The organism is Acinetobacter sp. TUM15064 (genome assembly GCF_008980265.1).
Taxonomy (GTDB): domain Bacteria; phylum Pseudomonadota; class Gammaproteobacteria; order Pseudomonadales; family Moraxellaceae; genus Acinetobacter.
In genome coordinates this window covers 57,672-108,774 of record NZ_BKFU01000004.1, presented here as the reverse complement: position 1 = coordinate 108,774, position 51,103 = coordinate 57,672, and the positions used below count along the sequence as shown (strand labels likewise).

Sequence of the window (51,103 nt, the reverse complement as noted above, 5' to 3'; positions counted from 1 at the left end):
AGACCTACTAGAACATTATATTTTTGAACTATCTGATGGTTATCCTAAATTTCAGAGTAGCAGTTGTTTTAATCCAAATTTTGATTTAGACGGCAATATACTTCAAAATTTAGATGACCCACATACCCGATCAAAAAATCTATTTGTAAATTGCCTAACTTTTAACAACCGTGGTTATCTGATTTTAAGTTGGTTTTATGAAAATCATGACTTTGGGGAGAAAATAATTAACTCAATAATTAATGATCCAGAGAAAATTGAAGATAAACTTTTTACACTCATATTCTTATATGTACATAACACTTTTGCTTCCCCTAAATGGTATGAAGAATTAACTGATGACCAAGTAGAAAAAATAAAATTATTGCAAGATTTCTGGATTGAAACTGATAATTTTAATTCAAATATGATTTGCTCCAACTTTGATTCGATAAAAGTAGAACAACATTATTTATTCAGAAAAAATCCAACTGACTAGTGATATAAGTCACTCTAGCCAACCCCTCCCCAATTCCCTATACTCAACTTAACAACTCGCAACAAGAACGAACCTTATGAAATTAAAAACTGTACTTTTCGCTACTTTTGCTACCCTTTCTATTACAGCATGTACATCTCAACCAACGATTCCACAGTTGACAGCGGGTGTATTACAAGAAGTCCAAGACATTGAAGTCTATCCAGACACAACCAATAACAAAGCAAAACTGACCAAATTTGAAGACAAATGTGTCATCGAATTTACGGGCAACCTCAAAGCAGGCAAAGTCGTAGAACAGTGGGCGTTCCGTGACTACACCCTCATCACAGGTGGTTCAGCAACCTTTGCACTCGATGGTACAAGCACAGCAACCAAATTTGAATTACACGATGCAGAAGTACAGAAAAACTTCCTCGCACTACGTAATCACTTTGCAAAAGAAGCCCTAGCGCAATGTAACTAAGCAAATCGTCATCACTGGTACAACATCAGTGATGACTACTCTCAAAAATCTATTGCATCGTGTCTTTTTACTTCAATATCAGTCTCTATATTCTTTACATTTAAAACAACGACTACGCATAAATTTACATAATTTTAATCAATTAACCGAACAACACAATTTTCAGCCCAGTGTTCATGCGCTGTTGCCGCATTGTGCGACTTTCATATCAAACGCTATTTTTGAGCTCATTTCTGTCTATGATGACTGCTGTTCTGAACTCCTCATCGGGTTCTGTCATAAGAGGTAGAAAATCAAAGATGAAAGTTTTAACAAAAACACTCACCGCTTCGGCTTTAACCACTGCACTTTTAGCCTCCACTTCCCTATTTGCAAATACCACAGCCAATACATCGGCCAATGTTCAAGTTCAAACCTCGCAGCCAAGCGTATTGCAAAACTTAAAACATGATGTCAAACATGCCGCGCATGCAACAGGTGAAACGGTTGAACAAGGTGTCGACAAAACCAAAGCATTCAGCAAAGAAAAATGGCAAGACACCAAAGAATTTTCAGCCGAAAAATCTGCTGTCGTAAAAGATAAGGCTGGTGACGTTAAACAGTCTGTTGAGCACAACACCAAAAAAAGTGGTCACTATATAGCGGATAAAGCGAAACAAGGCCAACAAGCGACCAAACAAAAATGGCAGGAAACTAAGCAGGCTGTCAGTGGTCAACCCAAACGTGCTGACTTAAATGGGCAAGCTCAGCTCCAAGTAGACACGCCTGTCGCTAAAGCCAAAGTCGGTTCATCTGCGGATGCTGCCGTTGGCGCGCAGTAAAAGTTAAACTCCTCCAGAGTTGAGAGAGCCCACATGCTGGGCTCTTTTTTCGCTATAGACATTTGCACACTACGCTTATTTACAACCAAGCACATGAAATTCACACAAAGAGGCTTTATGCTAAAACGCTGATTTATGCACGATAGCCCAAGAGGTACACTGCTCTATGAACATGATGAAAACAACACTCTTCTGCACTCTTTTAATGACAACAGCAGGTGTATGGGCACAAACAGAAACCACTACTCAGCAAGCACAAAAGCCTATTACACCTTATGGTAAAAACCCCAACATCTTTCACGTTTGGGCTTATAAAACTCAAGAAGGTGTGATTAACACGGCGGAAAAAGTCGGTACTGCAACAGAAAAAGGCATCCAAAAAATTCGCCCTTCTGCACACAAAGCCTTGGACAGCGCAAAAACCATCACCAACAACACCGCAGAACAAGCCAAAGAAACAGGACAACAAGTTACCCAAAATGTGAATAAAAAGTTGCATGAAACCAAGCAAGTGATCACTGGTCAAACGGATCAACCCGCTCCCATTTACCAAGGTAGCTTGAGTCAACCCTCATCTGCACCCGTAGATGCTCCTGCGGTTCAAGCGCCGTCAGTCTCATCTCCACAGCCTGTCGCACCTCAAACAATGAATGAACCTACGATTACCCAAGCACCATCTTCCTTTACACCTGCTCAAGCAGAAGAAGAAATTAAAGTGACTAAGCTTTAATGAAAAAAAAGCCCATCAGTTGATGGGCTTTTGACTAAAAAAACAAAAAAACTTTTGAAGTTATTGAGCTTAGGCTCTAGCATCGACCTATAAAAGCCACATAATCATAAAAATTTTTATGAAAATAATCATTGGCATCATTATTGGAATATTTTTAGTACTTATAGCGTTATTTACTTATTCTAAAATTCCTACGCCACAACACGCTGCAACGTTGAATCTTTTACAACAGCATCTAATATTGCCACAGTACAGTCATGAGGCTGAGGGACGTAAGCTTCAATCTATTGAAATGATTGAGGATGAAGAATATAAATCAACTGAAGGGAATGAAGCCTCACTGTATCAACTTAAAGATCAGTGTAAGCTGACACTCGAAATTTATGGTGAATCATTCCAAAGCCAACGCAGTTTTTACTTTCATCAAAATAAAATTCTACGAGCATTTGAAACACATTGGACCTATCCCAATGGGGGATTTTATGCTGAAGAGGGAAAGGCTCAAGCGTTTGCACGCCAACAAAGTTATTTTATGCTTATGAATCCTGAAAATAGCGATACACAGCGTACTTTGACTCACCTGCAACAATATTTCGATCCTAAATTTATTAAAAATTGTTAAATTTCTAATATTTAAAAAATAGGATTAAAGCTAAACTTAAAAAGAACTACAACGAAGAAGCCCATCATTCGGCAGGCTTCTTCATTGTCATCATTTACTTTAATTCACCCGACGGATTGGCTGTCCAGCTTGAAAAGCTTGAGCATTTTCCACCAACTGCTGCACCATGCGCTGGCGCGCATCAACACTGCCCCACGCACTGTGTGGCGTAATGATTAAATTCGGCAAACGAGCATCCAATAAAACATTGCCCTCTTTCGGTGGCTCAACGGTCAATACATCAGTTGCAGCACCTGCAATTTCACCCTGTTTTAACGCGTCTGCCAAGGCTGCTTCATTGACAATTCCACCCCGTGCACAATTAATTAAAAAGGCACTTTTTTTCATTTTTTTGAAAGCTTGAGCATCAATCAGGTTAAGCGTGTCATCGGTTAATGGACAATGCAGACTGATAAAATCTGATTGCGCTAGCAAATCATCAAAGCTCACTCGTGTTGAGTCAGCATGTGGACGGTTTGGCAAATTGCCCACTAAAACTCGCATGCCAAAGGCTTCAGCGAGTTTAGCCACTGCCTGCCCCAATTCCCCATACCCTAAAATGCCCAAGGTCTTACCGGAAAGTTCAATAATTGGATAATCCAGTAGGCAAAACTGCGAAGCTTTATTCCATTCGCCCTGTTGCACCGCGCGGTCGTATTGCAAGCATGAGGTTGCAAGATTGAGCATCAACATTAAAGTGTGCTGTGCCACTGCTGCCGTACCATAACCCTGACAATTACACACCACAACACCTTGTGCTTTGGCTTGTTGCAAATCAATGTTATTGCTGCCTGTGGCAGAGATTAAAATCAACTTTAACCGAGAGCATTGTTTTAAGGTGTCGGCATTCACCATCACTTTGTTGCTAATAATCACATCTGCGTCTTGCACACGCGCAACAAGCGTCTCAGCATCGGTACTTGGGTAGAGGATCAGTTCATCAAAAACAGCATGCAGTGCTTGAAAGTCCAAATCATTTTTATCTAAGGATGCATAATCTAAAAATACGGCTTTCATTGCTCACGTCCTGTTGTTCTGCATAATGATAGAACGCTTATTTAAACCAACTCAGCCCTACTTTTCAATGTAAACACGGTCTTGACCACTTGAAAACAGCCACCATACACAGAAAAAAGCCCGCTATTTAACGGGCTTATTACGATGAATACGAATAGAAATACTGATCTGTTTAATCACATAAAACGTCAGGATCAGCAGAAGAACCAAGCCACCACCGAATGTCAGATAGGCGGGGTCTAAACTTTGTGCCAGTACGCTTTGGGATGTTGAAATAAACAATAATGTTATAAATACAGCCGACCAATGTCTTTGCATTGCTTCCACCCTATTTGATCTTTATCCGTATTGTTTAAAATATAAACAATACTTTCATATTAAACCAAATAGGACGGAAAACAAGCGCTTGGCTTTAGACCAAAGCCCTATATGAATAAATCACATGAGCACATCATAGAAACACATCTGATTCAGTATCGCTTGAGACTAAAAACTGCGCTGTTTCTGGAATATCCTCGACCAAATCAAAGCCACCATATTCATCACAGCTAAAGTTAAACTGCTTATAGCTAATCAGATAATAATCACTGTATTTTTTCATTAACAATGGATGCATTCCAGCGCTTAATTCAGCTTGTTCATGTACCAATTTCATGATCTGTCTGTCATTCATGACGATGGTATAACGCATGTCGTTATAGTAAATATGTACTAACCCATTGCCCTTGGCAAAAATCGGCAGCAGAAACTTATGATTCAGTGCAATGGCATCTGGTGCATAGCTTTCAATTTTCTGACTGATCATATTGAATACTAAACCATGTCCAAAATTATCCATCAACTGACAGCTACTTTCTTGTGGCAAATTGACCTGAATGCCCAGTTTCAGTAGATCGGTCTGGCTCACTTGTCGATTGCTGAGTAACTCACGGATAATACTTTGTTTGAGTTTGCTATCAAAAAACTGACCATCTAACTCAAGGTCATTATTTTTCAGAATGCGTCCCAAAGAAAAGCGGTGACGTGGCAACAAGTTTTCGATCACTTTCCGGTAATAAAACTTGCTGTTCTTTTTCACTTCACGAATTTTTTTATAAAAATACGGCGCATCAAACTCATGACGTAGAAAATCATGTAGCAAATCTGAACTGGCTAAAACGGCAATCGCATCATGCCCTGTAAAAGGTAAGTTCAGGGTTTTCAGATTCGGCACGACCGTTTGTAATTTTTCATAGTGTGCACGGTCTTCAGGGCAGTAAGGGTCATAAATAACGATGTATTCACACTCTGCCGAGACATCTTTCGGCTGTACCTGCATGTCATGGTTCAGCTCAGGCTGATAGAACATGTTATAGCGGTTATCCGTCACCTGTTCAGGGTCGATCGAATACTGCGGCACCAAGGCCACCACACGCTTAAATCCAAGCAGCTTTGAGTATTTAATCGCGGCATAGCCCCCCATTGACCCTGCATAAGCAATACGGGTTTGAAAGGGTGCAATCCAAGCGCGAATCGCGTCCAACATGGCCACCATCGAAGACTCTGGAAACCATGACTTTTGTTTTGGCATAATGCCGACCACATTGAAGCCAAACTTCGCCAGCGACTTTTCTGCATTGATCGACGTTCCCTTGGCACGGGTAATCAGGTCGCCAAAAGAGAAAATAAGTTCGTCCGATGAACCCTGTAAAAAAATGACACGAATCTGTTCATCTTCAAAAATAATTTGTTTCGCCATGTCCATGCTGAGAGATTTCATTCCTATAAAGTGAGGTCATGTTCGTTCCATACAGCATAAGCGATTTCATCGAACCAAATGTGTTATTTTATAGATGCAGAGCAGATAAAAAAGCGCAAAATATGACACAATTACTCCATCCTGCGGCACAACACGGGTTTAGCGCAGCTGCTGAACTTTATCAACAAGTGCGTCCAAGTTATCCACAAGAGATCCATGCGTGGCTCACCGAGCAACTGCATTTAAACACAGATTCACATGTGATTGATCTTGCCTCGGGTACAGGTAAGTTTCTGCCTTATCTTATTCCACATAGTGGACAACTCACTGCCATCGAACCTGTCACCGAAATGTTGGCTCAGCTCAAACTGGCTTATCCACAGGTGGAAACTTTACAAGCCTTTAGTGACCATATTCCCCTGCCTTCGCAAAGCATTGATGCAGTTTTATCTGCGCAGGCCTTCCACTGGTTTGCCAACATGGACAGTTTAAACGAAATCCATCGTGTCCTAAAACCGCAAGGGCATTTGGGCTTGGTCTGGAATCAACGCGATACTCAAGTCAACTGGGTCAATGCTCTGGCAGAACGACTTGCTCCTTTAGAAGGAGATACCCCACGTTATCATAGCGGGCTATGGCAAAAAGTTTTTGAACATCAAACCTTATTTCAGCTTAAAAGCTTGCATCAGTTTGCACAGCAGCAAACAGGTACAGTGGAGCAAGTTGTGTCAAAACGTCTCCTTTCGACCAGTTTTATTGCCGCAATGCCACTCAAACAACAACAGGATTTAAAACATCAGTTTGAACAAATTGTGCTGCAGTACACGGGCAAACAGCCACAGGACGAAATCAGTTTTCCTTACATCACTTATGCCTATCACTTTCAAAAAATAGCAGAATAATAGGACACCGACATGAACCCACATACCCTTTCATTGAAACAGGTTCTACTGCCGCTTGTTTTAGGTGGCAGTTTAATCCTGACAGGTTGTAACAAGGCCGATGAACGTGCTGAGCAAGACACGCTTTCGAGCGATGATAAAGTTCTGCAAGAACTCAGCTCCGAACCCGTTAAAAACTTTGCTCAAACAGCTGATGATCCACACGATATTACGCTCTTGGTCGACTATGACCAACGCTTTAGCAGCATGAGTGACGAAATGGAAGATGAGCTCATCAAAATGCGCGAAGCAGGTACACTGACAGATGAGTTTGCAAAAACGCGTAAACAAGACAACATTCAGTCTGCGCTGAATATGCTGAAAGAGCTGGATTTGAAAACAGAGCAAGGACGCTACATTCAAACTTTGATGTACCAATATTGGGACAACCAAGCCAAAATTATCCAGAATAAAAATGCTACGCCAGAGCAGAACGTGAAAGGTCTTGGTGAACTTATTCATGCTCAAGAACAGCTTGAGCACTGGCAGTCGCAATACTCTAAGCAAAAAGATACAACAGCTACAGGCTACTAAGTGACAAAAAAAAGGGATCACTCGATCCCCTGAATTCAAGTAATGAACTACGGGCGCTCTGCATATTGTGGTAATGCATCACAAATGTTGTCCCACTCGGCTTGAGATGCCACAAAAATATGCAGCGTCGGCTTTTGTTGTAACGGGGTATCTAAAGTGCCAATACGCAAACGGTAAAAGTCAGGTGTGTCGGCCTTAATACTAATCAGTGGCGAACCACAGTTGCCACAGAAACAGCGCTCTGTGCCTGCACTCGATGCATATTTTTTCACAACATCCTGACCAGACGTCAGTTTGAAATCCGCCTTAGCAATCGGTGCATTGGTTGCATAGGCGGTTCCATTGGCCTTGCGACATTTTTGACAATGGCATTGGACAATATCGCCAATCGGCCCATCAATTTGATAAGTTACTGCACCGCATAGGCAACTGCCCACATACTGCTGAAGATCTGACATCATGATGCTCCTTGAATTTTTTATTCAAATTAGCACAGCTGATTTTCAGTTGCATTGCTTATGGCGATTTTTTTGCCACATTCAAATACTGCAAAACCCCATTACCCGCGGCACGTCCAGTTGCAAAACATGCAGTGAGTAAGTAGCCCCCTGTCGGTGCATCCCAGTCCAACATTTCCCCACATAAAAAAACGGCGGGATTAGATTTTAATTGCAACTGCAAACTCAGCACTTCACGGCGCACACCACCTGCACAACTAATCGCTTCTTCAATCGGACGAAAACCAGTTAAAGGAATCTGGAGTTGCTTAATCTGCTGAGCCAGTTGTTCAGGGTGATTCCAGTGTTCTTTTGCAACCAACTCACGTACTAAATTTGCCTTGGCTGCATCTAAACCAGCTTTACGCCAAACATTACTTAACGACTGTTTTTTCGTGGGTTTCAACCGTACAGCCAATTCGTGAACCGTGACATCAGGCAGTAAATCAAGCGTTAACACTAAAGACTGTTGTTGCTTCTGCTGTGCGCGAAGCGCTCGTCCTTGCTTATAGACCAAACCACTTTCTAGACCGTAATGGGTGATCACGATATCGCCCATACTTTTTTCTGTATCACCCACCCATGCTGCGATACGTTTCAGGGGTTGACCGAAAACGGGTTGCATGTAGCTTGACCATTCATGTTCTACCCCAGCATTACTGGCTTGAAAAGGTTCAATTTCATCGCCATCCAACCAATCTTGCCATGCACCATCACTACCGAGCTGAGACCATGACACTGCTCCACAGGCCAAGACAATGGCATCATAGCTCTGGCTGTGTACTTGATCACTGATCAAAGACTTGATTTCAAGCGTATGCTCTTTGAGGCTGAGGCATTGATGACGATAATGAAACTTGACGCCTGACTCAACCAAGCGTTTCAACCATGCACGCAGTAAAGGCGCAGCTTTCATTTCAATCGGGAAAATACGCCCAGACGTTCCAACATAGGACTCAATGCCTAAACCTTTCATCCATGCTTGAATCCATGCGGCATCCCACTCACGAATCCAAGGCGCCAACCATTCGGCTTGATCATAACGACCGATAAACTGCTCCACAGGTTCTGCATGAGAGATATTCAGTCCTGTTTTACCCGCCATCAGGAACTTACGTGCAGCTGATGGTTTTTGTTCAAATACATCGACCTGAACCTCATATTGGCTCAACACTTCTGCCGCCATCAAACCTGCTGGGCCCGCCCCAATAATTGCAATACGCTTTGGCATGGTTTATTCAGCTTGATCCGAAGATTGCGCCTGTGGGTTCTGACCTTGCAAAGCCTGAAACGTATCAAAACGTGTGCGATAACCTTCAGGTTTGGTGATGATCAACTGTTGGCAGAGCTCGCCTCGTTCTAAATATTTAATTTCAAAATGCGTACGTGCAGAATGACCCGCAATGCGCTCTTTCACAAACGGTAATTTCCATACCTCAATCAACTGTTGCTGTGCTTCTTCGATATATTCTGGAATATTGCTGGCTAGAGTGATTTGTCCACCCACTTGTAAACGTGAAATCAGGAACTCAAAAAACGGCATATTCAACCAGCGCTGCGCAGGATTATGCGGTTCAGGATTCGGATAAAGAATAAAGAACTGCTCAACTTGCTGTGGCTGCAAAGCATGCACCACCCACGGCAGAGCATCGGCATGAACCAGTTGTAAATTCTGCTGGCCTTCTAAGCCATGTTGCTTTTGCATCGCCACAAACTTTTCACGGGTTCGCTCAACCGCAATCAGCTTTTTCTCAGGGTGATTGGCCGTAAACAATAAGGCATGTTTACCCTTGCCCGCCCCAATTTCCACACAAATAGGATCACGGCTGATCATTTTGAAATCACGAGGGGCTTGCATACGCTGGGCTTGAAATTGACGAATTGGCATAATCAGATCAAACTAAGAAAAAACCGCATCAGTCTAACAACTGCCAACGTTTTTGCCTATTTCAATCCGAAAATTTTATCTGGAGCACATCATGCCACATACGTTTCCATGCCCGCGCTGTGGTGAAATGAGCCAATGGGAAGATAACGCCTTTCGTCCTTTTTGTTCAGAGCGTTGTAAGCTAATTGACTTAGGCGCATGGGCAAACGATGAATATCGCCTCCCAACACAAGATGCTCCACAGGCCGATAATTCTGAAGAATAGTCTGCCTTATTTCATGATATTTTTCATATTTTGATGAGAATTGTTCACCATTTAATTGATTAATATTTATTCAAAAATAATATTCTTCATCTATAATCCTCCTTAGGTTTTTACTCACTCACATTTGAATAAATCATAAAAATAAACCTTATAGGAGGAGGAAAAGATGAATCTACTCAGTAAAATTATTGTCATTATTGCGTCTTTACTTTCGGTCAGTAGCTTGATGTTTGGCATCTATATACAAGATCTGTTGATCCTTTCGGTTGGGCTCTTATTCGCCTTATTCTCCATCGTGTTTGCTCTCGAAACTCAACACATTTTGAATCATCCATTTCGAAAATAAAAAAGTCAGCACCAGCTGACTTTTTTATTTTCAACTAGACAGCGAAACACTTAGCCTGCTTTTCCTGCCACAAAAGGGTTATGTTGTTTTTCAAAGCCGATGGTACTGATTGGGCCATGTCCTGAAATAAACTGTGTCTCATCAGGTAAGCTAAAGCATTCGCGCTGAATAGAGTCAATCAACTGCTGATGATTACCACGCGGAAAGTCGGTACGACCTATTGAGCCTTTAAACAACACATCGCCTGTCCACAGTAATCCATAGTTTTTGTTATAAAACATCACATGACCTGGGGTATGCCCAGGGGCAAAACGCACTTCAAACTCTTCATTGCCCAGTTTAAGAACTTCCCCGCCTTCAAGCCAAGTCGTGACATCCACTTTTTCAGGAATAGGAAAACCATAACGCTGCGAGACTTCTTGGATCATATCCAACCAAAAGGCATCTTCTTTATGCGGGCCAATCACAGGGACATCCCACAGTTTTTTTAATGCCCCGACTGCTCCAGCATGATCTAAATGTCCATGCGTCAACCACAGCGCTTTTACTGTCAGACCCAACGCTTCGATTTCAGCTTTAAGTTTCTCAGGCTCTCCACCTGCATCAATTAAAATTGCTTCTTTACTGTCACTGTCCCAAACAATCGAACAGTTCTGCTGAAATGCCGTTACAGGCACAATTTTAACTTGCAACATAGCGTGTCAACCTCAATTCGTTTTGCTGGCTAATGTCTGTTTTAAGGCATCAAGATTAGCCTGAACCAAAGTATTGAGCAATTGCAAATGATCTCCGCGGCTGTTCAAGGCTGGAATATATTGATACCGCTCTCCACCGTGAGACAAAAACAATTCAGCATTCTGAATCGCCAATTCCTCTAAAGTTTCTAAGCAATCCGCTGAAAACGCAGGGCTCATAATTTGTACTGACTTCACTCCTTGCTCTGCCCATTCGGTCAGCAAGGCATCGGTATATGGTTTTACCCATTCTTGCTTGCCAAAGCGGGATTGGAAACTGATGGCCCATTCATTCTCTGCCAGTCCCAACTCTTCTGCCACCAACTGCCCTGTGATGCGGCAACGGTCGGCGTAGGGATCGCCTTTATCGGCATAAGGCTGTGGAATACCATGAAAAGACATTAATAGCTTTTCAGTCACGCCATGTTCAGCACGGAAATCGCGCACACTTTGCGCCAAAGCCTGAATGTATAAGGGGTGCTGATAATAATCGCGAATAATACTCAACCCCGGCAAATTGCGTTGCTTGGGAATCCACTTCGCGAAAGCATCATATAAAGGCGCACTAGATGTTGCAGAATACTGCGGAAACAAAGGAAAAAGCACAATATGATCTTGAGGGTTTTGACTCAACTCAGCAAGCAAAGGCTGAATACCAGGATTGCCATAGGTCATCGCAGGGACGATATTCAATTCAAATTCGGGATTATCCACAAGAAGTTGCTGTTCTAATGCAGTAACTTGGGTTAGCAAAATCTCTCGCATTGGCGAGTCATTACCCCACACCATTTCATAAGCATGGGCAACACGCTTCGGACGAAACGGCAAAATAAATAAACGAAGAATAATCTGCCAAAGCGGTTTGGGAATTTCAATCACACGCGAATCAGATAAGAACTGATCTAAAAAGCGACGCACTGCGGAAACCGTCGGTGCATCTGGCGTCCCCAAATTTGCCAAAATAACAGTCACTTTTGCTTTTGCTGCAGTAGACATTCAGCCCTCGTTGCTCGTTTTTGAATGTCCCTACTGTAACAGTTTTCCTTTCATTTTCTAAATGGATAACTACGAAGACTGAAATTGGAAAGCCCGATCATTTTCCAATAAATTACTCTCCAAAAGCTTACTGGCTTTTGGGGTCAACTGCCAAAGCATACGTTGGCGATCATCCCGACCCGACTGAATGATCCAATCATTTTGACGCATTTGCATTTTAATACTATGTAAGGCACGAATATTAATTTGTGAACGAGCAACCGCATGCGCACGTGGCATTTCTTGCCGCGCATCATTTAAACCCGTTTCATTTAAATATTCATTCATGCGTTTTGAAAAATACTCTTCAGGCGTTGGATGAATAAATGTCGAACCCAGAACCGAGAGTAACTGTGCCCAGGTCATCTGCTTTTGAATTTTCAGTTCTTTAAAGTTTCCATCCTGATAAGCATGCATCCGATAATCAAATACAAAAAACTCATGCATAGCTACTTTCGGCAATGTCAGGAATGGATCGACTTCGCGTTTACCTGCTTCGGTTTCTAACTGCATCACCTTCGCTTTGAGCTTATCTATCTCGTCATGCAATACTTGGGTATTCTGTGGACGAACCCAGCCCGATACAGGATAACGCTCCAACATCTGGGTCATATTCAAACGAACAGCCATCTCCAAATCACGCATCGTTCTATACGTAAAAACCTGATCAACTTCCTGTTGCAGTAGTTTTCTAAAATCTTTGAATTTTTCACGTAACTCAGGCTTGTCATCATGCAAATTAGGATCACGCGCATCTGGATCATCATGCATAAAGACAATAATCGGCTTTTGTTTGGTCACTGCATAAATGTATTCGAGATGCATATAACCCACACCCGATACAGACTGCTCACCGTACTTGCTTCCAAGCAACAAAATGACATAGTCACAGTCATCAATCTGACGGCGTGCAAAAGCCGTTGAAAGTGGTGTCCGTTGTTCTAATCCCCAAGAAAAAAAACCCATACCTACTAAAGTCTGGGCCAAAATCATCCGTTCTGGTTGCATTTCACTTCCAGAGGTCGTAATAAAAACTTGATAACGCTTATCGAGCATCGGTTATCCTCATTATTTTTCGCAGTATCCCATCCCCCAATTTTAACTAGATGGATACAGCGACTAACTCAAGCATGTTAGGTTTCAATTTTTTGACTATATATCAAAATACTAGACTCATTTTTATAAAAATCAATCCGATATATTCGAAATTGTCCAATTTAATTCTGGTTCAAGCAGAAGTTCTAAGATGGGTCTTAAACTTTCTGCGTTATTTCCACTGACAAAACATTCGATTCGAACATCATCAGCATGATTTTGTTCAAATAATAACTCATTTTTGATTAAAATACGGGCTGTTTGTCGTGCAACTGCCTGCCCAGAGTCAATTAATGTCAGTTTCTGACCAAAAATAGATTGTATCGCTATTTTCAAAAAAGGGTAATGGGTACAGCCTAAAACTAAGTAATCTGCGCCTTGATCGACAACGGGTTGTAAAATATCTTTTAAAATGGCTAAACATGCCGCACTCATCTGTGCGCCACTCTCAACAAAAGGCACTAAATCTAAACAAGTCACAGGAATTACGCTAATGCCCGAAGGTTGCGCAAATTTTTCGACGACGTCTTTGATGAGCTGTCCACGAAAAGTCGCAGGAGTGGCTAGTACAGCCACGGTTTTAGATTTACTTTGTAGTACTGCAGGCTTCAAGGCAGGAACAAGGCCAATAATCGGAAAGCTATCGCCATAATGTTCACGTAAATAATCCAAACTAAAGGCTGAAGCGGTATTACATGCTACAACGGCAACTTTACAGCCTTGGCGGTACAACCATTCAATAGCATGTGCAGACAGCTCTCGAATATTTTGGTCATCACGTGGACCATAAGGCACGTGTGCAGTATCGGCAAAATAAATAAAGCGTTCATTCGGCAAATGCTTCGCAATTTCTTGAGCGATGGATAAGCCACCTATTCCCGAATCAAATATCCCGATTGGCGCATCGGCTGTCGCTTTTGGCATGGGGTTGATCAGGGGAAATAAGGGCTGAATGGCACTCATGAGGACTCGTTGCAGTATAAAGTTAAAAGATCAATCAAGCTTAAACCTCAGGTGCCTAATTGCAATAGCAAATCACCACTTTGTAAGCACAGTTTAGCCTGTCCATCTGCATCGTCGCTTAGCTCACCCATTTCCACCAAATGAAAAAAAGCAGCACGCTGAATCAATGCATTAATCCCAAAGCGAACATGCACATAAGGACGTAGCTCCCCTTGGAAGGCACGCATAAAAATGGGATGGGCTTCATCAACAATCACCACATCATGTGTGGTCGTGGTCAGTTGTAGGTAGATTTTTCCTGCAATTTCGACTTGATCGACCTGATTGACAAATAAAGGCTCATCTTCAACCTCGATTTCAATCTGCTCGACAGGGGTTTTAAGATAAAACTTATCTTCTTCTTTCCAAAGTACCGTTGCAAATAGCTCAATCATGGCTGGGCGTTTGATCAATTGACCTTCGTGCCACCATTCTCCATTGGCCAAAACCTTCAAATCCATTGCACCACAATGCTTTGGGTGCCATTGATCTAAAGGAGGGATTGACTTTTTGTGACCGGACTGTCCATCTTTTATGTATTGTGCAATATCAGTTAAGTTTTTATTATCAGCAATAGCTACTTTTTTCGTCGGATTTGCTGAGTTGTGCTGCTTATCCATAAAATTCATGCCTGTCTGACGGAAAAATAATATGATTCAGCCAATTGGCTAGAACTCGGTTTAAACCTATACTAGCTCACAATATAAAAGACACGATGATAAATTTTGTGTCTGGGAACTAAGAACACTCATGGCAGCACCGTTCTTTGAGTCAAAACGGTTGCCACCTTTAACCATATGAGGAGTCCTACATGGAACACATCGAACGTGAATCGATGGAGTTTGACGTAGTCATCGTAGGCGCAGGCCCTGCTGGCCTTTCTGCTGCGATTAAAATTCGTCAACTTGCAATTGAAAACAACCTTAATGATCTGTCCGTTTGTGTCGTAGAAAAAGGCTCTGAAGTTGGTGCGCATATCCTTTCAGGTGCTGTGCTCGAACCGCGTGCGATCAATGAGTTGTTCCCAAACTGGAAAGAAGAAGGCGCGCCTTTAAATGTTCCAGTAACTGAAGATAAAACGTATTTCTTAATGTCTGCTGAAAAGTCACAAGAAGCGCCGCACTGGATGGTTCCTAAAACCATGCACAATGATGGCAACTATGTGATTTCACTTGGTAACGTAGTGCGTTGGTTAGGCCAAAAAGCTGAAGAATTAGAAGTTTCTATTTTCCCAGGTTTTGCTGCATCTGAAATTCTTTATCATGCTGATGGTACGGTTAAAGGCATCCAAACCGGTGATATGGGAATTGGTAAAGATGGTGAACCAACACATAACTTTACCCCAGGCTATGAACTACATGCCAAATACACGATTTTTGCTGAAGGCTGCCGTGGTCATTTAGGTAAGCGCCTGATTGCCAAGTTCGATCTCGATAAAGATGCAGACCCTCAACACTATGGTATCGGCATCAAAGAACTATGGGAAATCGACCCTGCGAAACACAAGCCAGGTTTGGTGATGCACGGGGCAGGTTGGCCTCTAGCTGAAACAGGTTCTTCTGGTGGTTGGTGGTTATATCACGCTGAAAACAACCAAGTCACTTTGGGTATGATCGTGGACTTATCTTACGAAAACCCACACATGTATCCATTTGCAGAAATGCAACGCTGGAAAACGCATCCACTGATTAAGCAGTATCTTGAAGGTGGTAAGCGTATTTCTTATGGCGCACGTGCTGTAGTGAAAGGCGGTTTCAACTCACTACCGAAGTTTAGCTTCCCAGGTGGTTCTTTAATTGGTGATGATGCAGGCTTCCTAAACTTCGCTAAAATTAAAGGCTCTCATACGGCTATGAAGTCTGGCATGTTGTGCGGCGAAGCAGTATTCGAAGCGATTCAAGCAGGCGTTGAAAAAGGTGGTGATCTTGCCATTGCACGTGTGCTTGAAGGCGAAGACTTCTTTGCAAAAGAGTTAACCGCTTATACAGACAAGTTCAACAATAGCTGGTTAAAAGAAGAGTTATATCGTTCTCGTAACTTTGGCCCAGCAATGCACAAATTTGGTACGTTCGGTGGTGGTGCATTTAACTTCATCGACCAGAACGTGTTTAAAGTCCCGTTTACATTGCATGACTTAGTGCCTGATTTCAGTACACTGAAAACTGTAGATGCGGCAACATTTAAGCCGAACTATCCAAAACCAGATGGTAAGCTGACTTTTGACCGTTTATCTTCAGTATTTGTATCGAATACGGTGCATGAAGAAAATCAGCCAGCACACTTGAAACTGACTGATGCTTCTATTCCTGTAAATGTAAACTTACCTAAATGGGACGAGCCAGCTCAGCGCTACTGCCCTGCTGGTGTTTATGAAATTATGGAAGAGAATGATGGTTCGAAGCGTTTCCAAATTAACGCGGCTAACTGTGTGCACTGTAAAACGTGTGATATTAAAGATCCGTCTCAGAACATTACTTGGGTGACTCCTGAGGGTGGCGGTGGGCCGAATTACCCGAATATGTAATTCCTTGCGACACAGCAAAGCGGTTACTTTGCTAACCGTGTCTCATACCCGAACATGTAATGTTAGAAAAGGCTTACGCTGAGGCATATTTCCGCACAGGTGATCTCTTTTAGATTAAAAAAATCCCTTCAGCACTGAAGGGATTTTTTTAATTGATAGGCATCTGACTTTCTGCTAAAAACCATCACCGTTGGCCCTATCGCAGTATGCCCAACTCCATGATCTTGATAAATTTCAATCCGATAATCATCACACTCATAGACATATTTATTTTCAACTTGTTTCCAGCCGTTTTGCGCCACCTGAAATCTTTTTAAGACTCGACTTTTAAAAACATCTAAATCGGTTTCATACGTCGCAAGAGGCCCATCTAAAAAACTTAAACTGTATGAAACAATCATTTTAGAATGTGGGTCATAACGAATATGCTAAACCCAGCTCACACCTGCTTTTTTAATTGGTGTATCCACACCTTGTGCAAATTCAAACTGATAATTATCGCCCCCTAAAATAAACGTTTTTGCAGTGGGATGATGCTGTTGAAATTCACGAATATGCTGTCCAATTTTTAAACCTGCAACATTCATCGTTCTTACAGGAACTTCACAAGATTTTGCCCAAGAAATTGAACAAAATAATGCAAAAATATGAGCCCATAAGAATACAGTTATTTTTTTCATTCTGATTTGCTTGGATGAACGTTATTTCTTTTTCTCTACTCAAGCTCATTTTAAAAGGCCAAGACAAATGTCCTAACCTTTTTTAACCAAATAATGAAATTCCTTATTGCCATTTTCATCTAAACGTTCTTCTTGTAATAACAATTCATGCCCAAGATGCATACAAAATTTAGGAATATCCCAAGAAGTTGAATTGTCCGTTGCAAACACCTCCACTACATCTCCCGATTTAGACTTCCGAATGGCCTGATGCAGCATCATCACAGGTTCAGGACAACGTAAACCACGGGTGTTTAATTGAATGCTTGGGCTTCGTTCCAAATCAGACATATTCAAACTCAAAAATTTAAAAACCTGCCAATTTTAACACAACTCACCTTTCTACATTTCAATTCAATCACCCTTCGACGGCTCAAGTCTGCTATTGCAAAACATTTGATCTGATCATTCACTCAATCCTTGCTTAATTACAATAGACAACTGTGTTTTCTACGGTATGATAAAATTAAGTTTTTTAGATATTAAGCGTCTTTAGGAAAGATCATGCACGAGGAATCAGGCCCGTCGTGGGGAATGCGTGGCTTACGCAAATGGTTAGGTACCGCGCCAGAAACTCGCGATGAACTGTTAAAGTTAGTTCAAGATTCACGTCGTTTTTTAGAACCCGACACTGTTGCGATGTTAGAAGGCGTATTAGACCTTCCAGCAACCAAAGTCCGCGAGGTCATGACACCGCGTACATCCATGATCAGCCTACAAGAAGATGATGAGTTACTCGACATTTTACATACTTTGGTTGAGTCAGCACATTCACGTTTCCCTGTCTTTTCATCAGATCAACCTGACAATGTCGTTGGCATTTTGTTAGCGAAAGACTTATTGCCTTTCTTGACTGAACCAAACAATAAAGTGGATATACGTGCGCTAATGCGCCAGCCTTTATTTGTGCCTGAAAGTGCACGTTCAGACCAAGTGCTTCGCATGTTGAAAAATACCCAAACGCATATTGCAGTGGTGATTGACGAATACGGTACAACCTCAGGTTTGGTAACGCTAGAAGACATTTTGGAAGAAATTGTCGGTGAAATTGAAGATGAACACGACAAAATTGATGAAGAAGCGGAATATATTATTCCTGACAATGACCCAACCACGGCAAATACCTGGCTGGTTCAGGCACTTACACCAATCGAACACTTTAACAATCTTTTAGATGCAGACTTTTCTGATGATGAGGTTGAAACTGTGGGCGGTTTATTGCTTCAAGAAATTGGTTTAGTGAGTGATTTACAAGGTCAGGTGATTGATCTTGGAAATTGGGAATTTACCATTGTAGAAGCAGATGCACGTTCTATTCATCTGATTCGAGCCGTTCGTAAATGAGAGCTTACTTTGACAAACTGTTAACCCCTACTTCACAACAAAAACAGTTACCTTTAATTTATCCGCTTTTAATTGCCTTATTTTCTGGTGCTATTTTTAGTTTTGCACTGGCTCCGTATTACTATTGGTGGTTGGCAATTCTATCCCCAGCACTGCTCTATGCGACTTTACGCAAACGCAGTGCAAAGCAGGCCTTTGGCATTGGTTGGGCCTATGGTTTTGGCCTATGGTTCGTGGGGGCTTTTTGGCTCTATACTTCCATTCATGTCTATGGCGATACCAATAGTGCCTTAAGTGTCGGCATGATCGGGATTATGGCCTTGGTCATGGGCTTATTCACGGCTGTCCAAAGCTTTATTTACCGCCGTTTTTTCCCTGAAACACCACTGACCTTCGCCCCACTTTGGGTGCTTTTTGAATGGGCAAAAACGTGGGTCTTCACAGGCTTCCCTTGGCTGTTTGCAGGCTATGCCTTTACCGAACGTTTACTGGATGGTTATGCGCCATTATTTGGTATCTTCGGGGTGTCGTTTGTGGTCTTGGTTTTGGCCTGTGCACTGGTCGAAGTTTTAAACCGCCGCATCTTCTGGGTCATTCCTTCTGCCTTATTGGTACTTGGTGCATGGGGTGCATCAAAAATTGAGTTCGTCTCCGCAAAAAATACGCCACCACTATCGGTTTCTTTAATTCAGGGCAATATCCCGCAAGACTTAAAATGGCTCACTGAATATCAATTGAAAACACTCGGAATCTATGCCGATTTGACTAAAACAGAATGGGGACGTGACCTCATTGTTTGGCCTGAATCCTCTATTCCGATGTTCCAAAGTGATATCGAACCCTTTTTAGCTGCGATGACTGCGCAAGCCAAGAAAAGCAACACGGCGTGGGTCACGGGTATTCCGTATTGGGATATTTCAGGCTCTGAAGCGGCAGGTCGCCCCCTATACTACAACAGCATTATGGCCAATGGTGCTGAGGCTGAAGGCCTCTATAAAAAGCAACGTTTGGTGCCTTTTGGTGAATATATTCCGCTATCTGGTTTACTGAAATGGGTCTTGCCAGCTATGCAAAATGATCCGTCGATGAGTGGTTTCTCACGTGGCGAGCAACAGCAAAAACCGCTGTCTATTCATCAGCAACATTTAGGTGCAGCCATTTGCTATGAAGTGGCTTATCCGAACTTGACGCGTCGCAATGCCAGCCAAAGTGATTTCTTGGTGACGGTTTCCAATGATGCATGGTTTACGGGAACCGCAGGCCCTTTACAACATTTACAGATGGTGCAGATGCGCGCCAAAGAAAATGGGCGCTGGTTTATCCGTGCCACCAATACAGGTGTGACGGCATTTATTGACTATCAGGGACATATCGTAAAGCGTGCGCCGCAAGATGTGGCAACCGTGCTTCGTGGCGAACTACCTGCTATGCAAGGTCAAACCCTATATACCCGTTTAAGTGACTGGCCAATTTTAGGTTTTTCAGTCTTTTTACTGATCTTGGGTTGGATCTATCGTCCACGTAAAGTCGATGTATCGTTTAAGTCTCGTCGATAATTCCTATTATTAGATCAGACTTTTCCAAGGAAAACTCAAGCTGCGCTTGGGTTTTCCTTTTTCAGCTACAGTAACTTGGTACCTACTAGAACATCTGTATCAGGCACACACAGCACCACGCCTGCATCTGAATCATGAAAGCCTGTCACTAAGCACTCAGATTGGATAGGACCAATTTGTTTCTTCGGAAAGTTAACCACTGCCACCACCAATTTACCCAATAACAGTTCAGGTTGATAACGCTCAGTAATCTGTGCACTCGATTTCTTAATGCCAATCTCATGACCAAAGTCGACATGTAAAATATAAGCAGGCTGACGTGCTTGCTCAAAGACTTCGGCCTGAATAATACGTCCGACTCGGAGCTCGACTTTTAAAAAATCTGCCCAATCAATTTGTTCCATATTTCACTCTATCTTTATATTTTTTACAGTATAGAGAGCGAACACTAGGATCATATACGACGAAACAGACAAGCAATCCTATCTTTCTGCCATTCTTCATGACGCAATAAAAAACCGAGCGTATATGCTCGGCTTTTTATCACAACGATGCATGTCAGTATTAAATTTGACTGACCAAATAGGACACCATACCGGCTAAAAAGAGCATCGGGGTATAACGATAAACCATAACTACTTTTTGTTCTAATGCTGTAATCTGTACTTGATCGAGTGTGAGTACGGTTGCTTTTAAAGCGGACCAAAAGCTCAAAACTGCCCATGTGCTGAACAGACTGATTGCAAAGAAGCCTACCATAATTTGACTGCTGCCTTCAGTCGATTGCCAAAGACTTAAAACACCTTGAGCAACAGGAAGCATACTCAAAATCAAAAGAACAGATTTGAGCATCGACCAATGGAATTGGCTAACGTCATCCAACAAGGTTAATGCTTTCATTCTATTCTCCTCAGGCAAATCAGTTGCCATTAAGAACATTATGCAAGGATTTAAATAAATAAAAAGCCTATTTTTATCCATAATTTACATTATTTGTAATCAATAAATATGGGAATAATTCTTATTATAAATCTCAACCATTATTATTATATTTAATATTTTAAAATCAAAATCTTAGATATTAATTTTAAATTAATATGTATTATCATTACAGTGTCTATTGGCATAAGCTATGCACTGTAATGATATATTCAATTAAAGCCAATATATAATAATTCTCAATTAAGGTTGATATTGAATATCAGCATTGGTTTCTTCACCACCTTGTTGTCCATCCGCACCAAAAGAATATAAATCAAATGGTCGTCCATCGCTCCCAGGTGCAACATATTGAATGTCATTGTCCCAACTGTCTTTGGGATATCCACCTTTCACATAACCGCCTGGCAACCAATTTTTTGCAGACTCAGGCTTATTCACCAAAGCGTCAAGTCCACCCTCTTGCATCGAAGGATATTTACCATTGTCCAATTTATATTGATCCAATGCCGCAGCAACCCCTTTAAGCGTAATAACGGTGGTATCCACTTTGGCTTTTTCACCGCGTCCCATCACATTGGGAACAATTAAGGCTGCCAACACACCTAAAATAACAATCACCACCATAACTTCAATTAAAGTAAAACCTGAAGCTTGGCGTCTATAGATTTTTGATTGCATGTGAATTTTCTCTTCCATCTTATATTTTTAAAATTAAATCATATTGTTCATGTTGACGATCGGTAGCATCACGGCAATCACAATCACCAAGACAATGCTTGCCATCAAAACCAACATCAATGGCTCAAGTAAAGCCAGCAAGGTCGATATCAGCGTTGTCACTTCTCGGTCTTGCATGGTCGATGCGCGCTCTAACATCCGATCCAATTCACCCGAGGTTTCACCACTTTTAATCATTTGTACCATCATCGGTGGGAAATAACCACTACGCTCCAACTGGGTCGCCAGGTTTCCACCTTCGGTCACTTTTTCTGCGGCATGATTGACCGCATCGCGAATCACCCAGTTATTACTCACTGCCGCCCCAATTTTTAACGCATCCACCAAGGGCACACCTGACTGGGTCAAAATCGACAAGGTGCTGGCAAAGCGTGCGGCATTTATACCACGCGAAAGTTTACCGAATAATGGCAATTTGAGCGTTAAGCGATCAAAGGCATAATGCCCTGCTGTGGTTCTTAAAAATCGCAATAATAAGCCGATGCCCAGTACACTGCCCACCAATAGAAACGGCCATGCCACGCGAATAAAATCACTGGCTTTCATCAAAGCCACAGTAATCCATGGTAAGGCATCTTTGCTTTGGTCAAAGGTTTTGACAATGTCTGGCACCACATAAGTCATGAGTCCCATCACAATAGCAAAAGACATCAGCATTAAAATAATCGGGTAAATCATCGCGCCTTGGATTTTCTTTTGCATCGCAAAGCGGTTTTCAGTGTAGTCTGCCAGCTGATCTAAAATTAAGTCCAAATGTCCTGAACGCTCGCCAGCGGCAATCGTGGCAATGTACAACTCTGGAAAACGCCCCGACTGCTGTAAACCTTGTGCTAATGAATGACCTTCCAATACTTTAGAACGGACTGACATCAACAGGTTTTGTACGTGTGCTTTTTCTGACTGCTTTCCGACCGCACGAATGGCTTCTTCCAAAGGAATGGCCGCAGCGACAAGGACAGAAAGTTGACGTGTCAATAAAGCCAAATCATAAGCGGTAATTTGTTTTTGAAACCATGTTTTGCTGCTGTGCTTATCTTTTTGTTCAACAGGATCAACCGAGACTGGAATCAGCGCTTTATCACGAAGTTGTTGCCGAATTTGACGCGCTGAATCCCCTTCGAGCACGCCTTTTTGCTGCTTTCCTGCGGCATCGAGTGCGGTAAATTGATATGCTGGCATGATTACGCTTTCTAATTGTCCATTTAGTTATTTGGTGCTGTTGCATGTCAGCATCAAAATCATTCATATTCTAAGTTATAAATTATGTCATCACTCTAACACAACTCATTCATCACACAATCACAATTTCATCAGGACATTTTGAGCTTTTTATGCCAGAGAATACACTTTCCACCACACCGAGCTACCGTATTCGTGTGGCTGTTCCTGTTTATCTATATGACTGTTTTGACTATAGTTTAACGGCTGAACAATACCACCAAGCTGAAGTCGGTGCACGTGTGGCTGTCTCATTTGGTCGCCAAAATGTGGTCGGTGTCATTGTTGAGAAACTCACTGATGAGAAACCACTCGATTTAGGCTTTAAACTCAAAGCCATAACTGAGTTGCTCGATGACAGCGCTATTCTAGATGCTAAAGTTTTAAGTTTATTGACATGGGCAGCACAATATTACCAATTTCCGATTGGTGAAGTGATACATGCCGCGTTACCTAGCTTTTTACGCCAAGGTAAGCCTTATAACCTATTGGCACGGATGTGGAAGCTGATTGATGACCATGCCGAAGACAAATTAAAGCGTTCTGAAAAACAACAAGATGCCTATAAAATTTTAAAACTGCATCCCACAGGAACTTCTGAAAACATTTTAAATTTGGCTGGTGTAGAAACAGCAACCTTAAAAGCCTTAGAAAAAAAGCAAATCACCCAGTGCATCCTTGAAGCTCAAGACTTTAAACCGCAAGCCATGACACTGGCACAAATGCCTCTCACCCCCAATGAGGACCAAAAGCATGCCATTCAGCGTATTTTAAAAGTACGAAACAGCTATCAAGCGTTCTTACTCGATGGTTTAACCGGTAGTGGTAAAACTGAAGTCTATTTGCAAGTCATGCAAGAGGTTTTAAAACAAGGCAAACAAGTCTTGGTTTTAGTGCCTGAAATTGGTCTCACCCCACAAACAGTGAGTCGTTTTCAATCTCGTTTTCACTGTCACATTGTGCTACTACATTCAGGTTTGAATGATTCTAAGCGCCTGCAAGCTTGGCAAAGCGCACAAACAGGTAAAGCCTCAATTGTGATTGGCACACGTTCTGCTATCTATACGCCCCTTCCACATCTGGGTTTGATCATCTTAGATGAAGAGCACGACTTATCATTCAAGCAACAAGAGGGCTTCCGCTACCACGCTCGTGATGTGGCCTTATACCGTGCACACTTAGAAAACTGTCCAATTATCCTTGGTTCTGCAACGCCCAGTATCGACAGTTATGCACTGGTCGAACAAAGTAAAATGATCCGCTTGGAACTGAACCAGCGGGCTGGTGCAGCAGTCATGCCAAAAATGCATGTGATTGATCTGAAAGTTGCACAAAAGCAAAATGGTATCAGCCAACAACTAATTCATGAAATACAGAAGCGTTTAGACAAAAAAGAACAGGTCTTGGTTTTTTTAAACCGTCGAGGCTATGCGCCCGTGTTAATCTGCGAGAGTTGTGGCTGGCAATCAAAATGCCCACATTGTGATGCCAATTTCACCGTACATCGACAGCCTTATCAGCATCTCCACTGTCACCACTGTGGCACCATCCACCGTATGCCTGAACACTGCCCGCAGTGTCAACATAATGAACTGAAACCGATTGGTTTAGGTACCGCAAAAGTTGAAGAAAACCTACAAGCGTTATTTCCCAATTTTGACGTGATTCGGGTTGATCGCGACTCCACCAGTCGAGTCGGTAGTTGGCAAAAGATTTATAATAAAATTCAAAAAAGCGAACCGATTATTTTACTCGGCACACAGATGTTAGCCAAAGGACATCACTTTCCTTATGTGACTTTGGTGGCGATTTTAGACATCGACTCAGGCTTACTCAGTGTTGACTTTCGTGCCACAGAACGTACCGCACAGCTCATCATCCAAGTTGCGGGACGCGCTGGACGTGGTGAGAAAAAAGGTGAGGTCTATTTACAAACTCTACGTCCAGATCATCCTTTGCTGAATACCCTTTTGGAATCGGGCTATCGTAGCTTTGCCAAGCAAACACTGAAAGAGCGTAAAGCTGCATGGATGCCACCTTATCGCTATGCAGCTTTATTGCGCTGTGAGTCTAAACAACAAGAACTGAACCAAAGTTTTTTACAAGAGCATGCACAAGCCCTGCGCCAAGCCTCAGAAAACACTATTGATATTTGGGGACCTATTCCTGCACCAATGGAACGTAAAGCTGGGCGCTATCAGGCGCATATGGTACTGCTCTCAAAAGACCGTGCACGTATGCACTTCTATATTCGTCAGTGGTGGCAAAATGTCTGGCACAACAAGCCGCATGGCATGAAATTAAATCTCGATATTGACCCACAAGAGTTAAGTTAAGACCGTAGGTGAATAAGGCTTAGACCTGAGTCGCATTCTCCCTTAAACTTTAAACATAAAGAAAAAAATTTAGGACAGGGCAATGTCTCTACTGCTTCAAATCACCCTCTTTTTGGCTGCGGCACTGATGATCGTTCCGCTGGCCAAACGGCTCGGGATTGCCACCGTACTCGGCTATTTATTTACAGGTATTTTACTTGGCCCCAGTGTTTTAAATGTCGTCCATGACCCTGAGGATATTCATAAACTCGCTGAATACGGTGTGATTTTCTTGATGTTCATTATTGGACTGGAACTCCGACCACAACGTTTATGGGAAATGCGTAAATCCATATTCGTGATGGGGAGCTTACAAGTCGCTGTCTGCGGAATTCTACTCGCTTGTATCGTCTTTTTTGCCTTGCAACAACAGATTGCAGCCAGTGTTGTGATTGGTTTTGCCCTCGCTCTTTCCTCGACAGCCTTCGTTCTGCAACTTCTGAGTGAAAAACAACAACTCAACACCACGTTTGGTCAACAGTCCTTTTCCATTTTACTCTTTCAAGATATTGCTGCAATTCCGCTAATTGCAGTTATTCCCCTTCTTGCGGGAACAAGCTCAACCCATCATGGCATTGCCTACTTTGCCGCTATTGTTGCTACCTTTACAGGCTTATTCTTATTTAGTCGTTATCTCATGCGTCCATTTTTTCGCTTTGTGGCCAAAAGTGGCGCGCATGAACTGATTACCGCAGTCGGCTTATTTATTGTCTTAGGCGTGGTCGCGCTGATGGATGTCTTAGGTATCAGTACCACCTTGGGCGCATTTTTAACGGGAGTGTTACTTGCTGACTCTGAATTCCGTCATGAACTGGAAGCCAGTATTGCACCATTTAAAGGTCTACTTCTCGGTCTGTTTTTCATGACCGTCGGGATGAGTACCCAAGTTTCGCTCCTGTGGGAAACCCCAAGTCTGATTATTGGCGGTGCGTTATTGCTGATGTTGGTCAAACTGCTGGCATTAACGGCCATAGCTCGCTACTTCGAGTTTTCATGGCGCAACAGTTTGATGCTGGCAACCTGTTTGGCACAAGGCGGTGAATTTGCTTTTGTAGTGCTCAATGTGGCCATGAATGAACATGTGATTACACAGGCCATTTTAGAGCCGATCAACCTGATCGTGACCTTGTCGATGATTCTGACGCCTATTCTATACTGGCTAATGAGTTCTTGGGTGGTACCGCTATTTGAAAAAGAAACTACTCCCGTCTATGACGACATTCCCGATCAACACAACCCAATGATTATTGCGGGTTTCGGGCGTGTTGGACAAATTGTAGCGCGACTGGTGCACTTACAACACCAGACTTTTACAGCCATTGATAGCAATATCGACAAGGTTGATTTTGTCAGAAACTACGGTGGTAAACTCTACTATGGAGATGCCACTCAACCCGATATCCTGCGTGCCGCAGGGATCGAACATGCCAAAGTTTTTGTGTTAGCCATTGATGATATTGAGGACTCAATGAATGTGGCACGCCATATTCGACTCAACTACCCTGACCTAAACTTACTGGTGCGGGCACGAGACCGACATCATGTGCACTTGCTGCGTGATCTAGGGGTCGAACATATTTGGCGTGAAACCTATTTATCATCCTTGGGGATGGCTTATTTTGCGCTGCGCAATCTCGGAATTGCTGAAGCTGATGCTTATAAGAGCATCGAATTATTCCGCGATTATGATGAAAAACTGCTCGCACAGCAGCAAAGCATTTATAACGATGAGCAGAAAGTGTATGAAACACATCGTAACGCTTTAGCCGAATTAGAACATCTGTTTGAAAGTGATACCCAATTGCGCCAAAGCCCTGTGGGGGTTGACCTACAGCGTGAGTTACAACATGACCGAATAGATGTGACACGGGATGAAGTAAAATGACTTGTGTTTTACAATATCGTCACCATTAAGACAGGATATTGGAGAAATTTATGTCTGATTTGCGTCAACGCTTTTATATTGAAGATAGTCCTGTTCGTGGTGAAGTGGTTCATCTTGAAGAAACCCTACAAACCATCTTGGCACAGCGTGATTATGCCCCAGCAATCCAAATACTGTTAGGCGAAATGCTCAGTGCCACGGCATTGCTTGCCAGCACCCTAAAAATTAAAGGCCGTATTAGTTTACAAATTCAGGCGTCAGGTAGCTTTAAATGGGCTATGGCGGAATGCAATCACCTCGGTGAAGTACGTGCTTTGGCGGATTATGAAGCTGACCCACGTTTTAACAGCGCTGAAAGTAGCAGTACCGTGTTGAGCACACTCGTCAGCCCAGTGCTGTTTATTAATATTGAACCTGAGTTTGGTGAACGCTATCAAGGAATTGTGGCTTTAGATAAGCCAAATCTTGCAGGTTGCTTAATGCAATATTATGACCTATCTGCACAAATTCCAACACGTATCGTCTTAGCCAGCTCAGCTCAGCGTTCAGGCGGATTACTCATTCAACTGTTACCGCGAAATAGTGAAGAAGAACAAGAACGTGTTGACCAAGACCTTTGGCCACGTCTGACCATGTTGACGGAGACACTTAAAGCAGAAGAGTTGACTGAGTTAGACACCAGCGAAATTCTTTACCGTCTTTATAACGAAGAAGACGTTCGTTTACCCGAAGTTGAAGCATTGAAATTCGGTTGTACCTGCTCAAAAGAACGTTGTGCTCATGCGCTTGAGCAAATTGGTGTAGAAGCTGTACGTGAAACACTAGATCATCAGAACCCCATTACCATGGACTGTCAGTTCTGTAACACACAATACAGCTTTAGTGCAGAAGAAGCGCTCGGCTTGTTTGGTGAGCACTTAAGCTAAGTCTTTCTCCTAGACATAAAAAAGAGTAGCATCGCTGCTCTTTTTTATGTCTTAAGTTTCATAAAAGTCATATTTTTCACATAAACCATCACTCTTATTCATAGATATTTTACTGGTCATTCCATTTAAATTTCGTTATAAATAAAACCATAATTTTTTTATGCCTTTTTTTATATTTATTTTTCCTCGGGGCTTGGTTGTTATGAAACGGTCTGTTTATCTTTTGGCACTCACCAGTAGCTTGGCTTTCTCCTGTTTTGCAGCGTCCGACCCATTGCTTGGAAAATGGAAAACTATTGATGATAAGACGGGCTACTCGCTTGCAGATGTTGAAATTCAAAAAGATAAAAATAATCTCTATAGAGCTATCATCCTAAGTACACGTGAAATTCCAGGAGCAACCAAAATAGAAAATTGCACAAAATGTGATGGTGTGAATAAAAACCAGCCGATCATCGGGATGACGACTTTAAGCCATCTCAAAGCAGATGAGACGCAAAGCAACACGTATATTCAAGGTCAACTGCTCGACCCGCTCTCAGGTTTACGCTATGACGCTCAGGCACGACTCAGTAATAATGGTAAGCACTTACGGATTCGAGGAACTTCGACCGAAAATGGCGGTGGACGCAACATCATCTGGGTCAAATATTAAGTATCCCTCATCAATCAAAGCCCCTTTCATTGAGGGCTTTTTTCTTGTCATGTTTTGAAACAATAAGGAACATATCTTTACTGTAGAAATCGACTAAAAGGCTGAATAATGATTAAAACTTAATCAATTTATAAATTCTTACTTATGCCGAAGAACCATTATGAAATACTCGGTTTAACGCGAGATGCGACAGCCGATCAAATTAAAAAAGCCTACCGTAAATTGGCGCGTAAGTACCATCCTGATGTCAGCAAAGAAGCCGATGCTGAAACACGTATGCAAGAACTCAACGTAGCTTATGACACCTTGAGTGATGAAACAAAAAAAGCGGAATACGACTTTGAGCTTGACCATCCGCAAGGTGCTCACCAATTTAATCAAAATACAGGCTTTGGTGGCTTTGAGGGTGCCTTTCGGAATGCACAGGGTGGTCAACAGGCACATGATTTTTCGGGCTTTGAAGACTTATTTGGTCGTTTTGGATCAGGCTTTGGTGGATCAAATTATCAATATCAACGCCAAAATCGCACACCCCATAAAGGTGAAGACCAACATGCACGCTTAGATGTAGATTTGGATGTAGGCTTCCACGGCACCACCCAAACCATTACCTTACAGATCCCTACTTTAAATGCTTATGGCGAGGCCGAAATTCAGCGTAAAACGCTGGAAGTTAAAATTCCCAAAGGCATGAAAGAAGGACAACAGATTCGTTTAAGTGGTCAAGGACAGTCGGGTATTCAGGGGGGTGAAAATGGCGACCTCTATATCGAAATTTACTACAAAGACACAGACACCACACGTGTTGAAGGGGTCGACGTCTATCACCAATTCAACATTAGCCCGTGGGAAGCCGCTTTAGGACTGAGCACAACTGCCACCCTGCCAAATGGCCGCACACTACAAATCCAAATTCCTAAAAACGCGAAAAATGGGCAACAACTACGTTTAAAAGATCAGGGGATTCCAGCCAAAACCGCTGGGCATTTATATTTAATTTTAAATATTGTTCAACCTCCTGCGCAAAGTGAGCAAGAGCAACAGGCTTACCAAGCCTTTGCTGAAGCCTTTCCTCACTTCAAGCCGCGTCAGTCTTAAGGAGAAAATTATGACGACTATTCATTATCGTGAAATTATTTTAGACGGATGTCGACACGCTGAAATTGTTGATGAACAACATAGCTTTGATTTAAAGCATTTTGCTGAAGCTTGCGGACAAAGTCCTGAGTGGGTTTTACAGCTGTTGGAATATGACATTCTGCCTAACCGACCCGATAACCGTATTCACCAGTTTTTTGGTGATGATGTCTCACGTGCACGGCGAGCCTATCGCTTACAACGTGACTTTGATGCCAGCTTTACTGCTGTTGCAATGATGCTGGATTTAATTGATGAGGTTCAAAAACTCCGTCGTGAAGTGAAACACTTACACCTCACCGACCCAGTTAAACCAACTCAGCACTAGTTCTATAAAGAAAGATTGGCGCATGCCTTTCTTTCTTTTTTTTATGCTAAAAGAGGATTTGACGGCAACCATGAAACTTAAAGTTTGTAATAAAAAGACCAAGCACATGTTTCCTGAATACCGAGACATGATTCAACAGCTTAGAGAAGACAATCCGCATTTTTCTAAAATGTTTGATGACCATGAAGCGCTGGACAAGGAAATTTGTTTACTCGAACAAGATCCTGTTCGGATTCATCGTGGAGAGATTGAGCCCCTCAAACGCAAAAAACTGTTCATCAAAGATCAGCTTTATCGCATTTTAAAAGGAGCTCAACTCAAAACTTCTTAAATTTAAATGCTCTGCAACGCCCACATATCCGACTAATAAATTGAACAAGGATAGCGTTTGCCTCAAGAGCGTCAGGTTAAAGTGCATTCGCTTTAACTGTCGATACAGAAAATCACCCAATTATTTTAATTTGGTGATTTTCTCTAAATCTTTAATCGTGCCTTTCACGGTTTGTTTAATCGGCTCATAATCCATAAACCAAAACAGGTTCATATGTTGATCCGCATGTTGTTGAGCCAGCATATCAATAACACTCTTTTCCCCGCGACCGACCAAATGCCGTCGATAGAAATAATAAAGCAACGTCATGGTGGTCATAAGCATAATGCCGAGCATAATCCAAAACCCTGTAGGTGACTTCAGCCCAGGAATAAACTCAAAATTCATTCCATATACCCCAGTCAACAAGGTCAGTGGTGCAAAAATAGCAGTGATAATCGCCAAAATACGCATGTTTTCATTGGTTTGATTAGCAATCGCTGAGAAATGCAGATCAATAGCGGCCTGTACCGCACTTCTCAAACGAATCGTGTGCTTTTGAATACGTTCAATATGACTGGTCAAATCGTCCACACGCACCAACATGATGTCTTGTTTTTCACTGCGCTTTTTCCCTTTCAAGTGCGAATAATTATCCACAATTTCATCGCGCAATTCCTGCAAAGTTTCGATCTGTTCTTCACACAAATTTTCTACCTGCTGAAAAGCCATATTTTCCTGCAATAATTGATGCCATCTGGTAAAACGACGATGCCCTTGCAAAAGCTCCTGCTGCCAGAACTCGACCCGCCGCGTGAGCGGAACTCGCAAGTCCAAATAACCATCGACCATATGGTTTAATAAACGCAGTGCTAAATCTAATGGAGTCGATGGGAGTTTTCGTGGCTTATTATGTTCTTCAATCGGACGCCCCAAAACAGTTTCAATCCGTTGAATATAACTTTCAACTTCTTTATTGCCCTGCTCTCTAACTGTAATCAAAACTTGTGGCGTGAGCATAAAACTAATGGGTGTCGTCGCCAAACCAAATACGCGCTCATGCTTTTCAACAGCCTGTGCATCAATCTTGATTTGGTCATCAGGTGTAATCAGCTTTCGGAAGATCAATAAATCATAGTCTTCCAACGTGTCGAATGCACAAGGATGTTCTAAATTTAAAATATCACGTAGGTGGTATTCATTTACCCATATCCCTGTTGCCGCGTAAATGTCTTGTTGCCAATGTTCAGCGCGATTTACTACGTCTTCACGGCTACACTCCACCCAGATAAATTCGGCTTCCTGCTCTGCAATCGGTTGTTTCTGCACATAGGTATGCTGTGCAGTAGGATGTTGATAGAAATAATAGCTTTGCATATCTCATTTATTATTGTCTGTCTTAGCCAGCATGATGCCATAAAAAAAGCCCTGAGCAAGCCAAAGTTTAATTTGACAAAGCTCAGGGCTTTTCAATATCACTCAACTCACATAGAACATACTCTGTGAATTGTCAGAACTTAAACTTGTTCGATGTCTTTCATCGTCAATTTGATACGACCACGGTTGTCTACGTCCGCAACTTGTACCTTAATTTCTTGACCTTCTTTCAACACGTCTGCCACGTTCGCAATGCGCTCGTTTGAGATTTGTGAAATATGAAGTAGACCATCAGTACCTGGAAGAATGTTAACAAAGGCACCGAATTCAACGATACGAATAACTTTACCAGTGTAAATTGTACCTGGTTCAATCTCAGCAGTCAGTGCTTGGATTTTTGCAACAGCAGCAGAAGCGGCTGCTTTAGTTTCACCAAATACACGTACTGTACCATTGTCTTCGATATCAATCGCTGCCTTGGTTTCTTCTGTAATGGCACGGATGGTTGCACCACCTTTACCAATCACGTCACGAATCTTGTCAGGGTTGATGTTGATGACTTGGAATGTCGGCGCATGCATTGAAATTTCAGGACGCGCACGTGAAATCACTTGGTTCATTTCATTGAGGATGTGCATACGACCCGCATACGCTTGGTTCAATGCAACTTCCATGATCTCTTCAGTGATACCTTCGATCTTGATATCCATCTGAAGTGCAGTAATACCGTTTGCAGAACCTGCTACTTTAAAGTCCATGTCACCTAAGTGATCTTCATCACCTAAAATGTCAGAAAGAACTGCGAAGCGCTCGCCTTCTTTGACTAGGCCCATTGCAATACCTGCAACTGGTGCTTTCAATGGAACACCTGCATCCATGAGTGATAATGAAGCACCACATACAGAAGCCATAGAAGATGAACCGTTTGATTCAGTAATATCCGATACAATACGAATCACGTACGGGAAGCGGTCAGCCGCAGGAAGAACAGCTTGAACACCACGACGCGCCAAACGACCGTGACCAATTTCACGACGCTTAGGACCAGATTCACGACCAGTTTCACCGACAGAGTATGCAGGGAAGTTGTAGTGCAACATGAAGTTGTCAGTTTTAGTTCCTGCAAGGGTATCAACCATCAACGCATCACGTGTATTACCTAAAGTCGTGGTTACCAATGCCTGAGTTTCACCACGTGTGAACAATGCAGAACCGTGAGCACGATCTAACACGCCAACTTGAACGTCAATTGCACGTACAGTTTTCGTGTCACGACCATCAATACGTGGCTTACCAGACAAGATGTTGTCACGTACTGTGCGGTATTTTAAGTCTTCAAATAATTCGTCAACTTCAGTAGCAATACCAGTTTCATCTTCTTCAGGAACAAACTGAGCAACAGCTTCAGCGTGAAGCGCATCTAATGCTGCATAACGGTCTTGCTTAACAGCAATTGTGTATGCTTCAGAGATTTTCGCTTCGAATGCTTCTTTCAATTTACCAAGAAGTTCTTCGTTTTTAACTGGCGCAACCCAAGTAGATTCAACTGCGCCCGCAGCTGCAGCAAACTCTTTAATTGCTTGAATTGCAATTTGCATTTCGTCATGACCGAAAAGTACAGCGCCTAACATTTGGTCTTCAGAAAGCTCTTTCGCTTCAGATTCAACCATCAATACAGCAGCTTCAGTACCTGCAACCACAAGGTCAAGATCAGATTCTTTAAGCTGTTCTAAAGTTGGGTTAAGGATGTATTCACCGTTGATTAAACCAACACGTGCGCCTGCGATTGGGCCTGCAAATGGAACACCAGCAATAGACATCGCAGCTGAAGCACCCAACATTGCAGCGATATCGCCTTCCATGGTTTTGTCCGAAGAAATAACAGTCGCTGTTACTTGGATTTCGTTGTAGAAACCTTCTGGGAACAATGGACGGATTGGACGGTCAATAAGACGTGAAATTAAAGTTTCAGCTTCAGACTGACGACCTTCACGCTTGCCATAACCACCTGGGATACGACCTGCAGCATATTGTTTTTCTTGGTAGTTAACAGTCAATGGGAAGAAGTCTTGACCTGCTTTTGCTTTTGGTTGAGCAACGATTGCAACAAGAACCTGTACACCACCCATCGTGATCACTACAGTGTTTGCTTGACGAGCAACACGACCTGTTTCTAAAACAACCGTGTGTTGACCATATTGGAATTCTTTACGAATAATATTAAACATAGACATGTATTGTTTTTTCCTAGTTCTTTTGAACAGTTATTTATCTAGTGGAGACCCCTAAGGTTTGGCATTCACATTACTTTTTTCAAGTAACGGTGGAAATGACAAAGCTTAGAAGCCGACCTCACCAGAAATTAAAAACATGATTTTAAGACACAAAGAAGGAGCGAAACATTCGCCCCTTCCCCATTACCTCGCGAAAGCGAGGTAGACTTTCTTTTTCAGCGATAAAGCATTCAAGATGCGATAGCCCGAAAATAAAAGTTTAATCGAATTAACGACGTAAACCTAAAGCAGCAATCAAGTCGCTGTAACGAGTAGCGTCTTTACCTTTAAGGTAGTCAAGAAGCTTACGACGTTGGTTAACCATACGGATTAAACCGCGACGGCTATGGTGGTCGTGTTTGTGCTCTTTGAAGTGACCTTGTAAGTCATTGATTTGAGCAGTTAAAAGAGCTACTTGAACCTCTGGTGAACCAGTGTCGTTTTCAGCGCGAGCAAATTTAGCAATGATCTCTGCGCGATCTGCGTTTGTTAAAGCCATTCGATTTCTCCGAGATGCTTATAAGTTACATTTGATACAAATCAAATTGATTCTTCAAAACCAATTTGACTGCCGTGCATCACTACAGCAAGTTCGATATTTTAAGGGATATGGCGCTATATTGCAAAAATGTTTTAAGTTCACAGTCAATTCAGCAACTGACTGCTTTGTACAAATCATGCACACTAGTGACAATGAGAATTTTCAATCGCAGACTCAAGTCAAATAAAAAACAAAGAATAGTGAGAAATTTGTGAAATTTTTATCCGCCAATACCTGTTATGTTCCCCCAAGACCTCAACCACGTGATTCGTTCTAAGGATGAGGTCTCTGCTACTTTGGGTGGCATGAATGACGTACAAATTCAAAGCATTTGGGCCAGTGTAGAGTCCCTATATAAAACAGGAAACTACCCTTTTATCAGCCTCTGCTTACGTCGTCAGGGACAAATATTGTTAAATCGTAGCATCGGTTATGCCCAAGGCAACTCACCCGATGGTTTAGCGGCAGATGCAAAAATTGGCACACCCGATACACCAGTTTGCTTATTTTCTGCCTCTAAAATCGTCACAGCCATGTTGATTCATCTGTTGAATGAACAGGGCCAACTTAATTTACTGGATCCGATTAGCCACTATATCCCTGAATATGCGGTAAATGGCAAACAGCGTGCTACCATTTTTCATTTGCTGGCACATCGTGGTGGCATTCCTCGTATAGACAGTCAAGTCACACCCGAACTGCTATTTGATAAACATCAAATTTTAGAACAGCTTTATGCCGCACGACCTGTTTCAGCTTCAGGCACACACTTGGCTTATCATGCAGTTACCGCTGGCTATATTTTAGGAGAAATTATCGAGCGGGTCACAGGTCAGACGGCTCGCGAATTTCTAGCCCAAAATATCGAAAAGCCTATGGGACTAGATTATTTCAACTATGGTTTAAAACCTGAGTATCGAGCAGATGTCGCTTTAAACTATGCCACAGGTCTACATCCCAGTTTAGGCACAGATCATTATCTTGGTCGCGTCCTTGGTGGTGGTCTACAGCTCGCTGTCGATATCACCAATGACAGCCGTTTTATGGACACGATTTGCCCCGCGGGCAACATTTATACCAGTGCTGAACAAGCTGGTCGTTTCTTTGAAATGCTCTTGAGTGGTGGTGAATACCAAGGCAAACAAATCATGAGTAGCCAAACTGTATTACGCTCGACATTGGCTACATCAGGAGTCAGTTTAGATCGGACATTATTAGTCCCGATGCGTTATGCCTTAGGCCCAATGTTAGGCAGTAATCCTATTGGGTTATTTGGACCCATGACGGGACAAGCCTTTGGACATTTAGGCTTTTCCAATATTCTTTGCTGGGCCGACCCAGAGCGTGATATTAGCGTGTCACTGTTAACGACAGGCAAATCAGTCGTCGGGACTCACTTACCCGCTTTAGCAAAAATGCTTTATCAGATCTCAAAGCATTGTCCAAAAATTTTAAAGAGTCAGCGTCGCTTATTGTTTGCTACAGATCAGACAGAAAAAGATTTCATTTAAATATAAAAAAAAGCCCAAGTAGAACTTGGGCTTTTTTGCGCTGTAGTTTCTTCTATTTTTGTTCTTGTTGTTTTGTTTATCATTATAATTATGCGCTTTTCCGCGTTTTTTATTAAACATTCCATGTTTAATCAATCACGTCCTTATGTGACATATTTTGCCACATACCACATGAGAAAGAAGTCGTATTTTTCGCATCTCTATGTAAGCGATTGCTTACAAAAAATCCTCAATTCATCCATATTTATTCAAAACATGTAGAGGAAAAATCCACTTATAAATTTAAATAAATATTAAAAACAAAATATTAGATCAAAAAACTATCTTTTCAAGCTCTTCCCCTATCTCCTTTAAAAAACATATACTCACACAAGTACGCACAATATTTTTCTCAGTTGCAATGATGGGTCAAATCTCTCTGGATAAATGAATAAACAATTTTTGTCACAATCTGCCAATCCAGCAGACATAAAAAAGCCTTGTAGTCTCTCCCAAAACTACAAGGCTTAGCGGCTGTAAGTTTCCTCTTTCACTTACTTCACTGTAAGTTCGCTGTCTACTGACGTTATTATTATCTTTTTGCGATTATACTCAACATTCCGTGTTGAGCTCTTTATGTGAAGCCATCTTCTCAAAAACCTCAGTAAAGCTCTATGCGCAAATCTCCTGAATCAATGTAAGCCATTTCGTACAAAGCCCTTGTTTATTTATTAAAACTTCACAATTGAATTTGTTGGTTAATTTTTCTTGATAGACCACTCTGCCGTGTCGTTCGTGTCACGATTGAGTGCACAAATGCATCACTATTCGCTAGTACGCTCACTACTTTTTTCGCACGTGTAATTGCAGTATAAATCAACTCTTTACTGAGTAATTTTTCAGCCTGCTGATCTAAAACCACCGCAGTATGGGTAAACTCAGAGCCTTGCGATTTGTGAATGGTCAGCGCAAAAGCTGTTTCTATATTTTTGGGTAATCGTGTCGCCATAACCCATTTATCCAGACTGGGGAAATAGACCTCAAACTGTAACTTACCTTGTTGAATACGCTCTAAGCACAGGCCAATGTCTCCGTTCGACAAGCCCAGTTGATAGTCGTTATAGGTCATCATCACTGGACGACCCAAGTACCATTCGCCTTGTTTGATTTGTTTTGATTGTTCCAATAAACGTTGCTCGATTTGCAAATTCAGCTGTTTTAAGCCGAAATGCCCATGACGTATCGCAGCAAGAATTCGATAATCATCAAAACATTGAACCACTTTGGATACGAGAGACTCATTAGGATTTTGCTGATATTGCTTTAAAGCTTCGATATAGCCCTGAAAGCCGAGCATCAACAGATCATAATAATGTTGTAACTGCTCTGCAGATAAAGCTTGCTCAGGCAAAAATTCGAATTGTAGACAATCAACCTTGACCTGATCCAACTCAACCACTTTCAAAGTCGTGGCATGTACTACTTGCTGTTGAAAAGTGTGCAATACGGTCTGTTTTTCGGCAGGATGCTTACTTAAATCAAAACACGGTTGCTGTTGAATAAATTGTGCCAACTTTCCAATCCGTGCATCTGATTTGAAACGGCGACTATTGACCAAATTGACTCTATTCTCAGCCAAAGCAGGAACGTGTTGTAAATCAGCAAGTACAGAACCGACATCGACCGAAGCCAACTGATCGGCATCTCCCAATAAAATCAAACGGGCTTGGTTCGGCATGGCTGCAAATAGCATCTGTGCCAGATTTAAATCCAACATGGAGGCTTCATCAACGACAATCACATCATAAGGCAAGGGTTGTCTGCTATGAAAACGCGGCTGTTGCGTGTTTCCTAAGCCCAAGAGTCGATGCAATGTCACAGGATTTAAAAGCCTCAAATCTGGGGTAACTAGGTTTTGTAACTTTTCATCCTGAAAAGAGTTTTGCAGCGCTTCTTTCATCCGCTGCGCTGCCTTACCTGTAGGTGCAGCCATCGCAATACGAATATCAGGCAGACTTTGCTTAAGCACCGCAATAATCCGCGCCAAGGTATAGGTTTTCCCTGTGCCTGGGCCACCTGTAATGATCGCGAGCGCCTGCTCGGCCACCATCGCCAAAGCCTGTTTTTGATAGGGATCTTCAAGTAAATCGGCATAAGCTGAAAGATCCACTTGCGTTAAATTTTGCAGTTTTAACCGTGCTACTTGCTCGGCCAAGGACTGCTCTAAAGCCCAATAACGATACAAATATAATTGCCCCTGATCATAGACAAACGGCGCTTTTTGTTGCTGTGCCTGCTGTTCATCTATCATCAGATCATCTAAGACAGTGATGGCTTCACTTGCAACCGAGATACAACTCTCACCGCGTAGCATGGCTTCAAGGACCTGTTGAATCACTGCACTTCGGGCTTCGGTGGGGCCTGTTTTACTTAGCGGTGACTGCTGAATAAACTGACTCCAACGCGTTAACCATGTATCTATCTCGACAGCCTGATCAATAGTGGCTTTACACACATTTTCCACACGGTTATCCTCAAAGTTATCCACAGCTTAATTGTTTGTTTATGGGTGACTAACTTCACTTAATTCAGAAGTTTTGCCTACATGATTTTCAGTAGAAGTATCCTCAGCAAAATAACCCAAGATGGCATCTAGTCTTAAAATAAACTCTGGGCTAGCATGCCAACTTAATACGCCTTGATTGGGCTGCCCATTCATTCCTCTCAAATAGAGATAACTCGCCTGACCCAGATGTTCTTCAATGTCATAGTCCAGCAAATTCACTGTTAAATAACGATGCAAAGCCACCAAATATAAGCCCGCCTGCAACCAATAACTGGCATGTGACATATTCAATTGGATTGCGTCATAACTATAGCTCTGCTGATCTGCCCCTAAAAAATTACTTTTATAATCGGCAATGTGATAACGCTGACCATCAAAATAAACCAAATCAATCGAACCCGTCAGGTAACGAGCAGAGTTGGCTTCATTTAAGTCGAGCAGATCAATGCCGTATTCTTGAAACAATGCCTGTATGCGTTTAATCGCCAACACATGATCGGACAAGGACAAATAAAAAGGAAATTCAGCCAAGTGCTCATCGGCTTTGAGTTGCTTCAACTGAAAACCTGCATGCAAAGGCGTTTCGAGCACATCTGCTAACCACTCTTGCATCCACAGCACCAATTGAGTTTCATCATCCTGCCCAAATTCTTGTTGATATTTGCCCAATAACTCTTGCCACAATAAGGGGCTATCATTTTTAAAACGACGATGAATTTCCAGTCCCCAGTCACGTGAGTCCTGAAAGTCAATATGCTCGAAAATTTCGTGCAGGAAAGTTCCCGCAGTCGTCCCCATTGGAAACTGCCGTTTAATCCACACCAAAGGCTGACTCAGCTCCACATCCTCAAGTACAGGATGATTGATCTCATCATCCGCACTGCCAACTTTCTCATTCAAAACCGCCAAGGCATCCATTGCCTCTTTACGACTCAAATGCTGTGCCAACGCGCTAAAACTGGTTTTGGAACGTGGATAAAAACGCTGTTCAGGAAAGACCAAAGCTTGCAACTGAATCACCTCTTGCTGCTCCGCTGGCTGTATACGGATCGGCTTTTCAGTCAGCAACACCTCATCACCACTGGCAGGATGCTCAAACAGATTACCTGCTTGGCCCCGCCAAAATGCCAATGCCGTATTTGATTTATATTCCTGATCTTGCAGTAAGGCATATACGCGATGGCTGGCGCGGGTCAGTGCAACGTACCATAAGCGATGCTGTTCTGCTTCGGCTCGTTCATTGTGTTGAGCAATCGCGGCGGAATCTAACAGATTGGCATCATTTACCGCAACGATGCGCTGTAACTCGCTCTGACCTGTATTCGGATTGATCTGTTCCAGCGTTGAAAAGTTTAAGGTTTTATTCATTTCCTTAAAGTCTTTATCAGCACCCAGCAAGAACACAATTTTAAACTCTAGACCTTTGGACTGATGAATGGTCATCAACTCTACACCTGTGGCATTGGAGAGTTTACGTTCCAACTCCCACTCACGTTCCGCAGGTAAATGTAACTGTTTGAGATACCAATGATACAGTTTCTGCGCGCCTTGAAACTGCTCACTATGCTGACTCAATAACTCAGTCAAATGCCGTAGATTGACCACAGTCCGTTCGTTGTCTCGGCTTTGGTAGGCCACCAAGTTTTTCCACACATTAAACAGGTTTAAAGCGTACTGCCATGCACTTAAAAAGCCTTTATTGATCCACATGTCACGGATATCATCAAAATCCGCCATAAACTGGCTCAGACCGTTGGCTTGCTTTTCCAGTTCCAATAACTGTTTTAAATCAATCGCCAACAGCCTGCTCAAAAGCGCACGGCGAACTTTGGCCTCATCAAAAGGATGCATCATTGCAGTCAATAGCGCACCGACATCTTTCGCGACCTGACTTTCAAACACACTGCGTTTAGACGGACGGTTGACCAAAATTCCCAAACGCTCTAGTTCAAACTGAACTTTGTCCAAGCCATCATGGTTTTTCGACAACACCGCGATATCATTTGCACCCATAAACTGTGGCGGATCATCTGCCACATACAATTGCTGTTGAATGCCTTGGTTGATTAAATCACGGATTTTCCATGCCACTTGTTGAGCTTCATTCTTTTTATCTTCAAGTAACAGCCAACGCAGCGGTACATGGTTTTCACCCTGTGCATCGACCAAAGCGGGATGGGGTCGAGTCCCTGCTTCTACAGGCTGATAATAGACCTGCTCACCAAAGTCCTGTTGGCGTTGGAATAAAGCATCCACCACCTGTACCAGTTTTTGCACAGAGCGATGATTATATTTCAAACTATACTGCCGACCTTGCTTTGCCAAAACATCTAAACGTGCCTTGTTATAGGTCAGCATGTCCCCCCCACGAAAGCCATAAATAGCTTGTTTCGGATCACCGACCATAATCATACAGCCTTGATGATAACGCTGTGCATCACGCCAAATCCGCGCTAGCATGTCATCTTGGTCTTGGTTGGTGTCTTGAAACTCATCCACTAAAATGAGTGGATAGCGTGCCTGTACAAACTGGGCAAAGCGCCTGCCCTGCTCGCCCTGTAAAGCTTCTGACAAGGTCCGAATTTGTTGGGCAAAAGTCGTTTCACTCTTTTGCTGCAACACTTGCGGTAAACGCTTTTTCACCTCGGAGCTTAAGTAATATTTTAAATACGCATCCAGCACATCCAAATTGAGCTCTAGCTCTGCCAACGCCTCTAAGAAACTGCGCACCTGCCGCCACACAGAATGCTGTTCAAACTGTTCCAACACATCTAGAGCACATTTGTTTAAGACTTTTTTCGTCGCAAGGTCAGTCAGGTGTTTTAAGGTTTTTTCAAAATGTGGCGCAAATAAAGCATAAGCCCGTTGCTCTTTCAGTGCAGTCAAAAAAGCAGGTAAGTCCTGACATAAAATACGCTGCATCAAAGCATCGGTGCGCCACTTTTTCCCCAGCACTGCATGGTACTGCCCCTCAGGGGCATAATAGTCCTTCAAGCTTTCAATTTGCGTCACATCCAGCGCAGTAAATTGATCAATGGCCTGTTCAAATTGTGTCAAATCAAGTGCAGGTTTTTCCACCTGTTGAAACTGTGCTGATGCAAAGTTCAAACTATTTTCGACAATCGGCACATAAGCCTGTTCGGTTTTTAATTTTTGTTTTAACAGTAAATAATTCACCACAGGCTGCGGCTGTGCCTGAATCCACTCGCGTAACACATCATGAATGAGCTGTTGAGTATAACTCTGCGCATCATCGGTGATATCCGCACGCTCAATCTTGCCACTTTCAAAAGAAAACTCACGCAGTAGCTTTTGACTAAAACTGTCCAATGTCCCGACAAATAACTCATCTAACTGGTCAATCACTAACTTCAAACGCTCTTGAGCGAAACCAACCCGCTGTGCATAGTCTGTCAGCACTTTGATAAAAAGTGGATCCTGTTCAACAGATATTTTGACCTGTATTTCTCGCTCGGTCAGACTCTGGCAACCTTCAAAATAACGTAAGGTTTCAATCAAACGTGCTCGAACGCGACTTTTCAGCTCCGCGGCGGCAGCACGGGTGAAGGTGGTTGCAATCACCTGATTCGGCAAATAGGCTCCGAGAAAAATGCGTACCATTAAACTGGATAAAGTAAAAGTCTTGCCTGTACCTGCTGAAGCCTCAATCCAATGCAAGCCCTGAAAGCTCATATCGGCAATGGGTTGATAAGACATGTTCGATGTAGTGGCCTGAGATTGGGCTGTCATGACTTAGTCCTCAAGGCTTTGCTGATGCAAAAAAATCGGATGATATAGCTCATAAGAAAACTGCTCACAGGCATGGGCAAGTAATGCTTTGGCATCCTGCTCTTGTAAAATAAACTGCCAGTCGCGGTGTGCTTTATTGGCTTCATTTTCAGTCATTGAAAAACCACTAAAGCGACCATCTTCTTCCCAAACTTTATAAATGGCATCCATATCCGCAATCACCATCTGTTCCTGATCATTCAGTTGCCATTCATGCATTTTATCTTTTTCTGCAATTTTCAACAGCAAGGCCGCAGGTAAAACCAAGGGCTGAGTTTGTGCATACTCCCATGCTTTCAACCAAGGCTTGAGCCATTCACGCGCCTGATTTGAACTCACACCAGTACATAAAATGGTTCGGTCACTAAACACCACAATGCGTTGATATTGCTGTCCGCCCTCACCTAAATTCACATAAGCCAACCACAATAAATACTCCAACCAAACTTTGGCACGGCGCTTTGCTCTGGCACTAGACGCTTCCAGACTGACCCATTTTTCAGCACTGTATTTGGCTAAGGTAATATTGATCTGTAAATGTTCATTCACCTTCCAGACTTGTTGGGTCGTGGCTGTGGTCTCAGGTGCATAGCGTTGTAAACGGGTCAGCAAGCGCTGCTGCTCAAGCACGCTCATTTGCCAGACCCCATCTTGCACTTTACCAATCGGCAGTTGATCCATCAGAAGGTTGGCATCTGCTTCTGCTTCATGTTGTTGTAAAAAATGGCGAATGGCATAACGTCCTAAACCATCGAGCAGTAACGGTTCTTGCGTTGCAGGAATCTCTTCTGGTTTTAAATTTTCCACGCCTAAAGTCTTGAGATACAGCCGTGCAGGGAAAGTGATGTCCTGAATCCACTGCTGACTGTCAAGAACTTGAATGTCTTGCTCTAATTTTGGATACGGCGTGTTGACCCAACTGCTACGTTGCCCCGATGCATATTGCAATTGTTTCGCGACCTGAAACCATTGATCTTGAAAACGAATACTGTGCTCAGACTCAAAACCACGTGGATCAAAAGGCAATAAAGGATGAACATGATATAGCGATGCCAACTGTGCAGGCACAGTCACACCATGCTGATCAACCGTTGCATTGACACTCTTGGTCTGTGTGTCAGGCTGCACAATAAAGGCCATATGCTGAATCAGTTCTTGCAACACTGTAGATGGATCACGGACTTCACCATCGTTAATATCAAAGCCATTATAAAATAACCATACGTTCTCTTGTGCCAACAACAACGCATCTAGAAAAGCCCCTTGATCGTCTTCCAAACGCGAACGATCCCCCAGCTGTGGCTTCAGTAAATCCATCAAGTCAAAAGGCAAATGCGCACTGCGGTTAGGAAACTTGCCACTGTCCAAGCCCAACATCACAATCAGCTTATACGGCACAGGTCGAATCTGACCAATTTGACTAAATGTGATCTGCCCCGTGGGTTCGGCATAGTCCAATTGCGCTTCTAAGGTCTTTTGAATTTCCTCTAACACATAAGGCAAAGGTAAACTTAAACTGCGCAGTGCATGATGATCGTGTTCATCATAGAAACTTGCCAAAGTCAGCATACGTTCTTGTTTTTTGACCATCTTATACACTGCAGCCAAAGACTCGACACCCGCAGCTTCAAACTCGCGAATATCCTCCATCAAACGATTCAGCCAAGTTTCTGCAGTCGTCCGCTGTCCTGTTTCATGCGCAATCATCCACTCGGCACGGTGTTTAAAATCCTGATAAATTTCAATCAAAATGCCAATCAGCTCAAAATCACTCGACTGTACTTGGGCATAGCTCAAGGTCTCATGAAACAGCACATGTTCTGGTACAGCGACGCCTAAAGCCAAACGATCTAAAGCAAACTTCAGACTATAACGATAGTCCTCATCCCCTTCGGCCAGACTACGTTTTAAATGCTCAGCATCCAATCCACGCTTAAAGCCTGAATTGATCAACAGCTCAGTCATCCGCTCAATCATATTCATGTCTAAGCCATAACGTTGCTGCGTTGCATTTAAACTGAGCCAATCGGCAAAGTCCTCAATACTGAAACGCCCCCGCACCAAGACCATCCGTCCCAGCACAGCACGCCATGCATTTAAAGCATCAAGTTGAGTCACACCTGCCAGCTTAATTGGCAAATAAATACTGTCTTTACTCAGTTGATGACCCTTTTGCAAAGCCTCACGCTCATGCGGAGGCGGTGCAAAAACACTGCGAATAAACGGCTCTAGCTCAGTCAAACTCGGCGTCAACACCAAAATATCGCTTGGACGTCGCGGTGCTTCAGCCGTACCCTGAGCCAACCAATGCGTCAGTTGATCTTTGAGGACTTCAAGCTGTCTGAGGCTGGAATGACAGACATGAATCTGAATTGAATCATCTTGTTCAGCCAAGACATACTGATGCTGTTCAGGTTCTACCAAATACAGGACATCGGACTGAATTTTACCAAGTAAAGTTTCTGGGTATTCATCCACAAAGATATCGGCCCATACCCCATCTTCACCTGAAGAAAGACTGGAAAGTAAAGAGAAATGGTCCCGTGCCTGTTTACCAAATCGGGTCAGTAAAGGATGACGAGACTCTCGAGTTTCTGCATTAAAATTGAGGGTAAACTCATCAAAAAACTGCTGAATCTCTGCATCATTGGCATTTGGATTTTTTTCAATAAAACGCTGCTTCACCCGCGCGTCATAACGCGCTTTCCAGTTGGGATCGACACTGTCCGCCCAGTATTCTTGCGATGGGTTATAGTGAAAAATAAAGATATCAAGGTATTGCCCCAAGCGGTGCAAAAACTCCAATTGCTTTGGCGGTAAATCTAGAACAGTAAACACCACCAACTGCGCAGGTAACTTTTTCAGCGCAGCTTCTCGGGTCTCTGCTTGATCGAGTAAGTCCCAGAATGCAGTATCAATACGCTGAATTTGTTCAAAGTCGGCATGGAACACCACCTGCCAGAGCCAACGTTGCCAAGCCTCTAGCTCATGTGCTTGATTGAGTTGAAAAGCACTGAGTTCTTGATGGGTTTTAAAGAACATCTGCTCCAAATCAAGCGGTTGATTCTTACCCCACGCTTGTAACCAATTGGTCTGACAACGGCAACTTTGCGCTGGACAGCCTTTGGTGCAATGCCCACGATAATCCATATAAAAACTAAACAGCCGTGAAACCTGCTCCGCCACCCAATACAGCATGCTTTGTTTTTTGAGCTGTTTATCAATGCCTTGTTGCAAACGGTCGGCACTGGCATAGATCCGTTGAATGATCGGATACAACGGATGAGCAACCTCTAAAGGATTCAGCTCAGCCTGTATAAATTCTTTTAAGGCTTGGAAGACGCGCCATTTAATAATCAATCGCGGAATATTGGCTTTACGGACTTCATCTTTTTGATCGAGCAAAACCCACTGATAAGCCGACCATTGAAAACCACGGATACGATGATGAAACTGTGTGTTGGCACTGATGCCCTGCTGTTCTGCCAACTTTTGTGTTAGCCAAGCCTCAACCGCAGGTGAAGGGACAATAAAGTGCTGTGCTTGCAGTACTTGAAAGGCATTTTTGGCCGGTTTAAAGACGGTTTTTTGCATGGCTTGCAACAGAACATCAATACGCTGACTTTGTATTACGTGTATTGCCATGTTTCCCCTCAAATGACCATCTTATGAAAAATCTACAAAAGCACACAGATTATTGACTATACTTCTGGTTCTGTCTATGTCACTTTGATGACATATTTCTATTTAAAATTTGCTTTAAAATAGACACTTTAAGCAAAACTAGAATCAATGTGAATCAGGATATTTTAGGGTTTAAAAGATGAAATTAGAGCACATTCCAGAAAAAATTGATCCCGCTTTAAATTTAGAACAAATTCGCGAAGAATGTTTAGAACTGGTTAAAAAACGGGCTTATGTTTCCGCAGGTGCAGCGGTCATTCCTGTTCCTTTTCTCGATGTGGTGATTGATGTCGGGATTTTGTCACAACTAATCCCAGAAATTAATGCCCGCTTTGGCCTAACCCCTGAGCAAGTCAGTGTTTACGACCCAGAAACCAAGCAAATACATTGGTCAGAACTGCGTAAACGTGGCGTGGAATTTTCTGGACTGGTGGTCGCACGTACAGCCGTGAAAAAATCCATCAATAACATGGCAGCCAAATTCATTACCAAACAAGTCACCAAATTCATTCCCCTTGGTGGACAGATGATTGCAGCAAGTTTGGGCTACTTTGTGATGAAAAAAATTGCAGAAACCCATGTCGAGGAATCGTATAAGTTGGCTAAAGGTATTCAACTAAAACAGGCCGTTGAACAAGGTGTTCCTGTTGCAGCGCCAGTGACCCAAATTCCTTTGGGTTAATAATTAGAGCTGAATTATTCTCTATATATAGATGGTCAAATCACCGTCATGCCAGTCCATTAGAAACCTGACTGGCATTTTTTTTAAACCCTAAATTCTTTCCATACGCGACAATATCATTCGCAACCTGCTCAGCCTTGAATAAGCCAAATAACCTTCCTCTGGGTTTCTTACTTAATCTGTGGTTTCTCGATCTGCTTTGAGCTGTTTTAAAATTGCCCTTAAAACCTCAATTCGTGCCTGCTGCTTATCATTGGTAGAAATGATATACCAAGGGGCACAGCGCGTATCGGTATGTGCGAACATATCTGCAGCTGCTTTTAAATAGTCATCCCACTTGTCGCGATTGCGCCAATCTTCTTCCGTAATTTTAAAGCGTTTATGCGGAGTACTTTCACGGGCTTTAAAACGCGCCGCTTGCTCATCTTTATCAATCGCCAACCAAAACTTTATCAGCACCGTTTGACTATTCACCAAATTTTTTTCAAAACGATTAATTTCCGCATAGGCCCGTTGCCACTCCACCTCGGTTGCGAAACCCTCGACTCGTTCAACCAGAACACGTCCATACCACGTCCGATCAAAAATGGTAATGTCATCCGACTGCAACTTACTCCAAAAACGCCACAAATATGGACGACGTAACTCATATTTTTCAGGTGCGCCAATGGTATGAATTTCATATTCCCGTGGGTCGAGCTTTTTCACAATGCGCTTAATCGCTCCCCCTTTACCCGCAGCATCCATCCCTTCAAAAGCAATCACCACTTTACGGTCATCACAGCGGATGGCATCAGCCACTTGTTTGGTCAGTTTCTTTAACTCTGCTTTATAGCTGTCCGCCTCCGCGGTCACAGGGGCAAACTGTGTCAAACTTTCTGCTACAGCGGCTTGCTGCCACTTTAATGCCGCCTTTTTCTCGTGTTCTGGACAGTGACATAACGCCGTTAAAATGGCTTGTGCAAAATTGTGATTACGCACATCTTCATCTTCACCATCAATGATTTGCCAGTCGTCAGTGAAGCGCATACGTAGTTTTTGCAAAGTGTCGTATTGTTTTTTATTACGCCAGTCTAACCCATGTAACTTATGCCAATGCACTTCACTCGGGTCCATGTCATCTAGACGTTTTTGCAGAGACTTCCACGACAAATCGAACCAGACTTTTAACACATCTACATTGTTGTTTTTTAAGTCCTGCTCAAAAGCCCGCATATTGCTGATGTATTCGTCAAACACAGTGTCGTCTAAAGGCTTGGAAGCATGCATGGCCGTAGCCAACAAGTCTCCATACCAGTTACCAAACCACACCATAATTTGTCCCTCAGCAGGTACAAATCGAGTATAAGGCTGCCAAAACGGTTGTTTTAGATTAAACAAATGTGGAGTATCTGCTTTGACATATAAAAACCGTGGATCGACCCATTCACGCAGTTGCTTCACTGCTTCGCCCTTGCCCGCAAGCTCGATTCCACTAACCAGAATCACTAAACTTTTTGCATTACTCTGATCACGGGTATTCATCAACGCATATTGCGCTTCAATTAAATCCAATGAAAGTTGTTCTTCATTCAGCTCTGTATTGACTGTTATTTCTGTGTTCATAACCCCGCCTTTCTTGTATTTAATCAGATCACTAGACCCCAAAAGATCATGCTATACATGGTTTTCAAAGCTACCTTTTGACTACTTCTACAGCAAACTGACTGCAAATAAATAGTTTTTTTGTCACTTTGTCATAGCGAGTTCGATCATCACACACTAAGATTTAGCTATCTTAAAATAGAACTGAGACAGCAAATGTCCAAACTCGCCGCCCTCGATGAGCTTTTAGAACAGTATTACCAGTTACATTATCATCAAGATTCGGTGCTCTTCCAACGTTTGCAGGATGTACAAAGTTGGCAAAAACAGCGAATGCAGCGCACTCACAACAAAGCTTTCGCAGAAAAGCAAAATCTGTTGATGGCCGAGTATTTTATCAACCGTTTATATGGTGGCCCAGATTTTGATGCTTTGGCGGGACAAATTGCACGTTTAAATCGCTATGCACACAAAGCTGAAAAATTGATTCCTGAAAATGCTATTAAAACAGGCACATCGGGCGTTGAATTGGCGATTTTGGCCGTACGACTGGACGAACAAGTGGCGATACAGCTCCTCAAGGAACATCATCCTAACGAGCCTTTAACCGACGACTTAATGCGCCAAGCCTATTTAAAACTGGAACAAGGCGAAGATCGTCTCAAACAATTGTATTTACTCGACCAACTCGGTAAAAACCTTGATAAATACATGCGCTCTTTTATGGTCTATACCGCTTTTAAGATGTGTAAAGGGACAGCCAATAAATACAACTTCAATATCATGTATGATTTTATGCAAGATGGCTTTTTGGCCATGAAACCGCTAAAGTCGGCGGAGAAATTTGTGAAAGACTTTACTGCGGTGGAACGTCAAATTATTGACAAAGTACATTCGGGTCATCTATACCCATTTCAGTAAATTTCAGATTATTCCTTGATAAAAATAAGGCAGTGGCTGCATAGCTCTGCTGTTTTTCTGTATATTATTCAGCACAATTGCATGATGGTTACTGTACAACGTCTTAGAATCTGTCATCATGCATGCACTGCAACATTTACCCTATTGCTATGTTAGGAGTGACTCCCATGTCGAATGAAAATCAAACGCCTACCGCTAATCCAGAGTCGGCACAAAACACAGACAAAGTGAGTCCATTTTTAACTGAACCATTACCCCAAGGCACAGCACAAGGTCAGCAAAAATCATTACAACAACAGTTGACTGATACCCCAGTGACGGGTTCTGTACCCAAATACAATCTTCCTCGTGGTGCCAACACAGGTAATGTCGGTAGTACCACACACTTTGGTTACCAAACGGTCAGCAGTGAAGACAAAGCTCAAAAAGTGGCTGAAGTTTTCCACTCGGTTGCGAGCAAATACGACATTATGAATGACTTGATGTCTTTTGGTATTCACCGTCTGTGGAAACGCTTTGCGATCAATATGTCAGGGGTACGTCGTGGTCAACGCGTACTGGATATTGCAGGCGGGACAGGTGACTTGGCTAAAGTATTTAGTCGTGAAGTCGGTCCTACTGGTCATGTGGTACTTTCAGACATTAACGAATCTATGCTTAATGTTGGCCGTGACCGCCTGATTGATGCTGGCTGTACCAATGTTGATTTCGTATTAGCCAATGCTGAAACCCTAGAGCCATTTGAAGACAACAGCTTCGACTTACTCACCATCTCGTTTGGTCTACGTAATGTGACCGATAAAGATGCAGCACTTGCTGCGATGTACCGCGTCCTTAAGCCAGGTGGTCGTTTATTAGTCTTAGAGTTTTCTAAACCTGTATTTGAGCCATTTTCAAAACTGTACGACCTATACTCATTCACCGCACTGCCGATCATGGGCAAAATCATTGCCAATGACTCAGAAAGCTATAAATATTTAGCCGAGTCGATTCGTATGCACCCAGACCAACGCACGCTCAAAGGCATGATGGAAAATGCAGGCTTCCAAAACTGTGACTATCACAACCTGACAGGTGGTATTGTTGCTGTACACCGTGGTTTTAAACTTTAAAATTAAACGTTTAAGGGCAAATTATGTGGTCGATTCTGGCACTCGGTGCAGTTGAACGATTAATTCATCATGTGATTAATTTGGATGCGATCACTCGCATCCAGCTCAATGAACTACAAGGCAAGATGTTACGTGTGGTGATCGCATCCCCGCAACTGTCTGTAGATGTGTTCTTTGAC

General features: G+C 42.7%; 47 protein-coding genes and 2 pseudogenes (1 of these 49 running past the window's edge). 24 read left to right on the top strand and 25 right to left on the bottom strand.

From position 1 onward, the window contains the following. The 5 genes and pseudogenes from GBI16_RS18625 to GBI16_RS02535 all read left to right on the top strand — a co-directional run. Positions 1-478: pseudogene (locus tag GBI16_RS18625) on the top strand (hypothetical protein); the annotation flags it as partial. 76 nt (positions 479-554) lie between these two features. After that, on the top strand, positions 555-944 hold the full coding sequence (locus tag GBI16_RS02550) for a hypothetical protein (protein WP_086209636.1): 390 nt from the start codon (positions 555-557) through the stop codon (positions 942-944). Positions 945-1,243: 299 nt separating this feature from the next. Beyond that, on the top strand, positions 1,244-1,765 hold the full coding sequence (locus GBI16_RS02545; RefSeq protein WP_086209637.1) for a hypothetical protein: 522 nt from the start codon (positions 1,244-1,246) through the stop codon (positions 1,763-1,765). A 166-nt stretch (positions 1,766-1,931) separates the two neighbouring features. After that, complete coding sequence (locus tag GBI16_RS02540) at positions 1,932-2,495, top strand: hypothetical protein (protein ID WP_151706458.1); 564 nt, start codon at positions 1,932-1,934, stop codon at positions 2,493-2,495. 118 nt (positions 2,496-2,613) lie between these two features. Further along, entirely contained in the window at positions 2,614-3,117 is a 504-nt protein-coding gene (locus GBI16_RS02535; protein WP_151706457.1) for a hypothetical protein, read from the top strand. A gap of 99 nt (positions 3,118-3,216) precedes the next feature. Here GBI16_RS02535 and GBI16_RS02530 read toward each other — a convergent pair whose 3' ends face one another. The 3 genes from GBI16_RS02530 to GBI16_RS02520 form a co-directional block, all read right to left on the bottom strand. Continuing rightward, positions 3,217-4,173, bottom strand: coding sequence for a 2-hydroxyacid dehydrogenase (locus GBI16_RS02530; protein ID WP_151706456.1), 957 nt, complete (start codon positions 4,171-4,173; stop codon positions 3,217-3,219). Positions 4,174-4,296: 123 nt separating this feature from the next. Beyond that, positions 4,297-4,491, bottom strand: coding sequence for a hypothetical protein (locus GBI16_RS02525; protein ID WP_086209641.1), 195 nt, complete (start codon positions 4,489-4,491; stop codon positions 4,297-4,299). 133 nt (positions 4,492-4,624) lie between these two features. After that, positions 4,625-5,911 carry a hypothetical protein gene (locus tag GBI16_RS02520; RefSeq protein WP_171264461.1) on the bottom strand — a complete coding sequence of 429 codons (1,287 nt, stop codon included), beginning with the start codon at positions 5,909-5,911 and terminating at the stop codon, positions 4,625-4,627. A 122-nt stretch (positions 5,912-6,033) separates the two neighbouring features. On the opposite strand from GBI16_RS02520, the gene GBI16_RS02515 reads away from it, so the two are divergent. Both GBI16_RS02515 and GBI16_RS02510 read left to right on the top strand, forming a co-directional pair. Then, positions 6,034-6,813, top strand: coding sequence for a class I SAM-dependent methyltransferase (locus tag GBI16_RS02515; RefSeq protein ID WP_151706455.1), 780 nt, complete (start codon positions 6,034-6,036; stop codon positions 6,811-6,813). A gap of 12 nt (positions 6,814-6,825) precedes the next feature. Next, the gene (locus GBI16_RS02510; protein ID WP_151706454.1) at positions 6,826-7,386 is read left to right on the top strand and encodes a hypothetical protein; all 561 of its coding nucleotides are present in this window, start codon (positions 6,826-6,828) and stop codon (positions 7,384-7,386) included. A gap of 47 nt (positions 7,387-7,433) precedes the next feature. Here the strand turns inward: GBI16_RS02510 and GBI16_RS02505 are convergent, their stop codons facing one another. From GBI16_RS02505 to GBI16_RS02495, 3 genes are read right to left on the bottom strand one after another with little or no spacing between them, the layout of a single operon-like run. After that, entirely contained in the window at positions 7,434-7,844 is a 411-nt protein-coding gene (locus tag GBI16_RS02505; RefSeq protein ID WP_151706460.1) for a GFA family protein, read from the bottom strand. A 58-nt stretch (positions 7,845-7,902) separates the two neighbouring features. Then, a complete protein-coding gene (locus tag GBI16_RS02500; protein ID WP_151706453.1) occupies positions 7,903-9,114 on the bottom strand; it encodes a TIGR03862 family flavoprotein in 1,212 nt (403 codons plus the stop codon). 3 nt (positions 9,115-9,117) lie between these two features. Then, positions 9,118-9,777, bottom strand: a complete 660-nt coding sequence (locus tag GBI16_RS02495) for an SAM-dependent methyltransferase (protein WP_171494521.1) — start codon at positions 9,775-9,777, stop codon at positions 9,118-9,120. 85 nt (positions 9,778-9,862) lie between these two features. Here GBI16_RS02495 and GBI16_RS02490 point away from each other — a divergent pair, with 85 nt between their 5' ends. Both GBI16_RS02490 and GBI16_RS02485 read left to right on the top strand, forming a co-directional pair. Next, the gene (locus tag GBI16_RS02490) at positions 9,863-10,036 is read left to right on the top strand and encodes a DNA gyrase inhibitor YacG (RefSeq protein ID WP_086209648.1); all 174 of its coding nucleotides are present in this window, start codon (positions 9,863-9,865) and stop codon (positions 10,034-10,036) included. Between the two features lie 166 nt (positions 10,037-10,202). Continuing rightward, complete coding sequence (locus tag GBI16_RS02485; protein WP_151706451.1) at positions 10,203-10,382, top strand: hypothetical protein; 180 nt, start codon at positions 10,203-10,205, stop codon at positions 10,380-10,382. 50 nt (positions 10,383-10,432) lie between these two features. Here GBI16_RS02485 and GBI16_RS02480 read toward each other — a convergent pair whose 3' ends face one another. From GBI16_RS02480 to GBI16_RS02460, 5 genes are all read right to left on the bottom strand, one after another. Further along, complete coding sequence (locus GBI16_RS02480) at positions 10,433-11,077, bottom strand: MBL fold metallo-hydrolase (protein WP_086209650.1); 645 nt, start codon at positions 11,075-11,077, stop codon at positions 10,433-10,435. 12 nt (positions 11,078-11,089) lie between these two features. Next, positions 11,090-12,112, bottom strand: coding sequence for a ferrochelatase (hemH, locus tag GBI16_RS02475; protein WP_151706450.1), 1,023 nt, complete (start codon positions 12,110-12,112; stop codon positions 11,090-11,092). A 69-nt stretch (positions 12,113-12,181) separates the two neighbouring features. Beyond that, positions 12,182-13,207, bottom strand: coding sequence for a DUF4062 domain-containing protein (locus tag GBI16_RS02470; protein ID WP_086209652.1), 1,026 nt, complete (start codon positions 13,205-13,207; stop codon positions 12,182-12,184). Between the two features lie 132 nt (positions 13,208-13,339). Continuing rightward, a complete protein-coding gene (gene murI / locus GBI16_RS02465; protein ID WP_151706449.1) occupies positions 13,340-14,209 on the bottom strand; it encodes a glutamate racemase in 870 nt (289 codons plus the stop codon). Positions 14,210-14,256: 47 nt separating this feature from the next. Beyond that, complete coding sequence (locus tag GBI16_RS02460; protein ID WP_151706448.1) at positions 14,257-14,868, bottom strand: DUF1285 domain-containing protein; 612 nt, start codon at positions 14,866-14,868, stop codon at positions 14,257-14,259. Between the two features lie 191 nt (positions 14,869-15,059). On the opposite strand from GBI16_RS02460, the gene GBI16_RS02455 reads away from it, so the two are divergent. Continuing rightward, positions 15,060-16,772 carry an electron transfer flavoprotein-ubiquinone oxidoreductase gene (locus tag GBI16_RS02455; protein WP_151706447.1) on the top strand — a complete coding sequence of 571 codons (1,713 nt, stop codon included), beginning with the start codon at positions 15,060-15,062 and terminating at the stop codon, positions 16,770-16,772. 128 nt (positions 16,773-16,900) lie between these two features. Here GBI16_RS02455 and GBI16_RS18890 read toward each other — a convergent pair whose 3' ends face one another. The 3 genes from GBI16_RS18890 to tusA form a co-directional block, all read right to left on the bottom strand. Next, positions 16,901-17,173 (bottom strand): hypothetical protein, encoded by a 273-nt coding sequence (locus tag GBI16_RS18890; protein WP_228267801.1) that lies wholly within the window; start codon positions 17,171-17,173, stop codon positions 16,901-16,903. 27 nt (positions 17,174-17,200) lie between these two features. Further along, positions 17,201-17,452 (bottom strand): hypothetical protein, encoded by a 252-nt coding sequence (locus GBI16_RS18885; protein ID WP_228267799.1) that lies wholly within the window; start codon positions 17,450-17,452, stop codon positions 17,201-17,203. 72 nt (positions 17,453-17,524) lie between these two features. Continuing rightward, positions 17,525-17,782, bottom strand: a complete 258-nt coding sequence (gene tusA, locus GBI16_RS02445) for a sulfurtransferase TusA (protein WP_086209657.1) — start codon at positions 17,780-17,782, stop codon at positions 17,525-17,527. A gap of 213 nt (positions 17,783-17,995) precedes the next feature. Between tusA and GBI16_RS02440 the strand changes: the two genes are divergently transcribed. After that, a complete protein-coding gene (locus GBI16_RS02440; protein ID WP_086209658.1) occupies positions 17,996-18,835 on the top strand; it encodes an HlyC/CorC family transporter in 840 nt (279 codons plus the stop codon). Then, positions 18,832-20,391, top strand: coding sequence for an apolipoprotein N-acyltransferase (gene lnt / locus GBI16_RS02435; RefSeq protein ID WP_086209659.1), 1,560 nt, complete (start codon positions 18,832-18,834; stop codon positions 20,389-20,391). The genes GBI16_RS02440 and lnt overlap by 4 nt, the downstream gene beginning before the upstream one ends. A gap of 65 nt (positions 20,392-20,456) precedes the next feature. On the opposite strand, the gene GBI16_RS02430 is transcribed toward lnt, so the two are convergent. The 4 genes from GBI16_RS02430 to gspF form a co-directional block, all read right to left on the bottom strand. Beyond that, positions 20,457-20,795 carry a tRNA-binding protein gene (locus GBI16_RS02430; RefSeq protein WP_151706446.1) on the bottom strand — a complete coding sequence of 113 codons (339 nt, stop codon included), beginning with the start codon at positions 20,793-20,795 and terminating at the stop codon, positions 20,457-20,459. A 160-nt stretch (positions 20,796-20,955) separates the two neighbouring features. Then, positions 20,956-21,291, bottom strand: a complete 336-nt coding sequence (locus GBI16_RS02425) for a hypothetical protein (RefSeq protein WP_086209661.1) — start codon at positions 21,289-21,291, stop codon at positions 20,956-20,958. A gap of 282 nt (positions 21,292-21,573) precedes the next feature. Continuing rightward, positions 21,574-22,011, bottom strand: a complete 438-nt coding sequence (gene gspG, locus GBI16_RS02420) for a type II secretion system major pseudopilin GspG (RefSeq protein WP_086209809.1) — start codon at positions 22,009-22,011, stop codon at positions 21,574-21,576. A gap of 33 nt (positions 22,012-22,044) precedes the next feature. Continuing rightward, the gene (gene gspF / locus GBI16_RS02415) at positions 22,045-23,250 is read right to left on the bottom strand and encodes a type II secretion system inner membrane protein GspF (protein WP_004692652.1); all 1,206 of its coding nucleotides are present in this window, start codon (positions 23,248-23,250) and stop codon (positions 22,045-22,047) included. A 152-nt stretch (positions 23,251-23,402) separates the two neighbouring features. Here gspF and GBI16_RS02410 point away from each other — a divergent pair, with 152 nt between their 5' ends. From GBI16_RS02410 to GBI16_RS02380, 7 genes are all read left to right on the top strand, one after another. Beyond that, positions 23,403-25,625, top strand: a complete 2,223-nt coding sequence (locus tag GBI16_RS02410; protein WP_151706445.1) for a primosomal protein N' — start codon at positions 23,403-23,405, stop codon at positions 25,623-25,625. Between the two features lie 82 nt (positions 25,626-25,707). After that, positions 25,708-27,549, top strand: a complete 1,842-nt coding sequence (locus GBI16_RS02405) for a monovalent cation:proton antiporter-2 (CPA2) family protein (protein ID WP_151706444.1) — start codon at positions 25,708-25,710, stop codon at positions 27,547-27,549. Between the two features lie 50 nt (positions 27,550-27,599). Beyond that, a complete protein-coding gene (locus tag GBI16_RS02400) occupies positions 27,600-28,475 on the top strand; it encodes an Hsp33 family molecular chaperone HslO (protein ID WP_151706443.1) in 876 nt (291 codons plus the stop codon). A 202-nt stretch (positions 28,476-28,677) separates the two neighbouring features. After that, positions 28,678-29,130, top strand: a complete 453-nt coding sequence (locus tag GBI16_RS02395) for a DUF2147 domain-containing protein (RefSeq protein ID WP_151706442.1) — start codon at positions 28,678-28,680, stop codon at positions 29,128-29,130. Positions 29,131-29,274: 144 nt separating this feature from the next. Continuing rightward, on the top strand, positions 29,275-30,228 hold the full coding sequence (locus tag GBI16_RS02390; protein WP_086209666.1) for a DnaJ C-terminal domain-containing protein: 954 nt from the start codon (positions 29,275-29,277) through the stop codon (positions 30,226-30,228). A 10-nt stretch (positions 30,229-30,238) separates the two neighbouring features. After that, positions 30,239-30,595: a chaperone modulator CbpM gene (locus tag GBI16_RS02385; RefSeq protein ID WP_086209667.1), complete on the top strand. Its 357-nt coding sequence runs from the start codon at positions 30,239-30,241 to the stop codon at positions 30,593-30,595. Positions 30,596-30,665: 70 nt separating this feature from the next. Further along, positions 30,666-30,926, top strand: a complete 261-nt coding sequence (locus tag GBI16_RS02380) for a YdcH family protein (RefSeq protein ID WP_086209810.1) — start codon at positions 30,666-30,668, stop codon at positions 30,924-30,926. Between the two features lie 120 nt (positions 30,927-31,046). On the opposite strand, the gene GBI16_RS02375 is transcribed toward GBI16_RS02380, so the two are convergent. From GBI16_RS02375 to rpsO, 3 genes are all read right to left on the bottom strand, one after another. Next, positions 31,047-32,282, bottom strand: a complete 1,236-nt coding sequence (locus GBI16_RS02375) for a magnesium transporter CorA family protein (protein WP_119064125.1) — start codon at positions 32,280-32,282, stop codon at positions 31,047-31,049. A 140-nt stretch (positions 32,283-32,422) separates the two neighbouring features. Further along, on the bottom strand, positions 32,423-34,510 hold the full coding sequence (gene pnp, locus GBI16_RS02370) for a polyribonucleotide nucleotidyltransferase (protein WP_171264465.1): 2,088 nt from the start codon (positions 34,508-34,510) through the stop codon (positions 32,423-32,425). Between the two features lie 274 nt (positions 34,511-34,784). Continuing rightward, on the bottom strand, positions 34,785-35,054 hold the full coding sequence (rpsO, locus tag GBI16_RS02365) for a 30S ribosomal protein S15 (protein ID WP_004692669.1): 270 nt from the start codon (positions 35,052-35,054) through the stop codon (positions 34,785-34,787). Between the two features lie 253 nt (positions 35,055-35,307). On the opposite strand from rpsO, the pseudogene GBI16_RS02360 reads away from it, so the two are divergent. Then, positions 35,308-36,607, top strand: a pseudogene (locus tag GBI16_RS02360) (serine hydrolase domain-containing protein). Between the two features lie 718 nt (positions 36,608-37,325). On the opposite strand, the gene recD reads toward GBI16_RS02360, so the two are convergent. The 3 genes from recD to GBI16_RS02345 are packed head-to-tail and all read right to left on the bottom strand — an operon-like array spanning position 37,326 to position 46,586. Next, positions 37,326-39,110, bottom strand: a complete 1,785-nt coding sequence (gene recD / locus GBI16_RS02355; protein WP_151706459.1) for an exodeoxyribonuclease V subunit alpha — start codon at positions 39,108-39,110, stop codon at positions 37,326-37,328. A 39-nt stretch (positions 39,111-39,149) separates the two neighbouring features. Then, complete coding sequence (locus GBI16_RS02350; protein WP_151706441.1) at positions 39,150-42,902, bottom strand: UvrD-helicase domain-containing protein; 3,753 nt, start codon at positions 42,900-42,902, stop codon at positions 39,150-39,152. A 3-nt stretch (positions 42,903-42,905) separates the two neighbouring features. Next, complete coding sequence (locus GBI16_RS02345; RefSeq protein ID WP_151706440.1) at positions 42,906-46,586, bottom strand: exodeoxyribonuclease V subunit gamma; 3,681 nt, start codon at positions 46,584-46,586, stop codon at positions 42,906-42,908. A 178-nt stretch (positions 46,587-46,764) separates the two neighbouring features. Between GBI16_RS02345 and GBI16_RS02340 the strand changes: the two genes are divergently transcribed. After that, on the top strand, positions 46,765-47,307 hold the full coding sequence (locus GBI16_RS02340; RefSeq protein WP_086209674.1) for a hypothetical protein: 543 nt from the start codon (positions 46,765-46,767) through the stop codon (positions 47,305-47,307). A gap of 174 nt (positions 47,308-47,481) precedes the next feature. Here GBI16_RS02340 and GBI16_RS02335 read toward each other — a convergent pair whose 3' ends face one another. Then, complete coding sequence (locus GBI16_RS02335; protein WP_151706439.1) at positions 47,482-48,912, bottom strand: phosphate--AMP phosphotransferase; 1,431 nt, start codon at positions 48,910-48,912, stop codon at positions 47,482-47,484. A gap of 195 nt (positions 48,913-49,107) precedes the next feature. Here GBI16_RS02335 and GBI16_RS02330 point away from each other — a divergent pair, with 195 nt between their 5' ends. The 3 genes from GBI16_RS02330 to GBI16_RS02320 form a co-directional block, all read left to right on the top strand. Further along, positions 49,108-49,812, top strand: coding sequence for an FFLEELY motif protein (locus tag GBI16_RS02330; RefSeq protein ID WP_110974260.1), 705 nt, complete (start codon positions 49,108-49,110; stop codon positions 49,810-49,812). A gap of 167 nt (positions 49,813-49,979) precedes the next feature. Continuing rightward, on the top strand, positions 49,980-50,924 hold the full coding sequence (gene ubiE, locus GBI16_RS02325) for a bifunctional demethylmenaquinone methyltransferase/2-methoxy-6-polyprenyl-1,4-benzoquinol methylase UbiE (RefSeq protein WP_086209677.1): 945 nt from the start codon (positions 49,980-49,982) through the stop codon (positions 50,922-50,924). A gap of 23 nt (positions 50,925-50,947) precedes the next feature. Continuing rightward, on the top strand, positions 50,948-51,103 hold the beginning of the coding sequence (locus GBI16_RS02320; RefSeq protein ID WP_119064138.1) for an SCP2 domain-containing protein. The gene runs 516 nt beyond the window's last position; only the first 156 of its 672 coding nucleotides appear in the window; its start codon is at positions 50,948-50,950; its stop codon lies beyond the right edge, outside the window.

Bases quoted from the DNA above. Each gene is read 5' to 3' on its own strand.
- GBI16_RS02550 (WP_086209636.1), top strand. From the start codon at position 555: ATGAAATTAAAAACTGTACTTTTCGCTACTTTTGCTACCCTTTCTATT.
- GBI16_RS02545 (WP_086209637.1), top strand. From the start codon at position 1,244: ATGAAAGTTTTAACAAAAACACTCACCGCTTCGGCTTTAACCACTGCA.
- GBI16_RS02540 (WP_151706458.1), top strand. From the start codon at position 1,932: ATGAACATGATGAAAACAACACTCTTCTGCACTCTTTTAATGACAACA.
- GBI16_RS02535 (WP_151706457.1), top strand. From the start codon at position 2,614: ATGAAAATAATCATTGGCATCATTATTGGAATATTTTTAGTACTTATA.
- GBI16_RS02530 (WP_151706456.1), bottom strand. From the start codon at position 4,173: ATGAAAGCCGTATTTTTAGATTATGCATCCTTAGATAAAAATGATTTG.
- GBI16_RS02525 (WP_086209641.1), bottom strand. From the start codon at position 4,491: ATGCAAAGACATTGGTCGGCTGTATTTATAACATTATTGTTTATTTCA.
- GBI16_RS02520 (WP_171264461.1), bottom strand. From the start codon at position 5,911: ATGGCGAAACAAATTATTTTTGAAGATGAACAGATTCGTGTCATTTTT.
- GBI16_RS02515 (WP_151706455.1), top strand. From the start codon at position 6,034: ATGACACAATTACTCCATCCTGCGGCACAACACGGGTTTAGCGCAGCT.
- GBI16_RS02510 (WP_151706454.1), top strand. From the start codon at position 6,826: ATGAACCCACATACCCTTTCATTGAAACAGGTTCTACTGCCGCTTGTT.
- GBI16_RS02505 (WP_151706460.1), bottom strand. From the start codon at position 7,844: ATGTCAGATCTTCAGCAGTATGTGGGCAGTTGCCTATGCGGTGCAGTA.
- GBI16_RS02500 (WP_151706453.1), bottom strand. From the start codon at position 9,114: ATGCCAAAGCGTATTGCAATTATTGGGGCGGGCCCAGCAGGTTTGATG.
- GBI16_RS02490 (WP_086209648.1), top strand. From the start codon at position 9,863: ATGCCACATACGTTTCCATGCCCGCGCTGTGGTGAAATGAGCCAATGG.
- GBI16_RS02485 (WP_151706451.1), top strand. From the start codon at position 10,203: ATGAATCTACTCAGTAAAATTATTGTCATTATTGCGTCTTTACTTTCG.
- GBI16_RS02480 (WP_086209650.1), bottom strand. From the start codon at position 11,077: ATGTTGCAAGTTAAAATTGTGCCTGTAACGGCATTTCAGCAGAACTGT.
- hemH (WP_151706450.1), bottom strand. From the start codon at position 12,112: ATGTCTACTGCAGCAAAAGCAAAAGTGACTGTTATTTTGGCAAATTTG.
- GBI16_RS02470 (WP_086209652.1), bottom strand. From the start codon at position 13,207: ATGCTCGATAAGCGTTATCAAGTTTTTATTACGACCTCTGGAAGTGAA.
- murI (WP_151706449.1), bottom strand. From the start codon at position 14,209: ATGAGTGCCATTCAGCCCTTATTTCCCCTGATCAACCCCATGCCAAAA.
- GBI16_RS02460 (WP_151706448.1), bottom strand. From the start codon at position 14,868: ATGGATAAGCAGCACAACTCAGCAAATCCGACGAAAAAAGTAGCTATT.
- GBI16_RS02455 (WP_151706447.1), top strand. From the start codon at position 15,060: ATGGAACACATCGAACGTGAATCGATGGAGTTTGACGTAGTCATCGTA.
- GBI16_RS18890 (WP_228267801.1), bottom strand. From the start codon at position 17,173: ATGATTGTTTCATACAGTTTAAGTTTTTTAGATGGGCCTCTTGCGACG.
- GBI16_RS18885 (WP_228267799.1), bottom strand. From the start codon at position 17,452: ATGAAAAAAATAACTGTATTCTTATGGGCTCATATTTTTGCATTATTT.
- tusA (WP_086209657.1), bottom strand. From the start codon at position 17,782: ATGTCTGATTTGGAACGAAGCCCAAGCATTCAATTAAACACCCGTGGT.
- GBI16_RS02440 (WP_086209658.1), top strand. From the start codon at position 17,996: ATGCACGAGGAATCAGGCCCGTCGTGGGGAATGCGTGGCTTACGCAAA.
- lnt (WP_086209659.1), top strand. From the start codon at position 18,832: ATGAGAGCTTACTTTGACAAACTGTTAACCCCTACTTCACAACAAAAA.
- GBI16_RS02430 (WP_151706446.1), bottom strand. From the start codon at position 20,795: ATGGAACAAATTGATTGGGCAGATTTTTTAAAAGTCGAGCTCCGAGTC.
- GBI16_RS02425 (WP_086209661.1), bottom strand. From the start codon at position 21,291: ATGAAAGCATTAACCTTGTTGGATGACGTTAGCCAATTCCATTGGTCG.
- gspG (WP_086209809.1), bottom strand. From the start codon at position 22,011: ATGCAATCAAAAATCTATAGACGCCAAGCTTCAGGTTTTACTTTAATT.
- gspF (WP_004692652.1), bottom strand. From the start codon at position 23,250: ATGCCAGCATATCAATTTACCGCACTCGATGCCGCAGGAAAGCAGCAA.
- GBI16_RS02410 (WP_151706445.1), top strand. From the start codon at position 23,403: ATGCCAGAGAATACACTTTCCACCACACCGAGCTACCGTATTCGTGTG.
- GBI16_RS02405 (WP_151706444.1), top strand. From the start codon at position 25,708: ATGTCTCTACTGCTTCAAATCACCCTCTTTTTGGCTGCGGCACTGATG.
- GBI16_RS02400 (WP_151706443.1), top strand. From the start codon at position 27,600: ATGTCTGATTTGCGTCAACGCTTTTATATTGAAGATAGTCCTGTTCGT.
- GBI16_RS02395 (WP_151706442.1), top strand. From the start codon at position 28,678: ATGAAACGGTCTGTTTATCTTTTGGCACTCACCAGTAGCTTGGCTTTC.
- GBI16_RS02390 (WP_086209666.1), top strand. From the start codon at position 29,275: ATGCCGAAGAACCATTATGAAATACTCGGTTTAACGCGAGATGCGACA.
- GBI16_RS02385 (WP_086209667.1), top strand. From the start codon at position 30,239: ATGACGACTATTCATTATCGTGAAATTATTTTAGACGGATGTCGACAC.
- GBI16_RS02380 (WP_086209810.1), top strand. From the start codon at position 30,666: ATGAAACTTAAAGTTTGTAATAAAAAGACCAAGCACATGTTTCCTGAA.
- GBI16_RS02375 (WP_119064125.1), bottom strand. From the start codon at position 32,282: ATGCAAAGCTATTATTTCTATCAACATCCTACTGCACAGCATACCTAT.
- pnp (WP_171264465.1), bottom strand. From the start codon at position 34,510: ATGTTTAATATTATTCGTAAAGAATTCCAATATGGTCAACACACGGTT.
- rpsO (WP_004692669.1), bottom strand. From the start codon at position 35,054: ATGGCTTTAACAAACGCAGATCGCGCAGAGATCATTGCTAAATTTGCT.
- GBI16_RS02350 (WP_151706441.1), bottom strand. From the start codon at position 42,902: ATGACAGCCCAATCTCAGGCCACTACATCGAACATGTCTTATCAACCC.
- GBI16_RS02345 (WP_151706440.1), bottom strand. From the start codon at position 46,586: ATGGCAATACACGTAATACAAAGTCAGCGTATTGATGTTCTGTTGCAA.
- GBI16_RS02340 (WP_086209674.1), top strand. From the start codon at position 46,765: ATGAAATTAGAGCACATTCCAGAAAAAATTGATCCCGCTTTAAATTTA.
- GBI16_RS02335 (WP_151706439.1), bottom strand. From the start codon at position 48,912: ATGAACACAGAAATAACAGTCAATACAGAGCTGAATGAAGAACAACTT.
- GBI16_RS02330 (WP_110974260.1), top strand. From the start codon at position 49,108: ATGTCCAAACTCGCCGCCCTCGATGAGCTTTTAGAACAGTATTACCAG.
- ubiE (WP_086209677.1), top strand. From the start codon at position 49,980: ATGTCGAATGAAAATCAAACGCCTACCGCTAATCCAGAGTCGGCACAA.